Origin of the sequence: Gordonia sp. UBA7860 (assembly GCF_002500165.1) — a bacterium.
Classification (GTDB): Bacteria; Actinomycetota; Actinomycetes; order Mycobacteriales; family Mycobacteriaceae; genus Gordonia; species Gordonia sputi.
On the sequence record NZ_DLSO01000147.1, the window covers coordinates 56014 to 106469 of the forward strand.

Consider the following 50456-nt stretch of genomic DNA (forward strand, 5'->3'; position numbering starts at 1 on the left):
TAGCGGCCCATCTCGTCGACCACCTGCGCGACCGCGGCAGACAGACGTCCGTCTGCGTCGGCCGACTCGTCGGCGAGCAACTCTGCGAGCATTTCGCGCACGGCAGCGACGTCGACCTCGCCGGAGGTGTCGCGCGGCAGTTCTTCCTCTGCGCTGCGTGCACCGATCGCGACCGGAAACCAGAGGTCGAAGATGCGGTCGAAGGCCGGCCGGTGCATGTGATCGTCGACGAGCGTCGCCGCGAGTCCCTCGCGCAGGCTGCTGCGATCGAGCAGGTCGAGCACCTCCATCGCCCGCGCGGCGTCGATCAGCGCCGACGGACCGACCGCGATCCCCCGTCGCCGCAACGCGTCGACGAAGTCGGTGAGATGAGCGACGAGCGGCACTGCTGTCGCGATGTCGCCCGTGGCGGGTTCGGCCCCGGACATCAGCCCAACTTGAGTTCTTTGACAGCGGTCTTCAGGTCGGGGCGATGCTTGAGCACGACGCCGAGCGTGCGTGCGATCAGGCCTTCGTCGAGTCGACCACCCTTCGAGCGTTCCTCGCCCGCGCCCAATGCGAGCAGGGTGTTGGCCCAGTCGATGGTCTCGGCGACCGACGGCTTCTTGCGAATGTCGAGGGTGCGCAGCACGCCGACGATGCGGACCAGTTCGGATGCCAGCGCGTCGGGCAGGTTCGGGACCCGCGACTCGAGAATCTCTTTTTCGCGCGCAGCGTCGGGGAAGTCGATGAAGAGGTAGAGGCAGCGACGTTTCAGCGCCTCCGACAATTCTCGTGTCGCGTTCGACGTCAGGATCACGATCGGCCGACGCGACGCGACGACAGTCCCCATCTCCGGGATGGTCACCGCGAAGTCGCTGAGCACCTCGAGCAGCAGCCCCTCGACGTCGACGTCGGCCTTGTCGACCTCGTCGATCAGGAGCACGGTGGGATCGGTGCGCGAGATCGCTGTCAGCAGAGGTCGCGGCAGCAGGAACTCCTCGGAGAAGATGTCGGTCTTCGCCTCGGCCCAGTCGCGCGTACCGGTCGCCTGGATGTGCAGGATCTGCTTGGCGTGGTTCCACTCGTAGAGTGCGCGCGCCTCGTCGATTCCCTCGTAGCACTGCAGACGCACGAGCTCTGCGTCGGTGGCCGCGGCGATGGCACGCGCCAACTCCGTCTTACCCACTCCCGCAGGGCCTTCGACGAGCAGCGGCTTACCGAGCCGGTCGGCGAGGAAGGTCGACGTCGCCGTCGCGTCGTCGGCCAGATAGCCGGTGGAGCGCAGCCGGTCGACGACGTCGGGCACGGCTGTGAACGAGGGGACGATGGGTGCCGCGTCTTGCGTCGCAGGGCCGTTCGTCGTTGCGCTGTCGGTCATCACGCGGGCCGGATCTGGCCGTCGCCCCACACGATCCACTTGGTGGAGGTGAGTTCCGGCAGTCCCATCGGTCCGCGGGCATGTAGCTTCTGCGTGGAGATTCCGATCTCCGCACCGAAGCCGAACTGCTCGCCATCGGTGAAGGCGGTCGACGCATTGACCATCACGGCTGCGGCGTCGACCCGGTTCGTGAACTCCTCGGCCGCGGCGAGGTCGGTGGTCACGATGGCCTCGGTGTGCCCGGTTCCATAGGTGTCGATGTGTGCGACAGCGGCGTCGAGTCCGTCGACCACCTTCATCGCGATGTCCATCGACAGGTACTCATCGGCCCAGTCGGACTCGCCGGCCGGCTCCATCCCCGGCTCATCACCGTGGATCACGACACCCTGCGACTGCAGCGCCTGGCTGATCTTGGGCAGCGCGTCGGCGGCGATCGCTTTGTCGACAAGCACCGTCTCTGCCGCGTTGCACACGCTCGGTCGCCGCGTCTTGGCATTGAGGATGATGCGGGTCGCGACACCGACGTCGGCGAGCGCATGCACGTAGACGTGGCAGTTTCCGGTTCCGGTCTCGATCGTCGGGACCGTGGCATTCGCGACGACCGCGTTGATCAGGCCCGCACCCCCGCGCGGAATGACGACGTCAACGAGTCCGCGCGCTCGGATCAATGCGGTGACACTCGAACGGTCGTCACTCGGCAGCAGCGACACGACATCGGACGGGATGCCCGCGCCCGCGACAACATCGCGAAGAATGCGAACAAGCTCCGCGTTCGACGACGCCGCCGACGACGAACCGCGAAGCAGCACAGCGTTTCCGGACTTGAACGCGATACCGAAGGCGTCGACCGTCACGTTCGGCCGCGCCTCGTAGACGATGCCGACCACACCGAGCGGCACGCGAACCTGCCGCAGGCGCAGCCCGTTGGGAAGCGTCTTGCCCGCGACGATCTCGCCGATCGGATCGGGGAGGATCGCGACCTGACGCAGTCCATCGGCGATGCCCGCGACGCGCTCCGGGGTCAGGCGCAGACGGTCGATGAGGTTCGCCTCGGTTCCGGCCTCCTCGGCGCGCGCAACGTCGTCGGCGTTGGCGGCCAGGATGGTCTCGGTGTTCGCATCGACGGCGTCGGCAGCGGCGAGCAGCGCAGCATTCTTGGCAGTCGTGGTGAGCGCTGCCAGCGCCCGAGAAGCGGTACGGGCCGCGCGGGCCTGCGCGTGCACGACCTCTTCGACGTCGGGCCCTGTCGCGGCCTGTCTTCCGGTCACGGTGGGTGCGCTCATCAATTCCTCGATTTCGAGTTCACGGCAGACGATTGCGTCCTGCGCGGCACTGCCGGCGGACAACATGTCCAGGGTACGTCCAGCACCACCCCGCCCCAAGATCGCCCACCCGAGAACGCCACCGCGGGCCCGGACGTCGAGATGCCGCATGTCAGCAACGGTTGAGTATTCCGGCGAGCACGCTGCGCGACGCAGCATCGACCGCCACGCCGTAGGCGCGGCTCACCACAACGAACTCGATCGCGTACTGACAGTGGAAACCGCGATTGGGCGGCAGCCAGCGGGCGGGTTCACTGTCGCTCTTCTCCTGGTTCGACGCCGCGTCCACGGCGACGAGGTTGGCCGGGTCGTTGGCCAGGTCGACGCGACGCCGCGTCGACCACCCGAACGCACCCATGTCCCACGCGAAGGCCAGGGGCACGATGTGGTCGATCTGAACCGCAGTCGCATTGCGATCACGCCGAAACACGACCATCTTGCCGGTATACGGGCTGCGCAGTTCGCCCGCGAGGACAGCGCGCGGACACGAGGTCACCGGGCCGATTCGCACATCACCGAGGTCGCGGGTCAGCACGTCGTTTCGGGTATCGCAGCCGTTTCCGCCTCCCGTCACGCTCGCGTCGTCGGTCCACGACGCCCCGAACGCGGACCGTTCGTAGTCCTCGCGACCGGTACGCGCCGCGACGACGGGCACTCCTGCGAGTTGGCGCAATGCCAGCTGCGCACCGGCGTGCCACTGCCCCGCTCGGGTGCGCGGTACGTCGCGGTACACACCCACGGCCACGACGACCGCCGTGAGCACGAACGCGATCGTGACCGCCCACCTGCGGGCGGGCCACTGCGCGTCGCGCCGGGCGTGCCGATAGCGCATCCGCAGCCGGTAGAGCGGCACCGCGATGACGGGATTCACGCCATCTTCGACGCTGCGCGGCGGCACGCGGTTCCCCTATCTGGCAGCCGCGTCTGCGGGTTCGGGCGGCGTGTGGCGCGCGGGTTCGAGGACGCGGGCGGCTCGGGTCAGGATTTGTCGAGGTAGCGCACCTTGTTGGGTACGAGAATGGCGTCGACGAGGTCGGCGAGTGGCCGGTGGTCGGCCAGCGGAAGGTCGGTTGCCACCACGGATTCGGCCAGCTCGCGAGCGTCGGCGATCACGTCGACGTCGTCGAGTAGCGAGAGGTGACGCAGCGACGACACCCCACCCGACTGCAGTGAGCCGAGCAGATCACCCTCGCGGCGCTGCAGTAGGTCGACGCGCGCGAGTTCGAATCCGTCGGTCGACGCCTCGACGGCACGCAGCCGCTCCATCGCCTGCGACACCGGCTTCGTCGACGTCATCAGCAAACACAGGCCGGGATGGCCGCCGCGGCCGACACGTCCGCGGAGTTGGTGGAGCTGGCTGACGCCGAATCTCTCTGCGTCGACGATGATCATCATCGACGCATTGGGAACGTCCACACCGACCTCGATCACGGTGGTGGCCACGATCGCGTCGATCTCTCCGCGCCCGAACGCGTCCATGACCTCGTTCTTCTCGTCGGCGGGTAGCCGCCCGTGCAGGACTGCGAGCCGATGGTGGCCGAGCGGTCCGACGAGCAGCTCGTCGTAAAGATCGAGCACGGAGATGGTCTGTTGCTGCGCGTCGGCTTCTTCGCCCGCCGTGCGCTTGCCAGCGCCGCGCCTCGGGGTCGCCGGCTCGATGTCGCCGATGCGCGAGCAGACGATGTACACCTGCCGCCCGGCCTCGATCTCCTCCGCGGCGCGCCCCCACATGCGTTCGATCCATTGGGGTTTCGTCGTCGGCACCACGGTCGTGGTGATCGGCTGACGCCCTTGCGGAAGTTCGGTGAGCACCGACGTGTCGAGGTCGCCGAACGCCGTCATCGCCACCGTCCGCGGGATCGGCGTCGCCGTCATCACCAAGAAGTGGGGCATGAGATGGTCGCGACCACGGCCCCGCAACACATCTCGTTGTTCGACGCCGAAGCGGTGCTGTTCGTCGACGACGACCATGCCGAGATCGAAGAACTCGACCTTCTCCTCGAGCAGCGCGTGGGTTCCCACGACGATGCCCGCCTTGCCGGTCACCACGTCGAGCAGCGTCTGACGTTTGCCCTTGGTCTTCATCGAGCCGGTCAGCAACACCACACTCGTCGCGCCGTCGGCGGCGCCGAGTTCACCGGCAGTCCCCAGATCGCCGAGCATCGACGTGATGGTCCGAAGATGCTGCGCGGCGAGAACTTCCGTCGGCGCGAGGATCGCGCACTGATGGCCGTTGTCGACAACGCGCAGCATGGCGAGCAACGACACGAGGGTCTTGCCGGAACCGACCTCACCCTGCAGCAGCCTGCTCATCGGCGTCGGGTGGCGCAGGTCGTCTGCGATCTCGGCGATCACCAATTGCTGCCCATCGGTGAGAGTGAACGGAAGTCGTTGCAGGAGGCGGTCTTCCAGGCCGCCGGGAACGTGCGGGCACGCGGGTGCGGATTCGGCACGGCCCGCGAGGCGACGCTGCGCGAGGACTGTCTGGATCGCGAGCGCCTCGTCGAATTTCAGTCGATCGTTCGCGGCGGTGACGTGTGCATCGGAGTCGGGGACATGAATGGTGCGGATCGCCTCGTCAAGCGACATCAAACCTCGGCGTTCGCGTTCGTCGTCGGACAGCGGGTCGACGAACGACTCGACGTCGTCGAGAACCTGACGAATCGACGCCCAGATGTCCCATGTCTGGATCTCGCGGTTCGCGGGATACAGCGGCACGATCGCTCGATCGAACGCGGCGGCGATGTCGGCCGAGTGCGCTCCCGGGCGCCGCTGTTCGCCGGTGATCTCGGCCTCGGCCGCGTACATCTCGGCGAGCATCGCCGACCCGACGACACGATCGACCTCGACGTCGCCGTCCGGCAGGACCATCCATTCGGGGTGTGAGAGTTGCGGCTGCTCGCGGAAGAACTTCACGGTGCCCGCCACCATGAGCCGCGTGCCGGGTTTGAGTGCGTTCTTGATGAAGCGCGGGTTGAAGAAGCTGACCTCGTAGGAGCGGTTGCCGTCGTCGACGGTCACCTTCAGGAACTGCCCGTGACGCTTCTTCATGCGGATCAGGTCGGCACGGGTGATGCGTCCGACAACCGTGACCCACTCCCCCTCGGTGAGGTCCTGCTCCTCCGAGGGTTGGCCATGCGTGAGATAACGACGCGGTGCGTAACGCAGCAGCTCTCCGACGGTCGCGATCCCCAACGACGCGAGACTCGCCGCCCGTTCAGCGTTGAAGACATCGGACAGAGAGTCGGATGCACGGACCACTACTCGATACCCACTTGCATCAGATCGTCGGTCTGCCCGGTCTCGTACACGACCATTTCGACGCCTGGATAGGCCCGTCGGATCTGCGCTTCGAGCGCCGCCAACGCGGCGCGGTCGACGCTCGAACCCGCAAGGACGGTGACCATCTCGCCGCCGGTCGCCAACATGAGGTCGACCAACGACACGACAGCGGCCGTCTGCTCCGGCGCGATGACAAGGACATCAGAGCCGATGAGGCCCAACACATCTCCGACGTCGCACGTACCGGCGAGGGTGATCATGCGCTCGTCGGCGAGCAGCAGCGAACCCCAGCGTGCACCCGCTGCGGCTTCGGCCATCGCGTAGGCGTCGGCATCCGGCGACTCGGAGGGGTCGTGGACCGCGAGGGCCGCAAGGCACTGGGCCATCGATGAGGTCGGCAACGAGATCACCGACCGCTGTGCAGACCGGACCTCCGCTGCAACGCTCACCAGATCCTGCGAGGTCAGCGATCCGTTCGCCATGACCACCACGTGCGCCGAATCGGTGGCGCGAATGGCCGCGGCGAGCGCCTCCGGGGTCACCCCGTCGTCGGCGCGGACCACGGCCGCTCCGGCCTCGGCGAAGAGTTCCGCGGCCCCGTCCCCGCGCACGACAGCGACGACGGCGCGCCGGTGACGAGGCGGCGGCTCCATCGAATTGGCTTGCGCGCGAATCGAATCGAGCGCAAAGCAGGAGATCCGGATGTCGGAGACGTTCCCGTGCGCTATCGCTGCCTCGACCGCGGCCCCCGGCTCGTCGGTGTGGACGTGCACCGAGAACCGTTCACCCGACGGCGAACTGTCTCCGACGATCACCACGGCGTCGCCGAGTTCGCCGAGTTCGGATCGCAGCGTCGCGATGCTCTCGCCCGCAGCCCCGGTGAGCAGATACATCACCTCGAAGTCCATGTCGCCCGGGCCATCACACGTCTGGTCGACGGGATGACCGGGCTGTCCTCCCCCGGTGAGGGTTCCGCGGTACCGACGACGCCGCTGCGTGACACCGGTGAGCACCCCGACCATCGCGTCGAGCATGGCGAGAAAACCCCGACCGCCCGCGTCGACGACGCCCGCCGACGCCAGTTCGGGGAGCTGTTCGGGCGTTCGTTCCAGACCATCGGCCACGTCGTCGGCGATCGTGCGGGCCTGGTCGGCGGCGGTCTCACCGGCGTGACGCGCTGCAGACTCCGCGGCGATGGTCAGCAGCGTCAGGACGGTGCCCTCCCTGGGGTCGCTGACCGCGCGCTGTGCTGCCAACGATCCAAGCCTCAGCCCTGATACCGCCAGCTGCGAAAAGGTCAACTGTCCGTCCGGTGCGCCGATCTCCACGGCGTCGGCGAGGCCGACCAGGATCTGCGACATGATGACGCCGGAATTGCCGCGCGCGTTGGCCACGGCACCTTCTGCCATGGCCCGCGTCACGGCGACCACGTCGGCGTCGGCGGGAAGCCCGGTGGCGGCGTCGGCAGCAGACCTCATGGTGAACAGCATGTTGCTGCCGGTGTCCGAATCAGGGATCGGGAAGACATTGAGGTCGTTGATCTCACCGCGCAGGTCTTCGAGCCGGGCAACACACTCCTGGGCCCAGTCACGCAGGACCTGTGGATTCATCACGCGAACGAGTCCACCGTCGGTCGACATGGGGGTCCTCCTTCACCGCGGGGGCTCACGCCGTGTCTCCACGTCATCGAATCCACGTCATCGAAAAAGTGCGCACCAACAAAGTGCCACGACACGTGCTGCCCAGGATGTGTGAGAGATTACTCGGAGTCGCCGACACGGTCGCCGTCGACGGGTCCGGCGCATTCGCCGCCTACCCGACGCCGACGCCGCGGCAGATCACGCTCGGCCCGGATTTGGTGGTGACGCACCCGGACGGTTACCCTTGCAGGGTTGCCTTGCCGCCGCCGTGGATGACGTTGCGTTTCCGCGAGCAGCGAGCTGGCGTAACCGCAAGATCATTCCATCTATCAAGGGAGTTCGACAATGGCTGCCGTCTGTGACGTCTGCGGCAAGGGTCCGGGCTTCGGCAAGTCCGTTTCGCACTCGCACCGCCGTACCAACCGCCGCTGGAATCCCAATATCCAGTCTGTGCGTGTCGAGGTGGCCCCGGGCAACCGCAAGCGTAAGAACGTCTGCACCTCCTGCCTGAAGGCCGGCAAGACCACCCTCGCCTGATCGCGAGAACTGACAACCCGATCCCGACCGAGCGAACGCTCGGCCCCGGGGTCGGGTTGTCTGCATCTGCGGGTTAGGGTGTCGTCCATGACCTTGACCACAACGTCCCCGGCAGACTCGGCTGTGACACAGGACGGCGACGTCCTCGTCCTACGCATCTCCGATGCGAGCAAGGGCGGCGCACTCGACGACGCCTCACTGAAATCGGCAACCACCGCCCTGCGCGAGATCGCACGCGGCGAACGCGAAGTCGGCGCGGTCCTGCTGCTCGGCGCCGGCCGAAATTTCTGCGCGGGCGGCAATGTGCGCGATTTCGCCTCTGCCGAGCACCGCCCCACCTTCATCCGTGCCCTCGCCGACACCTTCCATGACTTCGTCACCGCCCTGCTCGACGCCGATCGTCCGGTCGTCGCGGGTGTGCGCGGATGGGCCGCAGGGGCCGGGCTGAGCATCGTGCTGCACGCAGACATCGCGATCGGAGGGCCGTCGACCAACCTGCGTCCCGCCTACACCGGAATCGGCTTGTCGCCGGACGGCGGTATGACGTGGACCCTCCCGCGCACCGTCGGAGCGGCCCGCGCCCGCGACATCATCCTCACCGACAGAGTCATCACCGCTGACGAGGGACTCGCGTGGGGCATCCTCTCGCGCCTCGTCGACGACGCCGAGATCGACGACACCGCCGCCGAGATCGCCCGCACACTCGCCGCAGGCCCACGCGCCGGACTGGCCGCGACACGCGCCCTCCTGAGCGCGTCGGCCACCGCGACACTCCGCGATCAGCTAGCCGCCGAGGCTCACGCGATCTCGACCAACAGCGGCTCCGCGGAGGGTGTCGAGGGCGTCGACGCGTTCGTGGGCAAGCGGACCCCCGACTTCGCAGCGGCACGCGAGCGGTGACGACGTTCGACGCTTCGTTCATCGACAACCTCGACACGTTGTTCGCGTGGCGTCGTGACGTCCGACATTTCCGGGCCGATCCACTCGAGCCAGACTTGCTCGACGAGTTGCTGGCACGAGCCGAGCTCGCGCCGTCGGTCGGCAACAGCCAACCGTGGCGATGGGTGCGCGTCGACTCGGCGCAGGCCCGCGTTCGCATCCGCCGCAACTTCGTCGCATGCAACGCCGAGGCCCTCGACGGGTACGCGGGCGAACGCAAGCGTGCGTACGCGGCGCTGAAGCTCTCCGGACTCGACGACGCTCCGATCCAGCTCGCTGTCTTCACCGACCATGCGGGCACGCAGGGGCACGGCCTCGGTAAGCGGACGATGCCGGAGACACTTGACTACTCGACGGTCACTGCCGTCGCGACCCTGTGGCTGGCAGCACGGGCGCGCGGCGTCGGAGTCGGCTGGATATCCATCCTCGACGCCCCCACCGCGGCAACCGATCTCGGTGTGCCCGACACGTGGCGACTCACCGCATACCTGTGCCTGGGTTATCCCACCGAGGCCGACGACGTCCCCGAACTCGAGAGAGTGGGCTGGCAGGAACGCACCGACGCCGAAGCCCGACGCTTCGTCCGCTGACAGGAAGGGGGCTTCAGCAGAGCAGGGGCTTCAGGAGGGTAGGCGCCAGTCGACCGGTTCGCCGCCGAGATCTTCGAGTTCGGTATTGGCCCGACTGAACGGACGCGAGCCGAAGAACCCCTTGCTCGCCGACAACGGTGAGGGGTGCGGCGACACGATCACCGGTACGTCGGGCATCCATTGCTGAAGGCCTGCGGCATCGCGTCCCCACAGGATTGCCACGAGCGGCTCGTCGCGTGACACGAGCGCTTTGATCGCGCACTCGGTCACCGCCTCCCACCCCTTGTTGCGGTGCGACGCGGGCTCGCCGGGAGCGACGGTCAACACTCTGTTGAGCAGCAGCACACCCGATTTCGCCCACGGTGTCAGGTCGCCGTTGGCCGGCTTGGGATAACCGAGATCGGCGCAGTACTCGGTGTAGATGTTGGCCAACGAGCGCGGAATGGGCGAAACATCCTCTGCGACAGAAAAACTCAGCCCGACCGCATGGCCGGGCGTCGGGTACGGATCCTGTCCGACGATGAGCACGCGGACGTCGTCGAAAGGTTGTGTGAATGCGCGCAACACATTTCGTCCGGCTGGGAGGTAGCGGCGACCAGCGGCATTCTCGTCACGCAGGAACTGCCCCATCTGCGCGATGTTCTCCTCGACCGGCGCGAGTGCCTGCGCCCAACCGGGATCGATGAGTTCGCTCAACGGTTGTGGGGTCATGATCAGTCGAGTCTCCTGAGCTTCGATCGGTAGTACAGCGAATTCTGGTGGTACATCTCGACGTTCAGGTCGATATGGTCGGCGGGCACCTCGAATCCCTCGCGGATACGCGCGGGCACACCGAGTGCCATCGCCCGTGCGGGAACCGAGAACTTGAAAGGCACAACGGCTCCCGCGCCGACAATGGCGCCGTCACCGACCGTCGACCCGTTGAGGACAACGGAACCCGACGCGATCAAACAATTGTCGCCGATCGTCGCACCCTCGATGTGGGCGTTGTGTCCGACGACGCAACCGGCACCGATGACCGTCGGATCGATCGGCGTGCAGTGGATGACCGTGCCGTCCTGAATGTTGGTTCGCCGACCGATGGAGATTGTCCCGTAGTCACCCCGCAGCACAGCCCCGGGCCACACCGACACCCCGTCTGCGAGGGTGACGGCGCCGATCACCGTCGCGTCGGGGTGGATGTACACGTCCTCACCGAGGATCGGTTCACGATCGTCGAGTGCGTAAATCGCCATGGGTCGATCTAATCACCGCGGTGACGGCCGCCACCTACTGGTGTCCGAAGGACTGCCATCCGCGCAGGTCACTCGTCGCGATGCCGTCGAGAGACACCGGTGCGCGATCTCCCGTGCGTTCGCGGACATCACCGATGACGACCCACCCCAGCGGAACGTCGTCGGCGGCGAACGCAGCCAGTAACTGGTGGTCTTCACCCCCGGTGAGTGCCCAGATGTCGTCGGACTCACCGAGTTCGGCCGCGGCACGGGTGGTCGCCTCTGTTCGCGGAACACTCGAAACGTCAACTGCGAGAGCCACATTCGACGCCGCCGCCAGGGTTTTCAGCTCCTCGACAAGTCCGTCGGAGACATCGGTCATGGCGTGAGCGCCTGCTCGCGCCGCCACCACACCCGCCGAGAGGTCGGGGTTGGGCAGACGGTGCGAATCCACCACCTCGGCGTGCTGCGCACGTAGTCGGTGGGAGCGCTCGGCACTCCGCTCGCCGTCTTCGTCGCATCCATCAGCGGCGAGCAGGACGGCGAGCCCGGCGGCGGCGCTGCCGAGTGGTCCGCTCACAGCCAGCACATCGCCGACCTGCGCGCCGGTCAACGCCACCGGGGTGAGTCCGTCGAGTGCGCCAACCGATGTGACGGTCAGCACCACCTCGTCTGCGGCGACGAGGTCGCCGCCGAGCACGCGACCGCCGAGACGTTGGGTTGCGGCGAGGATGCCGTCATTGATCTCGGTCAGAGTGGCAGCGGGAGTGCTCACCGGACATGCGATCGATACGACGACGCCGACCGTACGTGCCCCCATCGCCGCGATGTCAGCCGCGCTCTGGATCACCGCCCGCTCTCCGATCTGGCGCGGCGTCGACCACTCGAAGCGAAAGTGACGGTTCTGCACGGCGGTGTCCGTACTGATGACGGTCGGACCACCCGCGTCGAAAATGGCGGCGTCGTCACCGGATCCGACGACGATGTCGCGGGACGTTGCGGTCGTCGCCGCCGAGGTGAACAGCGAGATGAGCGCCCGCTCACCCAGGTCACCGACTGTGACACCACTGGGCTCCGGGTGGTCGGGGGTCGTGGCGTTCTCGTCGCCACCTGCCACTGTCAACTCCTCGTCGGCTCCACGGTTATTCGTTTCGGTTCGCGCTCTCGCGGCGTTGTGGTGACAATATCCCCACAGTGTAGTGACTTCGTGTGGCGCTTCGACGCGCGAAGTGGTTTCCGGGAGACCGGAGCCAGATGCCTTCGGCGGCTTGCCGCGGGCGTCGACTCGCCGCTCCCCAGCCCGGGGCCGACGGCACAGTGGATACGAGAGGATGGCCGTGGTTCAGGCATACATACTGATCCAGACGGAGGTCGGACGAGCCGCATTGGCGGCTGCGACGATCGCAGAGATCTCCGGAGTTGCCTCCTCCGAGGAGGTCAGTGGGCCCTACGACGTGATCGTGCGGGTCGAGGCCACCGATGCGGGCCACCTGACCAACGACGTCGTACCTCAGATCCAGAAGGTCGACGGCATCACACGCACCCTGACATGCCCGGTGGTGAACGCAGCGCACTGACCGGCACGCCACAGGAGCTGCGCGGCGATGTCCTAGGGTTGTCGTCGTGACCCCACCCGGACCGGACGAACCCGACAACAACGCCGACCGCGCGGAAGAGACCGACGCCGAACGTGTCAGCGCGGCCGAAGGCGTCGAAAAGTCCGGCTCCGCCGACAGCGTCGAAAAGTCCGGCTCCGCCGAAAGCGTCGAAAAGTCCGGCTCCGCCGAAAGCGTCGAGGACACGACGCACGCGCGCTACGGCGACTCAGGACCGCGGCTGAGTCCGGCGCTGATCGCCACACTGGTGACGATTCCGGTGATGGTGATCGTGGGCTTCATCGTGTTCGCGGCGCTTCGTCCGGGCAACTCGGACTCGACGCCCGTCGACTCGTACGCCGCGGAGTCGTCGACTCCCGCCGAATGCCCGAAGTTCCTCGCCGCGCTGCCGCAGACCTTCGAGGGATACGGCAACAAGACGATCTCGGGAACACAGGCCAGTTGGCCTGCGAGCAAAGACGGCGATCCGGTGATCGTGCGGTGCGGCGTCTCGCGCCCGGCGGAGCTCTCCCCCACCAGCAACCTGCAGGTGGTCAACCCCGTGCAGTGGTTCATCACCGATTCCATCGAGGGTTCCGGGCAGGCGTTCATCTGCGTCGATCACCGCCCGTACGTTGCGCTGTGGGTTCCGGTGAACGCGGGCAACGGACCGATCACCGACGTCTCGGCCGCCATCGAACGGACACTCCCCCGAGGACCACTCGACTTCGGCTGAGCGGCAACCGCTTTCGTACCGTCCGGCCGCGGGTAGATCACGCGTCGCCGGCTCGGAACTCCGGTTTGGTCTTGCGACCCAGCAATGAGCTGACCGCGTCGGCGACGGGCAGGCCGTCGTGGCAGACACTGTTCACAGCTTCGGTGAGCGGCATGGAGACCTGGTATTTCTCGGCGAGTGCCGTGACGGACGTGCACGATTTCACGCCCTCGGCGACCTGACCCGACGCTGCGGCCTGCGCCTCTTCCATCGTCGCACCCTGCCCGAGATGGGCACCGAAGGTGCGGTTGCGCGACAGCGGCGACGAGCAGGTGGCGACGAGGTCGCCGATACCCGCGAGACCGGCGAGGGTCTCGATCTGCCCACCGACTGCGCTCGAGAGTCTGATGGTCTCCGCGAGGCCACGAGTGATGATCGTCGCGAGGGTGTTCTGCCCGAATCCGACGCCGCTGGCCATACCGCACGCCAGCGCGATCACGTTCTTGACCGCACCGCCGATCTCACAGCCGATGACGTCGGTGTTGGTGTACGGCCGGAAGTACCCGGTGTTGAACATCTGCTGTAGCTGTTCGGCACGCGCGAGGTCGGAGCACGCGATCACCGTTGCGGCGGGCTGGCCCTCGGCGACCTCACGCGCGAGATTCGGCCCGGTGAGCACCGCGATCTGCTCGGCGGGAACCTCTGCGACCTCGGCGATCACCTCGCTCATACGCATCAGCGTCGACGTCTCGATGCCCTTGGCCAGCGAGACCAGCGTCGCGTCGTCGCTCAGGTGCGGGCGCCAGTTGGCGAGGTTGTCGCGCAGCGACTGCGCCGGGACAGCACACACCACGAGATCGGCGTCGGTCAGCGCCTCGGCGATGTCGCTCGACGCCGTGAGATTCGCGGGAAGGGTGATTCCCGCCAGGTAGTCGGCATTGGTATGCGACTCGTTGATCCGATCGGCGAGTTCTTCTCGCCGACACCACAGGGTGGTGTCGGTCCCCGCGTCGCTGAGTACCTTCGCCGTCGCCGTGCCCCATGACCCGGCACCCATCACAACCGCCCGCACAACTCTCCTCATTCGCCCGACATCGCTTCGGTCAAGGGTAGACCGCCGACGATGCCCGTCCGATCGATTCGAGAACCTGCGACGCCGATCACCCCTCGCGTCCACACGTCCTCTCGTGCATGGGTCATCATGTCTACATGACCCTCTCCTGTGTACGCGGTCATCCGAACGAGCGACGACGCATGCCCGCCGACGCTCCGGTACCCGCCGATCGCGGGCAGCACTGCGGCGACTCCGGCGACGAGTGCGCGCTCGGCACCGTGGTCGCGGTCCTCGCGGTCAAACGACTCGGCGACGCCAAATCGCGTCTGGTCTCCACCATGAGCGACGCCGCAGGGGTTGAGACTCCCGAGACGTCCCTGATCGAGCTCTCCCCCGCACAGCGCGAGCGCCTGCGGGCCGATCCGGGCGCCTTCGTGCTCGCCATGCTCGCGGACACCATCGGCACCCTGCACGAAGCAGGAATTCGCGACGTCGTCGTCGTGACCCCGGATGACCGGGTCCGCGAGCTGGCCCAGCAACTCTCGGCACACGTCGTCGACGAGCCCGGCGACGTCGCAGGTGACTTGAACGCGGCCTACGCGCTCGGCGCCGCGGAGGCTCGAACCATGTGGCCTTCGCATCGATGGGTCGTGATCGTCCAGGCCGACCTTCCCGCGGCGCAGCCGTCGAGTCTGCGCGAGATCGTCGACGCCGCAGTCGAGCGCGGCGCGTCGATGGTGACCGACCGTGCAGGCACGGGCACATCTCTTCTGCTGCGGCCGATGACGACGCAGGATTTGCCGCGTTTCGGACCGGATTCGGCTGCGGCACACCGCGCCGCGGGCGTTGTCGAACTCGACCCAGAGCATCTCCTCTGGCCCGACGCACGCACCGACGTCGACACCGTCGGTGATCTCGTCGCCGCACTGCGACTCGGCGTCGGCGAGCACACACTCGCGGTACTCGGAAACGCCGAGATCCCCGACGCGACGGCCAGCGGTGTCGGCGATCAGTCCGATGCGTCATGATTGAACGGTGAGCACAGCTGACGACACCACGACGACTCCGGTCACCACACAACCGATCAGTGCGATTCCTGGTGCGCCGCCCGCGGCAACTCTCGAACCGGGCGAGTCAGCCGATCTTCCCGAGGACAGATACCTCAATCGCGAGCTGAGTTGGCTCGACTTCAATTCGCGTGTTCTCGCACTCGCCGAGGACACGTCGATCCCGCTGCTCGAACGCGCGAAGTTCCTCGCGATCTTCGCGTCGAATCTCGACGAGTTCTTCATGGTCCGCGTCGCGGGTCTCAAGCGCCGTGACGAAACCGGCCTGTCGGTGCGTTCAGCCGACGGACTCTCCCCGCGCGAACAGTTGCTGCGGATCGCCGGACGCACCCAGACCCTCGCCGACCGGCACGCCAGAGTGTTCCTCGACTCGGTGCGTCCTGCGTTGGCGGACAACGACATCTACGTCGTCGGCTGGTCGGATCTGACCGAGGCCCAGCAGGCTCGGATGGTCGAGTACTTCCACGATGACGTGTTCCCGGTGCTGACGCCCCTCGCCGTCGATCCCGCACACCCCTTCCCCTACATCAGCGGACTGAGCCTCAACCTCGCTGTCACGGTGCGCGACGCCGGCGAGGGCGGCGAGCACTTCGCGCGAGTCAAGGTGCCCGACAACGTCAATCGGTTCGTCCGTGTCGATCGACTGATGCCGCCGAGTGCAGAAGCCGACGGCAAGGGACATCGCACCGCGATCTTCCTGCCGATGGAAAATCTGATCGCCGCCAATCTCGGACATCTGTTCCCTGGCATGGAGATCGTGGAGCACCACGCGTTCCGCATCACGCGCAACGCAGACTTCGAGGTCGAAGAGGATCGCGACGAAGACCTGCTTCAGGCGCTCGAACGTGAACTCGCACGACGCCGGTTCGGTTCGCCGGTCCGACTCGAGGTCGCCGACGACATGACCGAGCACATGCTCGAACTGCTCCTGCGTGAACTCGACGTCAACCCCGCCGACGTCATCCAAGTTCCGGGGCTGCTCGATCTGGCGTCGCTGTTCGAGATCGGTTCACTCGACCGGCCACAGCTCAAGGACCCCCCGTTCGTACCGTCGACACATCCCGCGTTTGGCGAGCGGGAGACGCCCAAGAGTGTCTTCTCCACGTTGCGCGAAGGCGATGTCCTCGTACACCACCCCTACGATTCGTTCTCGACGAGCGTGCAGCGATTCATCGAGCAGGCTGCAGCCGACCCGCAGGTTCTCGCGATCAAGCAGACGTTGTATCGCACCTCGGGTGATTCGCCGATTGTCAACGCGCTCATCGACGCTGCCGAGGCAGGCAAGCAGGTCGTGGCTCTCGTCGAGATCAAGGCGCGCTTCGACGAACAGGCCAACATCAAGTGGGCGCGCCAGCTCGAGCAGGCAGGCGTGCACGTTGTCTACGGCCTTGTCGGACTCAAAACCCACTGCAAGACATGCCTTGTGGTGCGTCGTGAGGGATCGTCGATCCGACGCTACTGCCACATCGGCACCGGCAATTACAACCCGAAGACCGCTCGGCTCTACGAGGACGTCGGATTGTTCACTGCCGCACCGGACATCGGCGCCGACCTGACCGACCTGTTCAACACACTGACCGGTTACTCCCGTAAACGCGAGTACCGCAACATCCTGGTCGCTCCCACCGGGATTCGTTCCGGCATCGTCGAGCGCATCAACCGTGAGATCGAACTCAAGCACGAAGGCGATCCCCGCGCCCGAGTTCGGTTGAAGGCCAACGCTCTCGTCGACGAGCAGGTGATCGATGCCCTGTACCGCGCATCGCAGAACGGCGTTCCGGTCGAAATCGTCGTGCGTGGAATCTGCGCATTGCGTCCCGGGATGCCGGGCGTCAGCGACAACATTCACGTGCGCTCGATCCTCGGCCAATTCCTCGAACACTCACGCATCTTCCATTTCGGGGCGCAGGATGAGTACTGGATCGGCAGCGCCGACATGATGCACCGCAACCTCGATCGACGTATCGAGGTGATGGTGCAGGTGCGCGATGACCGGCTGACCGCCGAACTCGGCGACATCTTCGACTCGGCGCTCGACCCCCGAACACGATGCTGGGTCCTGCAATCGGACGGAAGCTGGATGGCCTCACCCGCCGCGGGCGAAGAGGTACGCGACCATCAACGACAGATGATGCGGCGCACCCGCCGTCGCGACGCAGGCATGTGACAAGCCCACCCTTTTCGTAACCTTCGGCCACTAGCATCACAGGCAATGTCTAAGACACACAAGACGATCTGGGCTGCGGGCGGCGTGCTGTGGCGTCCGCGGGAGAACAACGGTGTCGAGATCGGTGTGATCCATCGACCTCGCTACGACGACTGGACCCTACCCAAAGGGAAGATCGAAGCCGACGAGACACTCGTGATGACCGCGGTGCGCGAGATCGGCGAGGAGACCGGTTACCGCGTACGCATCGGCAGGTATCTCCGCGACGTCGGCTACGACATCTCGAGCGGCCGAAAGCGCGTGCGGTATTGGTCGGCTCGAGCTGTCGGCGGAGAATTCGTCGAGAACCACGAAGTCGACGAGATGGAGTGGCTCGGCATCGACGCGGCAGAGCGGCTTCTGAGCTACTCGCAGGATCGCCGCGTACTACGCGAATTCCTAAGGCTCCCAGTCGATCTCGATACTCTGCTGCTGGTTCGCCATGCCAAGGCAGGCAGTCGTTCCCGCTACCACGGCGACGACCGGCTGCGTCCGCTCGACCCCGAGGGACGCACACAGGCCGACGCGCTGTCGGTACTGCTCCCCGCGTTCGGTACCAACGAGATACACAGCGCCGACCGGACCAGGTGCGAGCAAACCGTTGCGCCGACCGCTCGTGCGCTGGGGGTGCCGATCATCACGGAATCGACGCTGTCGGAAGAGGCCTACCGCGACGACCCCGTTGCCGCGCAACGACGCATCGTCGACCTCGCGACCGATTCTGGTTCCGTCGTGCGCGCAGTATGCAGTCAGGGCAAGGTGATTCCGCCGCTCATGGAGTGGTGGGGCAAGCAGGACGGCGTCTCGTTGCCTGCCTCGCGTAACCGCAAGGCGAGCGTGTGGGTGGTGTCGACGCATCAGGGCAAGCTCGTCGCCGCCGACCACATCGACAGCCCGTTCCCCGGCCACGACGTCGAGTGACCCGCCGGAGCGGTTGACCGGGCCCAGGGGTTGATCGGGCCCCGGGGTTGGTCGGGCCCGGGGTTTGGTCGGGCCCAGGGCGATTGGCTACAGGGGCTGAATCGGGTCCGAACGCACCTCACCCCCGACGGGGGAAGGCCATCGGGGGTGAGTTGAGAATGTGAACTTGTCGCTGCGAGACTTTCAGCGACGGGTCGTCTTCTTGGCGGCTGTCTTCTTGGCCGTCGTCTTCTTTGCCGGCGTGGTCTTCTTGGCCGCGGTGGTGGTCTTCTTTGCCGGCGTGGTCTTCTTCGCCGCGGTGGTGGTCTTCTTTGCCGGCGTGGTCTTCTTCGCCGCGGTGGTGGTCTTCTTTGCCGGCGTCGTCTTCTTCGCCGCAGTCGTCGTCTTCTTCGCGGCGGTGGTCTTCTTCGCCGCAGTCGTCGTCTTCTTCGCGGCGGTGGTCTTCTTCGCCGCGGTACCTGTCGACTTCTTTGCCGCAGTGGTCTTCTTGGCCGCGGTACCCGTGGTGGCGCCGCTGCCACGCTTCACGGCCGGACCCGACGAGGCGAGCTTCTGCTTGCCGGACACGACAGCCTTGAACTGAGCACCCGGACGGAACGCGGGCACCGACGTCGCGCGAACCTTGACAGTCTCGCCTGTGCGCGGGTTGCGCGCGACGCGTGGTGCGCGACGACGCTTCTCGAAGACACCGAAGCCGGTGATGGTGACGCTCTCACCCTTATTGACTGCGCGCACGATCGAGTCGACCAACTGCTCGACTGCCTCGGTCGCGGTCTTTCGATCCGTGTCGAGTTTTACTGTCAGCTCATCGATGAGCTCTGCCTTGTTCATTGGATACCTCCGCAAGCCGATCTGGCCCTCTTATCAGGCCAGCTACCACCACACGGTAAACGTCGACGCCGAAAACTTCCATCTTCCACGCCAATTAGCGCGACGTGTCACCAATTCGTCACGCTTTCGGGCACTTCCGTCGTCGTATCGCGGAAAGGCTTGCCTAGAGCCGTAAATCAGAGCGGCAATGTTGTCGGCTTCCATGACGGGCGACGCTGCTCGTACTCAGAAATCGCGTCTACCTGCCGTAATGTCAGCCCGATGTCGTCGAGTCCCTCCATCAGACGCCACCGCGTGTAGTCATCAATTGTCAACGGCACCACGAGGTCTCCCGCGGTTACGGTCCTATCTTCGAGGCTCACAGTCAGTTCGAGGCCCGGCTGCTCTTCGAGACGCTTCCAGAGCAGTTCGACGTCGGATTGCTCGACCTGTGCGGCGACGAGACCGGCCTTTCCGGCGTTGCCGCGGAAGATGTCTGCGAACCTCGACGAGATGACAACGCGAAAACCGAAGTCCGACAGTGCCCAGACCGCATGCTCGCGCGACGACCCGGTGCCGAAGTCGGGACCCGCGACCAGAACCGAACCGCGATTCCAGGGTTCGACGTTGAGGATGAAGTCGGGGTCGGTGCGCCACCCGGCGAACAGTCCGTCCTCAAAACCGGTGCGGGTCACACGCTTCAGGTAGACGGCGGGGATGATCTGGTCGGTGTCGACGTTGCTTCGACGCAGCGGAACGCCGATGCCTGTGTGAGTGATGAATGGTTCCATGATGTGTGCCTCTTGCGATCTGGGAGTTGGCTTCGGAGATGGCGGACTCAGACGGCGCGTTGCGCGCCTGTCACAGATCCGCGGGCGACGACAGTGTGCCTCGCACAGCCGTTGCCGCGGCGACGGCGGGTGACACGAGATGCGTACGGCCGCCCTTGCCTTGTCGCCCTTCGAAGTTGCGGTTCGACGTCGACGCGCAGCGCTCGCCGGGCGCGAGCTGGTCTGGGTTCATTCCAAGACACATCGAGCAACCGGCCTGACGCCACTCCGCGCCTGCGGCGGTGAAGATCTCACCGAGACCCTCCTCGTCGGCCTGCGCACGCACCCGCATCGAACCCGGGACCACAAGCATCCGAACACCTTCGGCGACCGTCCGGCCGTCGAGGATCTCGGCGACGGCACGCAGATCCTCGATCCGACCATTCGTGCACGAGCCGACGAAGACGGTGTCGACACTGATCTCACGCAACGGGGTTCCGGGGGTGAGGTCCATGTACTCAAGGGCTTTCGACGCCGCGCCCGCCGCATTCTCGTCGCCGAAGTCGGCCGGATCCGGCACCGACGCCGAGAGTGGCGCTCCCTGGCCGGGATTGGTGCCCCACGTGACGAAGGGACTCAACGACGCGCCGTCGATATGCACTTCTTCGTCGAATTCGGCGTCGTCATCGGTGCGCAACGACTTCCAATACTCGACGGCCGCATCCCAATCCGCTCCCTTCGGAGCATTGGGGCGGCCCTTGAGGAATTCGAAGGTGATCTCGTCGGGAGCGATCATGCCCGCACGCGCGCCCGCCTCGATCGACATGTTGCAGATGGTCATCCGCGCTTCCATCGAGAGTTTTTCGATGGCGCTACCGCGATACTCGAGCACGTAGCCCTGTCCGCCGCCCGTACCGATTTTGGCGATGACGGCCAGGATCAGATCCTTACTCGTGACACCGGGCGCCAATTCGCCGTCGACCGTGATGGCCATCGTCCTAAACGGTCGCAACGACAGCGTCTGCGTCGCGAGCACGTGCTCGACCTCCGATGTCCCGATTCCCATGGCGAGCGCACCGAAGGCGCCGTGGGTCGACGTGTGACTGTCGCCGCAGACAACCGTCATTCCCGGCTGGGTCAGTCCCAGCTGAGGTCCGACGACGTGAACGATGCCCTGTTCCTTGTCGCCCATGGGGTGCAGGCGAATACCGAACTCTTCACAGTTGCTTCGCAGCGTGTCGACCTGGGTCCGTGACACCGGGTCGGCGATGGGCAGGTTGGTGTCGACCGTCGGCACATTGTGATCCTCGGTCGCGATCGTCAGATCCGGTCGGTGCACGGGCCTGCCTGCGAGCCGCAGACCCTCGAATGCCTGCGGGCTGGTGACCTCGTGAACGAGGTGGAGATCAATGAAGATCAGATCGGGGTCGTTCCCGCCGTTCGCGTCTCCGCGTACGACGACGTGGTCGTCCCACACCTTCTCGGCGAGAGTACGAGGCTTACTTGCGCTGTTCGTCATCACTGCACTCATTCTGGCTGTAGCACTTGTGGTTTGGGGTGGGGTGCGGCGGGAGTCGGCGGGCTGTGCCGCCTCTCGCGTGCATCTCACGATGTGGACCGCTAGTATCGTCCTATGGGAAAGGATAGCGCACCGGAACCGCAGAGCGGAATCGGTGTACTCGACAAGTCCGTGATCGTATTACGGGCCGTCGCGCATGCCCCGGCCAACCTCACGGAGCTCTGCGAGCGCACCAGCCTGCCGCGGGCAACGGCCCATCGGTTGGCCGTCGGATTGGAGACACATCGCCTGCTTGCACGCAACGCCGCCGGACGGTGGTACCCGGGGCCCGCCCTGAGCGAGTTGGCGTCGAGCGCGCACGATCCCATCCAGGAGGCCGCACTCATGGTGCTCCCCCGACTGCGTGAGATCACCGGCGAATCCGTTCAGGTCTATCGCCGAGAAGGCTCCGAACGCGTCTGCATCGCGGCCATGGAACCGCCAACCGGACTGCGCGACACCGTACCCGTGGGCACCCGCTTCCCGATGAGCGCGGGCTCGGCGGCCAAGGTCCTGCTCGCCTGGGCCGAACCGTCGACCCAGCGGGCGCTTCTACACGACAGCGTCTTCAGCGAACGCGCACTCTACGAGATCCGCCGCCGCGGCTGGGCGCAGAGCGCCGGTGAGCGAGCCGCGGGTGTCGCCAGTGTCTCGGCACCGCTGCGCGACGCCAACGGCGATGTGGTTGCGGCAATCTCGGTCTCCGGGCCGATCGATCGTATGGGCCGACGCCCCGGCGCTCGGTGGGCTGCCGATCTACTCGCCGCCGCCGAGGCCATCCAGAAACGGTTAGTGCCAACCGCGCGAGGCTGATTCGGTTAGCGTCTGGGCATGGGAACAAACCAACGTCAACAGATCGTCATGTCCGACGCCGAGATCACCGACTTCGTCGAACGCAGTCGCACAGCAACTCTCGCGACCCACGGCGCCGACGGCGGTATCCATCTCGTCGCCATGTGGTACGGCGTCATCGACGGCGAGATCTGGTTCGAGACAAAGGCCAAGTCGCAGAAGGCGGTCAATCTCGGCCGCGACGCGCGATGCTCGGTCCTCATCGAGGACGGCGACACCTACGACACTCTGCGCGGCGTCGCCTTTGAAGGACATGCGGAAATCCACGACGATCCCGACCATTGCCATCGCATCGGTGTGAGTGTCTGGGAACGCTACACGGGCCCCTACACCGACGAGATGAAGCCCTTCGTCGACCAGATGATGCACAAGCGCGTGGCCGTGCGGCTCGTCCCGGCGCGCGTTCGGTCCTGGGATCACCGCAAGCTCGGCCTCGACCCGATGCCGGTCGCCGGGTCGACGGCCGTCGTCGACTCATCGGGGTTACAGGCCTGACCCGCTTTCGAAGGCGCGGCAACAAAAAAACGCACCTCTCCGAAAGGAGAAGTGCGTTTTTCTTGTAGCCCCGACGGGATTCGAACCCGCGCTACCGCCTTGAGAGGGCGGCGTCCTAGGCCGCTAGACGACGGGGCCAAGAAACGACATCAGATGTCTCGATATTCAGTTATAAAAGCCAGGGTTTGGTGTCCCGGCTTTCGCTGGGGTACCAGGACTCGAACCTAGAATGGCGGTACCAGAAACCGCTGTGTTGCCAATTACACCATACCCCAAAGGTCTCGTTCTCCGTGAGGAAAACAACCTGCGATAGCCTAGCAGAGGCCGACCGGGTTACTACAAATCGCCTGGTCAGACCCGCTAATTGGCCACCTGGCCCGCTGCCGACCGGAGCCGTGCGAGGCTCTTGTCGCGTCCGAGCAACTCCATCGACTCGAACAGCGGCGGACTGATGTGCGATCCGGTGATCGCCACACGCACGGGCCCGAACGCCTTTCGTGGTTTCAGTTCGAGTCCGTCGACCAGCGCGCTCGTCAAGGCTTCCTGGATGGCGTCGGTGTTCCACTCGGCGAGTGAGGACAGCGTCGAGATCGCGGCGTCGAGGACCGGCCCGGCGTCGACGCCGAGGTTTTTCGCTGCCGACTTCTCGTCGATCGCGAACTCGTCATCGCTGACGTAGAGGAAGGAGATGAGCGGCCACGCCTCACCGAGAACCTGAATGCGGGTCTGCACCAGTTCGGCGATCGTGGTGAACTGCTCGTCGTCGATCGGGTCGGTGAGGAATCCCTGGGTGACCAGGTACGCCTTGAGCCTCGCCGCGAAGTCGTCGAGGTCGAGCATGCGGATGTGCTCCGCGTTGATCGCGTCGGCCTTCTTCTGATCGAAGCGTGCCGGGTTGGAGTTCACGTCGCGGACGTCGAACTTGTCGATCATCTGCTCGAGCGTGAACACGTCGGTCTCGTGGGAGTAGCCCCAACCGAGCAGCGCGAGGTAATTGAGCAGACCCTCCGGGAGGAATCCACGATCGCGATGGTGGAACAGATTCGACTGCGGGTCGCGCTTGGAGAGTTTCTTGTTGCCCTCCCCCATCACGAACGGCAGGTGCCCGAATTCCGGGACACGCTCGGCGACGCCGATCCGGATGAGCGCCTCGTACAGCGCGATCTGACGGGGCGTCGACGAGAAGAGGTCTTCACCGCGCAGCACGTGGGTGATTTTCATCATCGCGTCGTCGACGGGATTGACGAGTGTGTAGAGAGGGTCACCGTTGGCACGGGTGAGCGCGAAGTCGGGAACGGTGCCGGCCTTGATGGTCGTCGGCCCGCGTACGAGATCGTTCCAGGTGATGTCATGGTCGGGCATCGGAAGGCGGACAACGGCTTTGCGGCCCTCGGCGCGATAGGCCTCGCGCTGTTCGTCGGTCAGGTCGCGGTCGAAGTTGTCGTAACCGAGTTTGGGGTCACGCCCTGCCGCGCGGTGGCGGGCCTCGACCTCCTCGGGCGTCGAGAACGCCTCGTAGGCCTCACCCGCGTCGAGGAGTTGCTTCACGACGTCCTGGTGGATGCCGCGACGTTCCGACTGCCGATAGGGCGCATACGGGCCGCCGACCTCGGGGCCCTCGTCCCAGTCGAGCCCGAGCCAGCGCAGCGACTCGAGGATCGCGTCGTAGGATTCCTGGCTGTCGCGCGCGGCGTCGGTGTCTTCGATCCGGAAGACGAAGGTGCCCTTGTCATGACGGGCCTGGGCGAAGTTGAACAATGCGGTCCGCACCATTCCCACATGCGGTGTGCCCGTGGGCGACGGACAGAAACGGACACGGACTCCCTGCGCGCTGCTCATGGAGGTCAGCGTATCGAATGGGCACCGACCTCCGAGCGCGTGCTCAGTCGCGGTGGCGACCGAGGAAGTCGATCAGCAGTCGATTCACCTCGGCAGGCTGCTCGAGATATCCGAAGTGCCCGGCCTTGTCGACCTGCGCATACTCCGCGGTGGGGATCGCATCGGCCACTTCACGGGCGAGCTCGACAGGAAGTCGTCGATCGTCGCTGAATCCGACGACGAGCGACGGAACGGCGATGCGGCGGTACGCATCGAGTCGGTTGGGCTCGTTCGTGTGGATTCCGAGTTGCGCACGCATACCCGGCGTCATCTTCTGCTGCGAGAACATCATGACGTCGAGCCAGTCGCGGGTCGCGCGGTCGTCGGCGAGTGTGTGCGCGGAGAGGTTCTGCTCGGCAGTGATCGCCGCCTCATACTCCGGCGGCAACTCGACTCCGTTGTCGTACAGCGCGCGCTCGCCCACCGAGAAGGTCTCCTGCAGAACGGTGGTACGCCCGTAGGTCGCCATCATCACCGCGCCGCGGACGAGATCCGGTCGCGCGAGCGCCAACTCCTGCGTGATCCGTGCGCCGAGGGAGGTTCCGACGACGAATGCCGGTGCAATGCCGAGTGATTCGATCAGGCTCGCGGTGTCGGCGACCATGTCGTCGAGGGTGAACCCGTCGGCGCACTCCGACGACGGCGCGATCCCGCGGTTGTCGAATGTGACGACCTCGTACCCGGCTTTCACAAGCGCGGGAACCTGATTGGCCTTCCACACGCGCCCCGGGCTGCCGCTGCCCATCACCATCGCGACCGCGGGGCCCGCGCCCGTGCGCTCGTAGGCGAGCTCTATTCCGTTGACGCGTGCCACGCCCGATCCGCTCACGGTTTGTCGACCACCGGATTGCTCAAGGTGCCGATGCCCTCGACCGTAACCGAAACACGTTGCCCGGCAACCATCGGACCGATCCCCTCGGGCGTTCCGGTCAGGATCACGTCGCCCGGGAGCAGGGTCATCACGCGTGAAATCCATTCCACCAGCGCTCCGACGTCGTGGAGCATGAGCGACGTGCGACTGCGTTGACGCACCTCGCCGTCGAGTTCCGTCGTGATTGCGGCGTCGGACGGGTCGAATGTGGTCTCGATCCAGGGTCCGAGCGGGCAGAAGGTGTCGTAGCCCTTGGCGCGCGTCCACTGACCGTCGATCTTCTGCTGATCGCGAGCGGTCACGTCATTGGCGACCGTGTAGCCGAGGATCGCACCGGCGGCGTCGGCGGCCTTCACGTCCTTGCACGGACGTCCGATCACGATGGCGAGCTCGCCCTCGAAGTCGACACGTTCCGACGACGGCGGGCGCACGATGGGCACCTCGGGTCCGACGATGGAGGTGTTGGGTTTGAGGAAGATCACAGGACTCTCCGGCGCTTCCGAACCCATTTCGGCGGCGTGTGCCGCGTAGTTCTTCCCGACGCAGATCACCTTGGACGCGAGGATCGGCGCCAGCAATCGAACGTCGGCCAGCGGCCACGATCTACCCGTGAACGTCGGTGTACCAAAGGGATGTTCGGCGATTTCCTTGGCGATCGAAGAGCCGTCCGACTCTTCGATCGAGACGAAAGCCACACCATCAGGACTCGCAATTCGGCCAAGACGCATACCAAGAACACTAGCGCACCCACCGCGTCCACTCTGTGGGACGCGAAATTGAGCCCGCGTCGCGTCGGTCTTAGAATGTGAACATCCAATCTCATTATTTGAGAGTGGCCCGAGAGCGCGACGACGCCACCTGGTCCCCGCTGCCAGGACACACCCGAAGGAGGTCCGCGATGACGACAACGTCCACCATCAGCAACGCCAGGCGCTGGACCATGCTCGCGTGCTCGTTGGTCGCCGCGATGACGACTGCGGTTGTCGTCGGAGGGGTTGCGTACCTCATTCCCGCGCTACACACCCAGCAAGGCATGTCACTCGCCCAGGCCTCTGTACTGGCCACGATCCCGACGATCGGCCTCATGATCGCGATCGTCGGCTGGGGCACGCTTCTTGATCGCTACGGCGAGCGGACGATCCTGCTGATCTCGGTCTCCATCACCCTTGTCGGCACGTCCGCAGCCGCGATCACCGCTGCCGCCCATGCGTCGTACGTCGCGATCGCGGTCTGCCTATTTATCGCGGGAGTGGGTTCCGGCGCGGCCAACGGCGCCAGCGGCCGCATCGTCGTCGGATGGTTTCCGCCCGAATTGCGCGGCACCGCAATGGGAATCCGGCAGATGGCGCAGCCGCTGGGCATCGGCGTCTGCGCACTGACCATGCCCGTCATCGCCGCGCGCCACTCCGTCGCCGCCGCGCTGGCGGTGCCCGCCGTGGTGACCGCGATCGGCTTGGCTGCCGTGGTGTTCGGCGTGATCGATCCGCCCGCACCGTCGGCAACCGGCGCCACCGCCCCAGCGCAACGTCGAAACCCGTACCGCGAGAGCTGGTTTCTCGCACGAGTCCATGCAGTCAGCGTCTTGCTGGTGATCCCACAGCAGATGCTATGGACATTTGTACCGACCTGGCTGATCGTCGCGCGGCACTGGTCTCCGGCCGCAGCGGGCATTCTGGTGACGATCACCCAGGTGATCGGCGCGTTGGGCAGGATCGCGGCCGGTCGCTGGTCGGATGCCTGGTTGTCACGCATGCGTCCGATTCGGCTGATCGCCATCGGCGCCGCGGCGGCGATGGCGATGCTGGCCGTCACCGACTGGCTGCACACGCCGTTGGCGCCGGCGTTGATGATGATCGCCTCGATCATCACCGTTGCCGACAATGGTCTCGCATTCACCGCGATCGCCGAATACGCAGGGCCACAATGGAGTGGCCGCGGCCTCGCGATTCAGAACACCGCCCAGTACCTGGCAACGGCGGCAACCACGCCATTGTTCGGACTTCTGATCGGCGCTGCGGGATTTCCACTCGCCTTTCTCGTCAGCGCCGCCGCACCGGTCATAGCGACGCCACTCATTCCGAAAGACGCAGTCCCACAGGAGGAATTGGTCTCCTGAGGTGGCGCCCACCCGTCATCGCCGATTCGGCGGGTCCCGTCGAAGGCACCATGTCGACGCGGCTATCGCCGTCGCCACCGCGACGACAAGCCCGAGGATCATGCCGAAGACGAACCACAGTGCAGGCAATGCGGCCGACGGCGCTCCGTGATGGCCGAGCTGAGCGCCTGTGACCCCGAGCATGAAGGCGACGAGGAAGACGACCAACCCGTTGATGATGGCGAGTGTCGCGGCCAACATCGGGACCGCTCGCGCGGTGCAGCTTGTTACGGCACCGACAGCCAGGGCAACAGCGACAACGACTCCGACCGTGGCACAGACTCGCGAGAAACTGTTGGTGCCGTCGACACCGTGATGACCCCAATGCGTCGCAATGGCATCCGGCAGACCGGGTCGCCAAGCGGCCAGCAGGATTACCGCGACGACGCTCATCCCGACGGCGGGCCCGACGCCGAGCGCTGCCGTCCGCGACCGGATAACGGACACGGAGCCGTTGCCTGTCATCGGCACCTCCGTAGTCTTCTCAACCGCACAGTCTCGTAACCCGCACACCCGTAACGCCGACGTGCAGAACCAGATAGCTCGATTGTCACGCTGATCGGCCCGCGCGCCAATCCGTCGAACGCAATACGCGGGCCGTCGAGCAAGTCACCGACGCGAGTGTGCTTGCGCGACGCACGCATTGACCAAACCCGCGGCCTGCTGCGCGTCGGGGACGACGACGAGTTCACGGCCGCCGTCCAGTCGAGTGAGCATCAGTGCGGACCCGGATCGTAGGACGATGCCGCGCACTCCGCGCAACCGCCCGTGCACACAGAGCCGCTGACCGTACCCACCGAAGTCGCGCAATGCGTTGACCTGAGTGACTTCGGCGCGGACGACGTCACTCATGGGGACGGTGACCCGAGGCCATCCGAGTACGCCTCGCACGGCGATTCGCTCCCGATCAACAGTCACGCGGGCAGACCACAGGATCGCACTGGCCAACGCGGCGACGACACCCGGCAGCACCAACCATGGCTCCCGCAGCAGAACCGCGAGCACGACGATTACGAACAGCACAAGTCCTACGATGATCAGTGACGTCGCCGATGTCGATACTCGCCGCTGCCACAGAAAGCGTTCTCCCACAGCGAGTTCGGCGACAGGCACATCGCCGACCGGCGCCGGCGTCGGCAGCTCCCTGCGGCGCACCAGCGCCGCGGTGGCCAGCCCCACGACCAGTCCGATCACACCCGCGACGACGAGTTCGATTGCCGGAATGCCGATTTCGTAGACACTGGCGATACCGCGTTGGGCGCCAACGGTACTCACGATCCCGGCGACCACGAACACCGTCAGTCCGTTGACAAGGGCGAGCGTGGCCCGCAGCGGGCCCGATTCACGGATGTACCACCCCGCCACACCTCCCAGGACTGCGCCGAGTACCGCGATCACCACCACGGTGGCGACGACACCGGTCAGACTCATCGTGCCGTCGACTCCGTGCGAGTTCCAATGCGTAGCAATCTCTTTCGGCAGATCCGCACGCCAGATACGCAAGAGCACCAACGCGACGACGAGCACGGCGATGGACGGCAGAGTGCCCAGCAGGACAGCTGCCACTCTCCCCGAACGGTGTTGAGACGACGGATGGTTCATGACATCCTCCTGGTGATTTCGACGGTCAGTTCCGCTGGCCCGACTCCGAAGCGGCGGGCCGCGTCGACGAGTCGGTCGAGCGCATCGGCGAGCTCTGCAGTGTGCGGAGCGTTTCCGGACACCACGGCACCCCGACCCCTGCGCAGCTCGACCAGTCCCTCGTCGCGCAATTCTTGGTACGCGCGCAACACGGTATGGATATTCACGTCGAGCGACGCCGCCAGATCGCGAGCAGACGGAAGCCGCTCGCCCTGGGCCAACTCCCCGCGCGCGATGCCGCCACGTACCGACGCGGCGATCTGAGTGAAGATCGGCGCGCGATCTGCGGCGTCGATGCGGATGAGCATGTCCTGATCATATAGTTCTAGTTTAAATAGAACAACTCGCGTCGCGCGGCCGGTCTGTCACGCGCCGCGCTCGTAGAAAGTTGCGCCCTGTGGGTCGCTCGCATGTACCGGTACGTTCCGACGTCCCGAGGGACGCGGCTTTCTGCGGGCACGGCCCTGCGGCTCACGTGCAGTGCGTCAGTGCCCTCACAAACGACTCGGGCCGGAACCCGAAGGTTCCGGCCCGAGAAGAGGACAACTGATCAGAGACGATCCAGGATGCGCTTGCCGATCTCGCCGGTCGACAGCGTCGCGCCGTCGCGGTCGAGAAGATCGTCGGCGACGGCCTTTTCGACGCGGCGCGCTTCGTCGGCGTATCCGAGGTGATCGAGCAGGAGCGCCACCGACAGGATGGCCGCGGTCGGGTCGGCCTTCTGCTGCCCGGCGATGTCGGGGGCGCTGCCGTGCACCGGCTCGAACATCGAGGGGTTGGTGCCCGTGGCGTCGATGTTGCCCGAGGCCGCCAGGCCGATGCCGCCGCTGACCGCTGCCGCGATGTCGGTGATGATGTCGCCGAACAGGTTGTCGGTGACGATCACGTCGAACCGACCCGGATCGGTCACCAGGTAGATCGTCGCGGCGTCGACGTGGCAGTAGTCGACGCTCACGTCGGGATACTCCGCGGCAACGGCGTTGACGGTGCGGCTCCACAACGATCCAGCGAAGGTCAGCACGTTGGTCTTGTGGACCAACGTCAGATGCTTACGACGGTTGGTCGCACGCTCGAAGGCGTTGCGCACCACTCGCTCCACCCCGTAGCGGGTGTTGACGCTGACCTCGGTCGCGACCTCGTGCGGGGTGTCGACGCGGACCGCTCCCCCGTTGCCGGTGTACGGACCCTCCGTGCCCTCACGGACCACGACGAAGTCGATGTCGGGATCGCCCGCCAGCGGCGACGTCACGCCCGGGAAGCGATGCGACGGCCGCAGATTGACGTGATGGTCGAGCGCGAACCGCATCTTGAGCAGCAGTCCGCGTTCGAGCACACCCGAGGGCACCGACGGATCGCCGATGGCGCCGAGCAGGATTGCGTCGTGCTCACGAAGCGACGCCAGATCATCGTCGGTGAGCAGTTCTCCGTTGCGGTGGTAGCGACGAGCACCGAGGTCATACTCGGTGACGTCCACCTCGGGCACGAGCGTCGTCAAGACGCCAAGCGCCTCGGAGATGACCTCGGGGCCGATGCCGTCTCCGGCGATGACAGCGAGTTTCATGACAGATCCACCTGCTCGATCAGGGTCGCGTCAACAGCCTCGGAGATCTCGGTGACCACGGCGTCGTCGACGTTCTTGCTCACGCGCAGCATCATGGTCGCGCCGCCACCGTCGGTGTCCTGCGAGAGCGCCGCGGCGAGAATGTCGATGCCCGCGTTGCCGAGCAACGTACCGATCTTGCCCAGCGAACCCGGCTGGTCGACGTAGCTGACGAGCAGGTTGAGTCCCTCGGCCCGCAGGTCGAAGTTGCGGCCGTTGATGTTGACGATCTTCTCGACCTGACGAGGCTCGGTGATCGCACCCGACACGTTGTGCACCGAACCATCGGCGTAGACGGCCTTGACGTCGACGACGCTGCGATGGCTGGGGCTCTCGGTGTTGGTCACGACTTCGCTGGTCACACCGCGCTCGGCGGCGACCGTCGGCGCGTTGACGAACGTCACCGGTTCGTCGAGCGCGGCCGAGAAGAGTCCGCGGAGCGCAGACAGTGCGAGAACGTCGACGTTGCTCGACGCGAGCTCACCACGAACGTCGACGACGATCGACGACGGCAATTCGCTGCTCAGCGCACCGATCAGCACGCCGAGCTTGCGCGACATCTCCAGCCACGGCGCGACCTCTTCGTCGACGGCTCCACCGGTGATGTTGACGGCATCGGGAACGAAGTGGCCCGCAAGCGCGAGACGCACGCTCTTGGCGACGTCGGTGCCCGCGCGGTCCTGCGCCTCACTGGTCGACGCACCGAGGTGCGGCGTGACGACGACCTGCGGCAGCTCGAACAGCGGCGAGTCGGTGCACGGTTCGGTGGCGAAGACGTCGAGGCCTGCAGCGCGCACCTGGCCCGAGGTGATCGCGTCGGCGAGAGCCTGCTCGTCGACGAGTCCACCGCGAGCGGCGTTGACGATGATGACGCCCTTCTTGGTGCGTGCGAGCTGGTCGGCGCCGATCAACCCGAGGGTCTCCGGGGTCTTCGGCAGGTGCACGGTCACGAAGTCGGCACGCTCGAGCAGTTCGTCGAGGCTGACCAATTCGATACCCAGCTGCGCCGCGCGGGCGGGCGAGACGTAGGGGTCGTAGGCGATGACGTGTGTCTCGAACGCGGCGAGACGCGCGGCAACGAGCTGTCCGATACGACCGAGCCCGACGACGCCGACCGTCTTGTCGAAGATCTCGACACCATTGAAGGACGACCGCTTCCAGGTGTGCTCGCGCAGCGTGGCGTCGGCGGCGGGGATCTGACGTGCGGCCGAGAGCAGCAGCGAGACGGCGTGCTCGGCGGCGGTGTGGATGTTGGAGGTGGGAGCGTTGACCACCATCACGCCGCGTGCGGTCGCGGCAGGTACGTCGACGTTGTCGAGACCCACGCCTGCGCGGGCGATGATCTTGAGGTTCTTGCCCGCCTCGAGCACTTCCTCGTCGACGGTGGTGGCGGACCGCACGAGGATTGCGTCCGCATCGACCACTGCCTCGAGGAGCTTGGGACGGTCAGGGCCATCGACCCACCGCACCTCGACGCCATCGCCGAGCGCTTCCACGGTCGAGGGGGCCAGTTTGTCGGCGATCAGGACGACCGGACTGCCAGCTGAGGTCACAGTGAATTCTCCGTAGATCGGTTACACAGGAATCGGGACGCCGAAGACGTGTCGAAATATCGAAGGACGTAATCGAAGCGCCAGGGACGTACGGCACTCAGCTTAGAGGGACGTCCGACGCGCCTGAACAGCCGGTCTGCGTCGTCGAAGCTCTTACTCAGGAAACACCTGTACATTGTGATCGTCATTACGCGGCCGACGATTCCAATATCGGACACGTCATCACAGACAGGTTGCAAAGCAACCGCATCTGGATTCCAGGTGCAGCTCGTCTTGGCCGCCGACCGTTACGGTGTGCAAGACCCGCCGCTCAGGCGGGACCGGTGTTAACAAGAGTGGAGCATGTGAATGATGAGGAAGCTGACAGCAATGCTGGCTGTTCTCGCCGCAGTATTGCTGGCTGGCTGGGGGGCCGGTAGCGCCACTGCTGCCCCGGCAAAGATCTATCTCGGCGGAGGGTCGGGAATCCTGGTCCTCAAGGGTGGCAACAGCGCAGCCGCCTGCACCCTCACCACGATCGGCAACGCCAAGACCGGTGAGCTGATCGGTATCACCGCAGGCCACTGCGGCAAGCCCGGCCAGAAGGTGCTCTCCGAGACATTCCAGAGTCGTGGCCAGGCAGGCACCATCACCTACTCGGATCCCAAAGAAGACGTCGCGATCATCGAGTTCGACAAGAGCCGCGTCGTGCCGCTGCGGACCGTGAACGGTGTGACGATCAACCGCATCGACACCAAGCCCCTCGGCTTCCCCACCGTCGCGTGCAAGCAGGGTCGCACCACCGGCAACACCTGCGGCATCTCGTGGTTCTCCGACGGTGACGTGCACTTCTCCCAGATCTGCGTCATCGAAGGCGATTCGGGTAGCCCCGTGGTCGTCGGCGACCGGCTCGTCGGCATGGTCAACGCGTACTACTTCGTCGGCTGCATCGGACCGGAGACCGGAACCAACATCGGCCCCGTGCTCGACTACGTGAAATCGACCAGGTACAAGGGTTTCTCGCTGATCTGATCGACTGACAAGACAACCGACGCAACACCCCGAGGCAACCACTTCGCCTCGGGGTGTTGCGTTTTCGCGTGTCCGGGTTCAGTCGACGCCGAGTGCGACCGCCGAGCGCGACCCGCCGTGGCGCGCCGGTAAAACGACACCGGCCCGACTCCCTGACGGGAACCGGGCCGGTGCTGAGTCCTTTGAGTATCAGGCGGTTTCGGTGATCGGACGATCCACCCAGCTCATCAGGTCGCGCAGCTTCTTGCCGGTGACCTCGATCGGGTGCTCGGCGTTCTTCTTACGCAGATCCTCGAGCTCCTTGTTGCCGCCCTCGACGTTGGCGACGAGGCGCTTGACGAAGGTGCCGTCCTGGATGTCGGAGAGGATGGCGCGCATGCGGTCCTTGGTATCGGCGTCGATGACACGCGGGCCCGACAGGTAGCCACCGAACTCCGCGGTGTCGGACACCGAGTAGTTCATGCGGGCGATGCCACCCTCGTAGATCAGGTCGACGATGAGCTTGAGCTCGTGCAGCACCTCGAAGTAGGCCATCTCGGGTGCGTAGCCCGCCTCGACCATGACCTCGAAGCCGGTCTTGATCAGTTCCTCGGTGCCACCGCAGAGCACGGCCTGCTCACCGAAGAGGTCGGTCTCGGTCTCTTCCTTGAAGGTCGTCTTGATGACGCCGGCGCGGCCACCACCGATAGCCGATGCATACGACAGTGCAAGCGCCTGTCCCTCACCCTTGGGGTCCTGGTCGACGGCGATCAGGGCGGGAACGCCCTTGCCGTCGACGAACTGACGACGCACGAGGTGACCGGGACCCTTCGGGGCGACCATCGCGACGGTGACGTTCTCCGGAGCCTTGATCAGGCCGAAGTGGATGTTGAGGCCGTGGCCGAAGAACAGCGCGTCGCCGTCCTTGAGGTTCGGCTCGATGTCCTCGGTGAAGATCTTGGCCTGCGAGGTGTCGGGAGCGAGCAGCATGATGACGTCGGCCCACTTGGCGGCCTCGGCGTTCGACATGACCTTGAGGCCCTGCTCTTCCGCCTTCTCACGCGACTTGGAGCCCTCACGCAGGCCGATCGCGACGTCGACGCCGGAGTCGCGCAGCGACAGCGAGTGCGCGTGGCCCTGGCTGCCGTAGCCGATCACAGCAACCTTGCGGCCCTGGATGATCGACAGATCGGCATCGTCGTCATAGAACAATTCGATCGCCACAGTTGGATTCCCTTCGATATCTACTTGTGCCCCAGTCGAAGTGGTCTTGCGGCCGGGGCTCGTATGTTGTCTTACGACAGGTTGTTTTCTTCAGAACGTCAGCGGTTGGCCGACATGCTCTTGGGTCCTCGACCCAGTGTGACCGCACCGGACTGGGCGATCTCGCGGATGCCGTACGGATCGAGCATCCGCAGCAGGGCCTCCAGTTTTTCCGACGTTCCGGTCGCCTCGATGGTCAACGACTCGGGCGAGACGTCGATCACCTTGGCGCGGAACAGATTCACGACCTCGATGACCTCGCTGCGCACCGAAGCGTCGGAGCGCACCTTGACCATCATCAGTTCGCGGGACACCGACGACGCCGGGTCCTGCTCGACGATCTTGATCACATTGATCAGCTTGTTGAGCTGCTTGGTGACCTGCTCGAGTGGGAAGTCCTCGACGGAGACCATGATGGTCATTCGCGAGACACCCTTCATCTCGGTCGGGCCGACAGCGAGCGACTCGATGTTGAATCCGCGGCGCGAGAAGAGCGACGACACGCGCGCGAGAACACCGGGCAGGTCCTCGACCAGAACGCTCAGGGTATGAGTACTCACTTCCGACCCTCCTGGCCGAGATTGGTCTGCTGGTTGACGATTTCGTGGATCTCGGCGACGTCTTCGGCGGCCGACTCGTCGTCGTCGAAGAGCGGCCGGATGTCGCGGGCGGCCATGATCTCGTCGTTGCCGGTACCCGCTGCGACCATCGGCCAGACCTGGGCGTCGGCGCCGACGATGAAGTCGATGACGACCGGGCGGTCGTTGATCTCACGCGCCTGGGCGATCACGTCGTCGACGTCGGCTTCGTTCTCGACACGGAATGCCGCGCAGCCCAACGCTTCCGCGAGCTTGACGAAGTCGGGGATGCGCCGCGAGTGGGTCGAGAGGTCGGTGTTGGAGTAGCGCTCCTCGTAGAAGAGCGTCTGCCACTGACGGACCATGCCGAGGTTGCCGTTGTTGATCAGCGCCACCTTGATCGGGATGCCCTCGATCGCGCAGGTGGCCAGCTCCTGGTTGGTCATCTGGAAACAACCGTCACCGTCGATGGCCCACACCTCGGCGTCGGGATCGGCCATCTTGGCGCCCATCGCCGCGGGAACGGCGTAGCCCATCGTGCCGAGACCACCCGAGTTCAGCCACGTACGCGGCTTCTCGTAGGAGATGAACTGTGCGGCCCACATCTGGTGCTGGCCGACGCCCGCGCAGTACACGGCGTCGGGGCCCGCGAGCTGCCCGACGCGCGAGATGACGAACTCCGGCGACATCGAACAGTCGGCGGGACGGTCGTAGCTCACCGGGTAGGTGCGGCGGATGCGGTCGAGGTAGGCCCACCACTCGGTGAGATCCTGCGACGTGTCGCTGGTGGCACGCTCGTTGCGCAGCGTCTCGATCAGATCGGAGATGACAGCCTTGCAGTCGCCGACGATCGGGACATCGGCGACGCGGTTCTTGCCGATCTCAGCGGGATCGATGTCGGCGTGGATCACCTTCGCGTCGGGCGCGAACGACGCCAACTGTCCGGTGACACGGTCGTCGAAGCGCGCGCCGAGAGTGATCAACAGATCCGAACGCTGCAGTGCCGCAACGGCTCCCACGGTGCCGTGCATGCCGGGCATGCCGAGGTGCTGCTGGTGCGAATCCGGGAACGCTCCGCGAGCCATCAGGGTGGTGACGACGGGGATGCCGGTCAGCTCGGCAAGTTCGAGCAACTCCGGCGATGCGTTGGCCTTGATGACACCGCCACCGACGTAGAGCACGGGGTGCTTCGCGGCGTTGATCAGTCGAGCTGCCTCACGAACCTGCTTGCCGTGCGGCTTGGTCACCGGACGGTAGCCGGGCAGATCGATCTGCGGCGGCCACGAGAAGGTGGTCTGCGCCTGCAGGATGTCCTTGGGGATGTCGACGAGAACCGCACCGGGACGGCCGCTTTCGGCGATGTGGAACGCCTCGGCGATGATCCGGGGGATGTCGATGGCGTTGCTCACCAGGAAGTTGTGCTTGGTGACCGGCATCGTGATGCCGGAGATATCGGCCTCCTGGAACGCATCGGTGCCGATAAGTGCCCGGCCGACCTGGCCGGTGATCGCCACGACGGGGACCGAGTCCATCTGCGCGTCGGCCAGCGGCGTGACGAGGTTGGTCGCACCGGGACCCGACGTCGCCATCATGACTCCGGCGCGACCGGTGACCTGTGCATAGCCGGTGGCAGCGTGACCAGCACCCTGCTCATGACGAACGAGAACGTGCCGCACCTTCTGCGAGTCGAGAAGCGGGTCGTAGACCGGCAGAACAGCGCCGCCGGGAATACCGAAAACCACCTCGACGCCGAGCTCCTCGAGCGATCGAACCACCGACTGCGCACCGCTGACCCGCTCGGGTGCGACGGTGTTCTGCGGCACGGCGCGGAGCGTGCCCGCCGCCGGTGATTGTTCGCGCAGCACGTTGGCTGCGGTGCCATTACTCTTGGCTGCGGGCTCGGTTGTGGCATCGGCCCCGCTGGCGGCGCGTGCTGTTGGTGCGCTCACTGCACGGTCCTCACATCTTCTGTTCGGCGTCCTGCGACGGACTGGGATTCGATTGACTTGTGATTGCGCATGGAGATCGGTTCACCATGTCGTTGACAACAAAAAACCCCCGACAGCAAGGCTGTTCGAGGGTGGCGCGTCGATGCTGGTTGGGTCTACGAAGTGACCGATCAGGCGACGACGCGCCGGCCGACTACTACGAGAAGATCCTTGTGCATCACGTTGTTCACGGTAGGGCTGTGCACATCACTGAGTCAAACTACGGACACCTGAGTCCCACATCGTGGGAAAGCACTGCGTGGACGGGCCGTCTGGCGAGGATGACACAATGGGGTCGTGCCTTCGTCTGACCAGCCGACTTCCAGCGACCTCCCCGACGACGTCCCCCCGAGCGAGGACCTGTCTCGCGAGGATCACCTGTCACACGAGGACTCCTCGGCAGAGGATGCGGTCGAGTTGCCACAGGCTTTCCGGGTACAGAAGCTGGCCTATTTCGCGGTGCCAGCGGCGTTCATCGTCGCGATCATCCTGGCGGGCACGTCACTGGTGTGGCTCGGCTGGACACTGATCATCCCGATCCTGCTCGCCCTGTGGATCGCTCGAATCCGGACTGTCGTCACCGAGGACGGGATCACCGCGGTCGGCACGTTCCGCACCAGGCGCATCGCGTGGTCGGACATTGCGGGTCTGCAGTTCTCCAAGTGGGGACCCGTCCGGGCAGTGCTGTCCGACGGCTCGAAGGTCCGATTGCCTGCGTTGATGTTCCGCGACCTGCCACTGCTGTCCGCCGCGAGTCGCGGCCGAATCCCCGATCCATACGCCGCCGCGGCCGCAGCAGAATCCTGACGCCCGAGATCCTGATGCGCAGAATCGTGCCCAGCAGTCATCGTCAACCCGCCCGAACCCGGCCGTCGCGTTAAGGTTCTTCAGGTGGCAAGCCCCACCGTTTCCGCCCACGACATCGACGACCTCATCGACGCGGGCGAGCTGGCCCAGACGTCGGCATACCTTTCGACCCTTCCCCACCACGACGTCGCCGCCATTCTGGACAGACTCCCCCGCAAGCACAGCGGTATCGCGTTTCGGCTGCTACCCAAGGACGTAGCCGTCGACGTCTTCGACGACCTCAGCCCGCGGTCGCAGCGCCACCTGATCGACGACCTCGGCACCACTGCGGTCGCCGAGGCGTTCGACAATCTCGATCCCGACGACCGCGCCGAACTGCTCGACGAATTGCCCGCGGCCGTCGCCAACACGTTGATCGCAGACCTGACACCCGAAGAACGTGATGCCACCGGCGTCGTCCTCGGCTATCCGCGCGGTTCGGTCGGCAGGCGGATGAGCCCCGAAATCGTCCATGCCTACGTCGACGAACCGGTCGCCGCGGCTCTCGCGCGTGTGAAAGAGCGCGGCGCCGAGGTCGAGACGATCTACACCATCCCGGTGATCAACCACCATCGCGTCCTCGAGGGTGTGGTGAGCTTGCGCGATCTCCTGCTCGCCGAGCCCGAGACCCCGGTCGGCGATCTCATGCGCAAACCCGTCGCTGCTGCCGCCGACGACGACGCGGAGTCGACTGCGCAACGCTGCGTCGACCGCGGCATCCTCGCCATGCCCGTCGTCGACAGCGAGAACAGGGTCGTCGGGGTGCTGACTCTCGACGACGCCGTCGAAGTCATCGAGCAGGCCCGAGACGTCGACGAGGCGCGTGCCGGCGCAAGCGAGCCGCTCGACGAGCCGTATCTGCTCGCCTCGGTCTTCTCCATCACCCGATCACGGATCGTGTGGCTCTTCGTCCTTGCATCTCGGCGATCCTCACCGTCAACGTCCTCGAGATCTTCGAGGCGACGCTCGACGAGATGGTGGCGCTTGCGCTGTTCATCCCCCTTCTGACCGGCATCGGCGGCAATACCGGTTCGCAAGCCGCGGTGACGGTCACCCGAGCACTCGCCGTCAACGACGTCGCACCTCGGGATGTGGCCCGGGTGGTCGGCAAGGAGTTCCGAGTGGGACTGACACTCGGCGTCAGCCTCGGGCTCGTCGGATTCGTCGTCGCGGGCCTGGTCTACGACTTCCGCATCGGCACGGTCATCGGCGTGACCATCGTGTCGATCTGCACCATGGCCGCGACGGTCGGCGGGCTCATGCCGCTGATCGCCAAGTCGATCAAAGTCGACCCCGCAGTGTTCTCCACTCCGTTCATCTCGACCTTCTGCGACGCAACCGGCCTCCTGCTCTACTTCATGATCGCCAAATCGGTGTTGGGTATCTGAGTCGCGGTACATGCACCGCCGGGCGGCCGACGCGCGCGGGCCGTCGGCCGAGATCTGTTTTGTTCCCGCACGTCAGCGGGGAGTACCGTTGATGAGCGAACCCGCTTCGCCACGCCCATCGGAGTGACGACGCGAGTTGGCTCAGCCCAGTCGAACCCGGTGCGGACCCGCCGAGGTGTCAGGCCAGACGAACGTTTCCGACGCACACGAAAACGGTGAGCGAATATTCGCGTCTGGTGTGGCGTTGAGACATCCACAGCGCCGTAGTCGGCGCATCGCGAGTCCACACGGTCCGCCTCGCGCGGACACCGAACGATCGAGGAATCCCATGCCAGCCCTGAGGTCGCGAACCACCACCGTCGGACGAGAAGCAGCCGGAGCCCGCTCACTGTGGCGTGCCACCGGCATGACCGATGACGATTTCGGCAAGCCGATTGTCGCCATCGCGAACTCGTACACACAGTTCGTGCCGGGCCATGTGCACCTCAAGAACGTCGGCGAGATCGTGGCCGACGCTGTTCGCGCCGCGGGCGGCGTTCCCCGCGAGTTCCACACGATCGCCGTCGACGACGGCATCGCGATGGGTCACGGCGGCATGCTCTACTCGCTGCCGAGCCGCGAGATCATCTCCGACTCCGTCGAATACATGGTCAACGCCCACACCGCCGACGCGCTGGTGTGTATCTCGAACTGCGACAAGATCACTCCCGGCATGCTCAACGCCGCGATGCGCCTGAACATCCCGACCGTCTTCGTCTCGGGTGGCCCGATGGAGGCTGGCAAGGCCGTGATCGTCGACGGTGTCGCGCAGGCGCCCACCGACCTCATCACCGCGATCTCGGCGTCGGCGAACAACGACGTCGACGACGCGGGCCTCACCGAGGTCGAGCGGTCGGCCTGCCCGACATGCGGCTCGTGCTCCGGCATGTTCACCGCCAACTCCATGAACTGCCTGACCGAGGCACTGGGTCTGTCGCTGCCGGGCAACGGCTCGACGCTGGCCACACACGCCGCGCGCTACGACCTGTTCAGTCGCGCGGGCACCACCGTCGTCGAGGCTGCTCTTCGCTACTACCGCGACGACGACGACTCGGTGCTCCCGCGCAGCATCGCGACCACGACGGCCTTCCGCAACGCGATGGCACTCGACGTCGCGATGGGCGGCTCGACCAATACCGTGTTGCACATCCTCGCCGCCGCGCAGGAGGGCGAGGTCGCCGACTTCGATCTCGACGTCATCGACGAGATCAGCCGCAACGTGCCGTGTCTGTCGAAGGTCGCACCCAACTCCGACTACCACATGGAAGACGTCCACCGCGCCGGTGGCATCCCCGCCATCCTCGGTGAATTGCGTCGTGGCGGACTGATCGACGACACCGTCTCCACGGTGCACTCGAAGACCATGGCCGACGCCCTCGACGACTGGGACATCCGCGGCGGCAAGGCCACCGACGCCGCGATCGAACTGTTCCACGCCGCGCCAGGTGGCGTGCGGACCGTCGAACCGTTCTCGACGAAGAACCGGTGGAGTTCACTCGACACCGACGAAGAGGGCGGCTGCATCCGCGACGTCGAGCATGCGTACACCGCAGAGGGCGGATTGTGTGTGCTGCAGGGCAACCTGGCCGAAGACGGAGCCGTGCTCAAGACCGCGGGCATCAGCGAAGACCTCTGGCATTTCCAGGGTCCCGCGCGCGTCGTCGAAAGCCAGGAGGAGGCCGTGCAGGTCATCCTGTCCAAGACGATCCAGGCAGGCGAGGTGCTCGTCGTGCGCTATGAGGGCCCGTCCGGCGGCCCGGGCATGCAGGAGATGCTGCACCCGACCGCCTTCATGAAGGGCACCGGCATGGGCAAGAAGTGCGGGCTCATCACCGACGGCCGGTTCTCCGGTGGCTCGTCGGGTCTGTCGGTCGGCCACATCTCCCCCGAGGCCGCCGCGGGTGGTGTCATCGGTCTGATCGAAGACGGCGACCCGATCCTCATCGACGTCAAGACTCGCGCGTTGAAGGTGCTCGTCGACGACGACGTGCTCGCCGAGCGTCGCGCCAAGATGGAGGCCTCCGAGCGTCCGTGGCAGCCCAAGGACCGCCAGCGCACGGTGACGACTGCGCTGCGCGCCTACGCCAAGCTGGCCACCTCCGCTGACAAGGGCGCTGTTCGCCGAGTCGACTGAGAGTCTGGGCGTCTGAGCGTCCGGCGTACAACTCCAACAAGAAGGGCCCGACCAACTGGTCGGGCCCTTCTTCATTGCGTTGGTGTCTTTACAGCGGGGCTGTCAGCCCGGGTTGCCCGGAGAGGTGAACGGGTCGGTGCCGTTGCAGAAGATCCAGATCACGCACGCGACGGCGATCCCGACGACCAGCCACAACACCGAGCCGATGAACGGTCTGCGGGCCCAGCCACGCGGATAGTCCAGTGAGTAGAGCCCCGGCCCGGTGAGGATGATGGCGGCGGCCGCCGCGGCCATCATGAGCTCGAACTCGACGCCGCTTGCGCTCGCGAAGAACTCGAACCCACCGGCGAGCGTTGTCTTGAATGCGGCTGCCAGCAGCATCACCGCGAGAATCGCCGACGCCCCGATCGGCGTGAGCAGCCCGACGATCACCATCAGACCGCCGATCGTCTCGGCGAGCGCGATACCCGCTGCCAGCGGCTTGGCGGCGTCCGCTGCGAATCCGATCGCGGGGTTCGCGGGATTGAGGAGTTCATTCTGGAACCCGTCGAGACCTGTGCCGGTCCACCAACCGAACAGGTGTGACAAACCGTGCGCCATCACGACGACTCCGACGGCCACGCGTAACAGCAGCAGCCCGAGGTCGAGGGTGCCGCGTCGCACGCGCGGCTCGGCGACCGCGAGCGACTCGTCATGGTCGGCGTGTACCGGCGCAGGCACTGCGTCGACGTCGGCCCGCGCACTGCTGAATCTCGCTGTATCGACGGGCTCAGGAGTGGCGGGGTCGACGGGTTCGGCCGTCGCGGAGTCGGCGGCGTCGTGTTCGGGTTGAGGGGTGGCCGTATCGATGATCGCGGTGTCGTGACGCTCGGTCGAGGCGGCGGTGACCGGGTGGGCAACGTCCCCGTGCTCGCGCGCAGGTTCGGGCGTTGCGGGCTCGGAGCTCGCGAAACGTTCGGTCGCGGCGTCGTCGATACGTTGCGGCGCGGGCCTGCGGCGCCGTCGATGCCCCGTCGCCCCCGCGGCCGACTCTGAGGACACTGCTGCCGGCGGCGTCGGCTTCCCAGCGGGTGGGGTCGTGGCGGAGAACGGGCGCGTCTGCACCTCGTCCGGATCGAGATCGTCGAGTTCGTCGACGCGAGTCATCCGTCCACGAGAGTGCCTGTCGTAGAAGGCATCACGGTCGTCGGCAGGACGTTGTTGGATGGGGATCTGCCCGGTCGTCTCGTCGTACGGACTCGCGGAGTCGCCGTCGGAACCAACGTAGGGTTTGTTGCTGCCCGTCTCCGCGTTGCCTGCCGCCACGCGCCCGGTGCCGCTGCCTGAACTTCCCCTCAGACCGCGATCGTCGGAGTTCGACGCCGCTCCGGAGACGTCGTCGGTAGAGGCCCGGTCGTCTCGTTCAGTCACACAGTCGACTGTAGAGCGTCGCCGACGGGCCACCGCCCAACAGCGCGCGGTGAGTCGTCGACCATCGCCTACTGTGGTGTGCATGCGAGAGGGGCGGAACAAGCGGCATCGAACCGCCGGATCCCGGCGGGTGCGCCTGTGGGCACTGCTGACGGGGGCGATCATGCTGGCGGCGGTCGTACTCACCGGGTGCGCAGACTTCTCCGCTCAGGACCGCGACCGCGCGGCAGGCGACTTCTCGGCCAACAACGATGCGCCCCAGAATCAGCAGCAGACGCCGACCCCCGAGCCCAGCACCCCGGAGAATCAGGGTCCGCCGCCGACAGGCCCGTGCGTCGACCCCGACCCCCAGGTCATCGCCACATGTCTCGCGTCGACCGGAGGACTCATGCCCGGCGACGATCAGGCGACCACAACGGTCGTCGCCGAACGCACGACGGGCAAACTGATCACCGCCAAGCGCTATGGACCGCAACGAGCGATCGCCTCGTTCGACGTCGACGGCTCGGGCGACGGCGGACTCGTCGACTTCGCGTTGTCTCCGACGTACAGCCAGGACCGGCTCATCTACGCCCTCATCACCACCCCGTCGGACAATCGCGTGGTCCGGATCGCGCCGGGCGACGTCGCCAAGCCGATTCTCACCGGGATTCCGAAGGGTGCCACCGGAAACATGGGGGCTTTGTACTTCCGCTCCCCCACCGAGCTCCTCGTCGCGACGGGCGATGCGGGTGATCCGTCGGCGGCGGCAAACCCTGCGTCGCTCGCGGGCAAACTGCTGTCCGTCACCTCGTTCGGGTCGGGCGCCAATCCGCCACCGAAAGTCGTCGCCTCCGGATTCGGATCGAACGTGGCACTGTGCCACAACGACACCGGAGCGCTCTACGTCGCCGATCGCACCTCGACCGAGGATCGCTTGCAGATCGTCGAGTCGGCCGGGCCCAAGGTGCTGTGGACGTGGCCGGACAAACCCGATGTCGCGGGTTGCGCGGTCTCATCGGGCCAGATCTTCGTAACCACCACGCGCACCCAGCAGATCCTCGCGCTCACCGAACCGACACGAGAGAAGCCGACGATCACTCCGCCTGCCGTCGTTCTCGAGAAGCGTTACGGCGCTTTGGGTCGGATCGTCAGCTCCGCAAGTGGCGCAATGCTTTTCGCGACCGTGAACAAGGCGTCGGGCAAGCCTGTCGCCACCGACGACCGCGTCGTGCGCTTCATTCCGCCCGCGTCGTCGGAGAATCGGACCTGAGGTACGAGCCTCGTTTTCCGTCACCCGTTCGTCGTACGGATTTCGCGATACTGCCGATCGGTGACATGGGCGCGCTCTACGCTGCCTTCACCACTGATCATTCAGCGAAAGGCACGGCCCATGCGTCGTCGCGTTCTGGTTCTCGTACTCTCGTTCTTCCTCGCCCTCGCATTCGGGTCTGCCGGTGTGGCCACCGCGGCACCGGGTTTGGGCTCCTCCGATTTCGGCAGTCTCGGCGGCATCCCCGGCCTGCCGGGCACCTCGGCCGGCTGTTCGGCGGAACTCTACAGCCCGGGCGATTGGCGCCTCGGCCCGAAGGAATTCGCCACGGAGGCGCCGGTCGGACCTCAGTTGGCCGGCTATAAGCGCCTCGGCAACTTCACCGACGGCAAGGACTTCCTGACCAAGTGGTGGGACCCGGACGCGAAGCCCAAAGCAAACTGGCGCTATCCGGAACAACAGGGGTACGTTATCAGGAACGGCAAGCCCATCAAGCACCGCGCCGCGCTGGACGTCGGCAAGAGCATCGACCGGTACGGCGGTGAGGGTGGCAACTTCTTCGCACCCACCGGCACGAGTTACATCAAACGGTCACTGCCGCCGTCGAATCTCGTCAACAGCTCCAGCCCCCGGTATTGCAACTACCACGTGTACCGCGTGGTCAAGCAACTCCCGATCTACACCGGCCCGATCGCACCGGCCTTCGAACAACCCGGTCTCGGCACTCAGTACGAGGTGGTCCCACAGCTTCTGCCGAGCCGCCCGGAGTGTGGAACCGACGTCAACGTCGGCTGGCTGCTGTGCGCCGGATACCTGCTGCAGACGTTCCCGCCGGTGACCAGCGGATGACCGGTATCGACAGCGGGCTCGGCGAGTCGATGACGACGCGCATCGTCGAGCTCGGCCGTCGTATGGGGGCGACCACCGACGACCTCCCCGAGCTGTCACGTCTGCGCGACGACGGTGTTCCATCATGCTGGCAGCAGGACGGCGTGTGGCATCTGACGGTCAGAGAACGTGCACGCATTCTCTCCGACCGACAGACCACCTCTGCCGACGAGTTTCTCTTCTTCGTCGCCGAACAGATATCGGATGCGAAGTCGCGACGACTGCACCCGCCCGGCACCCCGGATTTCCGCAGGGTGTCGTGGCAGGCGCAGTACGACATCCTGCACGGCGTCGACCCGGAGTGGGCAGACACGTGGCTCGGTCAGACGCGGTCACGACTGGTCGACGCCGGCGTCGACGACGATGTGCTCGCGCTTCTTCCAAACGCGAGCTGATCGGCTCGGGCGTCGTCAGGAGCAGGCGGCGATGACCAGTTCTTTCACACGAGCCGGGTCGGCCTGACCGCGCGTCGCCTTCATGACGTCGCCCACGATCTTGCCTGCGGCCGCAACCTTGCCGCCCCGGATCTTGTCGGCGATGTCGGGGTTGGCGGCCAGTGCCTCGTCGACGGCCTTCTGCAGTGCGGAGTCGTCGCGCACCACCTCGAGGCCACGGTCGGCCACGATCTGCTCGGGTTCGCCCTCGCCGTCGAGCACCGCGACCGCGACCTGCTGCGCGAGCTTGGTGGTCAGCTTGCCCTCGTCGACGAGTCCGATGACCGAGGCGACCTGCGCCGGAGTGATGGCCAGATCGGCGAGTTCGACCTCGCGCGTATTGGCCTGTTGCGCGAGGAATGACACCCACCAGCCGCGCGCGGCTTCGGGAGCGGCACCCGCATCGACGGTCGCGATGATGAGGTCGACGGCGCCGACGTTGACCAGGTCACGCATGACCTCGTCGGACACGCCCCACTCGGTCTGGATCCGCGCGCGTCGCACCCACGGCAACTCAGGCAATGCGCCTTGGATCTCGGCCACCCATGCCGAATCCGGTTGCACGGGAGGCAGATCGGGCTCCGGGAAGTAGCGGTAGTCCTCCGCGGTCTCTTTACGACGCCCCGCCGAGGTGGTGCCGTCGGATTCGTGAAAGTGACGAGTCTCCTGCACGACCTCGCCGCCCGATTCGAGAACCGCTGCCTGCCTTCGCATTTCGTAAGTGACGGCGACCTCGACACTCTTGAGCGAGTTGACGTTCTTGGTCTCGGTGCGGGTGCCGAACTCGGAGGCATCCTTGCGCATCAACGACACATTGGCGTCGCAGCGCAGCGATCCCTGATCCATGCGGACGTCCGAGACGTCGAGTGACTTGAGGAGATCTCGCAACGCCGTGACGTAGGCGCGCGCGACCTCGGGTGCGCGCGCTCCGGCACCGGTGATCGGCTTGGTGACGATCTCGACGAGCGGCACACCCGCGCGGTTGTAGTCGAGGAGGGAGTGGTCGGCGCCGTGGATGCGGCCGTCGCCACCCACATGCAGCGACTTGCCCGTGTCCTCCTCCATGTGAGCGCGTTCGATCTCGACACGCCAGGTCGTTCCGTCGGAGAGCGCGACGTCGAGGTATCCCTCGTAGGCGATCGGGTCGTCGTACTGGGAGATCTGGTAGTTCTTCGGCTGGTCGGGATAAAAGTAGTTCTTCCGCGCAAAGGTGCTCGACGGCCGGATGGAACAGTTCAGCGCCAGTCCGATGCGTATCGCGTACTCGATGGCCTTGGCGTTGGCCACGGGGAGTGATCCGGGCAGGCCGATGCACACCGAGCACACCTGCGTGTTGGGATCGGCTCCGAAGGCGGTCGGGCACGCACAGAACATCTTGGTGTCGGTACCGAGCTCGACGTGCACCTCGAGTCCCATCACGGGATCGAACTTCTCGATGACCTCGTCGTAGTCCATCAGTTCGGCGGTCGCGGCAGTCATGGCGTCCAGTTTATGCGTGCGCGCATCGCCCGGTCGGTCGGGTCGTGTGCATCGACGGCGCGCATCACCGAGCCGCGCCGAGCGGGGCCCGTCAGCCGAAGATGACCCGCATTTCCTGATACTGGGCCGCGGGGACCTGCTTGTGGTTGGCCAGCGCCTCGTCGAAGGTGGTGCGCTCGATCTCGGTGCCACGCAGCACCACCATCTGCCCCCAGCCCTTGTCGGCGACGAGATCGGTCGTCGCCATGCCGAGTCTGGTGGCCAGGACGCGGTCGAACGCCGTCGGCACTCCACCGCGCTGTACGTGGCCGAGCACGGTTGCGCGGGTCTCGATTCCGGTGCGCTCCTCGATCATCGGGGCGAGGACCTCGGCGATGCCGCCCAGTCGGGGCCGGTTGAAGCCGTCGAGCCCCTTCGTCGAATGTGCGGTCTCCATCTCGGGCAGTTTGAAGCCCTCGGCGACGACGACCATCGGTGAGCGACCGCGGTTCTTCACGCTCGTCACCCAGGCGCAGATCTGATTGAGACTCTCGGGATGCTCCGGGATCAAGATGGCATGCGCGCCGCCCGCGATTCCGGAGTGCAATGCGATCCACCCCGCGTGACGGCCCATCACCTCGAGCACCATGCAGCGTTTGTGCGAGTTACCGGTGGTACGCAACCGGTCGATGGACTCAGTCGCGATCTCGACCGCGGTGTTGAAACCGAACGTGTAGTCGGTCGCGGCGATATCGTTGTCGATGGTCTTCGGCACGCCGACGATGTTGATGCCGTCTTCGAACAGGCGCTGCGACGCTGCGGCCGTGCCATCGCCGCCGATGGCGATCACACCGTCGATCTCGAGGTTCTTGAGGACCTTCTTGATGTTTTCCGCGCCACCGTCCGGCTCGGAGTACGGACCGAATCGACTGGTACCGAGGATGGTTCCGCCCTCGTGGCTCAGACCACGCACACGGGCGCGGTCGAGCTCGATGATGTCGCCGTAGACGAGTCCGTACCAGCCGTCACGAAAGCCGACGAACTCCTGCCCATAGACGGTTTCTCCCTTGAGAACCGCACCGCGGATGACCGCATTCAGACCCGGGCAGTCGCCTCCGGAGGTGAGAATGCCGTATCTCTTCGCCATGTCTCTTCGTGCCTTCCGCCGTCCGAGTTGCCGCTATCCGAGTTAGCCGCCGGGGTGAACGCTCACTGGTGAACGCTTACTTGGGTGAACGCTGTCCAATCTAGTTGGCCGTCGTGCCGTGCGCCGTGCGACAGCGAATGCCGTACAGCCGGTGTTCATCACTTCACACCGTGCTCGTAGGCGTAGACGACGGCTTGGGCGCGATCGCGCAGGCCGAGTTTTCCCAACAATCCACTCACATGTGTCTTGACGGTCTGCTCGGTGACGTACAGTTCGCCCGCGATCTCGGCGTTCGACTTGCCCTCGGCGACCAGTTCGAGCACCTCACGCTCGCGCGGGGTGAGGGATGCGAGTTCCGGCGATGAGGTGCGGCGCTCACGCCGCGAGGTCACCTCGGCGATGAGTCGGCGGGTGATCGACGGCGCCAGCAGCGCATCGCCCGCCGCGACCACCCGCACAGCCCGGACGAGCTCGTCGGCGGGCGCATCCTTGAGCAGAAATCCCGACGCCCCGATCCGCAGCGCTTCGTACACGTAGTCGTCGATGTCGAAGGTCGTCAACATCAGCACGCGCGTCTTGCCCGCGGCGCCGTTCGCCGGAACGCCTGCGCCCGTACCGGATTCGACGCCCGCCTGACTCGCCAGGATGCGCTGCGCCGCCCACAACCCATCGCGCCTGGGCATCCGCACATCCATGAGCACGACGTCGGGGCTCACCCTGGCGCACAGTTCGACGGCCTCGACGCCGTCGGCGGCATCACCGAGCACCGAGAAGTCGGGTTGGGCGGCGAGCAACGCCGAGAATCCCTGTCGGACCATCGCCTGGTCGTCGACGATGACAAGCGTGATCGGCACCGGATGCACGCTACCTTTCTGCATCCGAAGAATCTGTATTTGATGAATCTGTATTTGATGAAGCAGTGGGGTCCGATGATGCGGTTGGGTCCGATGAAGTGATCGCGCGCTGGTTTCCGGTGGGAACCCACGCGCGGACGGCGAATCCGCCGTCAGGGGTGAGCGCGGTGACGAGTGATCCGCCGACGCTGCGCGCCCGATCGGTCATACCGGGGATACCGGCTCCGTTGCCCGCAAGATCCAGCGGCGGTTCGGTGCCCGGCCCGTTGACGACTGCGAGTTCGAGCTGACCTTGTGCACCGTCGCGCAGCCAGATGTCTGTCCGCGCTCCCGGCGCATGGCGGGTGGCGTTGGCCAGGGACTCCTGCACGATCCGATACACGGCCAGACCCGACGCCTCGCCGACGTCCGTTCCGGGCGTCGCCAGATGCAACTGCACGTCGGCTCCTGCCCGACGTGTCGCCTCAACCAACGACTCGATGTGTTCGAGCCCGGGGTTGGGCGCTGTCCGCGCACTCGACGCATTTGAGGTGTCGTCGGGTTCACGCAGCACGCCGAGGAGCTGGCGCACCTCGTCGAGCGAGGTGCGCGCCGCCACGGCGATCGCGTCGAATTCGGCCGCAGCGGCGTCGCTGACGTCGGGCAGTCGATACCGAGCGGTCTGCGCCATCACCACCACCATCGACATCCGGTGGGCAACGACGTCGTGGAGGTCACGCGCGATGCGTGCACGCTCCTGCAGGACGGCCGCCTCGGATTCCGCCGCCTTGGTCTCCTGGGTGCGCTCGGCCAGCTGCCTACGAGATGCCAGCAGCCCGCGCACAAGGGCGATGACGATGGCACCGAACGTCAGACCGAAGATCCATCCCGGCCGCTGGTCGTCGGGGGCCGAATTCGTCATCACCAACGTCGACGCCAACCAGATCACCGGCAGCCACCGGAGCGGGCATCGGAGTGCGGCCATGAACGACAGCACAAGGATTGCGATGATGTGCGTCACCTGGATCGACCACGGCCACCCGCCCACCGTGGGAACCACCGACCCGATGATCATCGCCGCGAGCAACGAGATCGCCCATCCCACAACGGGAGCCGACCACCCCAGCGCAACCGGCCATGCGATCGCCGCGGCCACGGCGGGCATCGCGTACGCCGGAACGTC

46 protein-coding genes, 2 tRNA genes and 1 pseudogene (1 of these 49 running past the window's edge) are annotated in these 50456 nt (G+C 65.8%); 18 read left to right on the forward strand and 31 right to left on the reverse strand.

The genetic code is table 11. The annotated features are described in order from the left end of the window. From B3T59_RS18585 to B3T59_RS18610, 6 genes are all read right to left on the reverse strand, one after another. Positions 1–428 carry the start of a vWA domain-containing protein gene (locus B3T59_RS18585; RefSeq protein WP_064864589.1) on the reverse strand. It extends 1012 nt beyond the left edge of the window, so only the first 428 of its 1440 coding nucleotides appear in the window; the start codon lies at positions 426–428; its stop codon lies off the left edge, out of view. Further along, positions 428–1360 carry an AAA family ATPase gene (locus tag B3T59_RS18590; protein WP_005205154.1) on the reverse strand — a complete coding sequence of 311 codons (933 nt, stop codon included), beginning with the start codon at positions 1358–1360 and terminating at the stop codon, positions 428–430. Before B3T59_RS18590 ends, B3T59_RS18585 begins: the two co-directional genes overlap by 1 nt. Next, positions 1360–2643 carry a glutamate-5-semialdehyde dehydrogenase gene (locus B3T59_RS18595; protein WP_064863097.1) on the reverse strand — a complete coding sequence of 428 codons (1284 nt, stop codon included), beginning with the start codon at positions 2641–2643 and terminating at the stop codon, positions 1360–1362. The genes B3T59_RS18590 and B3T59_RS18595 overlap by 1 nt, the downstream gene beginning before the upstream one ends. Before the next feature lie 151 nt (positions 2644–2794). Then, a complete protein-coding gene (locus B3T59_RS18600; RefSeq protein ID WP_156527399.1) occupies positions 2795–3553 on the reverse strand; it encodes an HNH endonuclease family protein in 759 nt (252 codons plus the stop codon). A 107-nt stretch (positions 3554–3660) separates the two neighbouring features. Next, positions 3661–5943, reverse strand: coding sequence for an ATP-dependent DNA helicase RecG (gene recG, locus B3T59_RS18605; RefSeq protein ID WP_267625537.1), 2283 nt, complete (start codon positions 5941–5943; stop codon positions 3661–3663). After that, positions 5943–7604: a DAK2 domain-containing protein gene (locus B3T59_RS18610; RefSeq protein WP_005205163.1), complete on the reverse strand. Its 1662-nt coding sequence runs from the start codon at positions 7602–7604 to the stop codon at positions 5943–5945. The genes recG and B3T59_RS18610 overlap by 1 nt, the downstream gene beginning before the upstream one ends. Before the next feature lie 345 nt (positions 7605–7949). Between B3T59_RS18610 and rpmB the strand changes: the two genes are divergently transcribed. The 3 genes from rpmB to bluB all read left to right on the forward strand — a co-directional run bounded on the left by rpmB (position 7950) and on the right by bluB (position 9670). Next, positions 7950–8141 (forward strand): 50S ribosomal protein L28, encoded by a 192-nt coding sequence (gene rpmB, locus B3T59_RS18615; RefSeq protein ID WP_005180428.1) that lies wholly within the window; start codon positions 7950–7952, stop codon positions 8139–8141. 87 nt (positions 8142–8228) lie between these two features. Further along, positions 8229–9041 carry an enoyl-CoA hydratase/isomerase family protein gene (locus B3T59_RS18620; protein WP_005205166.1) on the forward strand — a complete coding sequence of 271 codons (813 nt, stop codon included), beginning with the start codon at positions 8229–8231 and terminating at the stop codon, positions 9039–9041. Continuing rightward, positions 9038–9670: a 5,6-dimethylbenzimidazole synthase gene (bluB, locus tag B3T59_RS18625; RefSeq protein WP_005205169.1), complete on the forward strand. Its 633-nt coding sequence runs from the start codon at positions 9038–9040 to the stop codon at positions 9668–9670. Before B3T59_RS18620 ends, bluB begins: the two co-directional genes overlap by 4 nt. Positions 9671–9700: 30 nt before the next feature. On the opposite strand, the gene B3T59_RS18630 is transcribed toward bluB, so the two are convergent. From B3T59_RS18630 to thiL, 3 genes are read right to left on the reverse strand one after another with little or no spacing between them, the layout of a single operon-like run. Continuing rightward, positions 9701–10381 (reverse strand): uracil-DNA glycosylase, encoded by a 681-nt coding sequence (locus B3T59_RS18630; protein ID WP_064863032.1) that lies wholly within the window; start codon positions 10379–10381, stop codon positions 9701–9703. A 2-nt stretch (positions 10382–10383) separates the two neighbouring features. Then, positions 10384–10905 carry a gamma carbonic anhydrase family protein gene (locus tag B3T59_RS18635; RefSeq protein WP_064863033.1) on the reverse strand — a complete coding sequence of 174 codons (522 nt, stop codon included), beginning with the start codon at positions 10903–10905 and terminating at the stop codon, positions 10384–10386. Positions 10906–10939: 34 nt separating this feature from the next. Then, positions 10940–12001: a thiamine-phosphate kinase gene (gene thiL, locus B3T59_RS18640; RefSeq protein WP_287004719.1), complete on the reverse strand. Its 1062-nt coding sequence runs from the start codon at positions 11999–12001 to the stop codon at positions 10940–10942. A gap of 214 nt (positions 12002–12215) precedes the next feature. On the opposite strand from thiL, the gene B3T59_RS18645 reads away from it, so the two are divergent. Next, positions 12216–12461: an Lrp/AsnC ligand binding domain-containing protein gene (locus B3T59_RS18645; RefSeq protein WP_049698379.1), complete on the forward strand. Its 246-nt coding sequence runs from the start codon at positions 12216–12218 to the stop codon at positions 12459–12461. 46 nt (positions 12462–12507) lie between these two features. Then, positions 12508–13215, forward strand: a complete 708-nt coding sequence (locus B3T59_RS18650) for a DUF3515 domain-containing protein (protein ID WP_005205187.1) — start codon at positions 12508–12510, stop codon at positions 13213–13215. 37 nt (positions 13216–13252) lie between these two features. Here B3T59_RS18650 and B3T59_RS18655 read toward each other — a convergent pair whose 3' ends face one another. Then, a complete protein-coding gene (locus tag B3T59_RS18655) occupies positions 13253–14266 on the reverse strand; it encodes an NAD(P)H-dependent glycerol-3-phosphate dehydrogenase (protein ID WP_039855255.1) in 1014 nt (337 codons plus the stop codon). A gap of 137 nt (positions 14267–14403) precedes the next feature. Here B3T59_RS18655 and cofC point away from each other — a divergent pair, with 137 nt between their 5' ends. The 3 genes from cofC to B3T59_RS18670 are packed head-to-tail and all read left to right on the forward strand — an operon-like array spanning position 14404 to position 18442. Beyond that, a complete protein-coding gene (gene cofC, locus B3T59_RS18660; protein WP_287004722.1) occupies positions 14404–15276 on the forward strand; it encodes a 2-phospho-L-lactate guanylyltransferase in 873 nt (290 codons plus the stop codon). Positions 15277–15283: 7 nt separating this feature from the next. Next, positions 15284–17482, forward strand: a complete 2199-nt coding sequence (locus B3T59_RS18665; protein WP_005205192.1) for an RNA degradosome polyphosphate kinase — start codon at positions 15284–15286, stop codon at positions 17480–17482. 45 nt (positions 17483–17527) lie between these two features. Next, positions 17528–18442 carry an NUDIX hydrolase gene (locus B3T59_RS18670; RefSeq protein ID WP_005205193.1) on the forward strand — a complete coding sequence of 305 codons (915 nt, stop codon included), beginning with the start codon at positions 17528–17530 and terminating at the stop codon, positions 18440–18442. Positions 18443–18625: 183 nt separating this feature from the next. On the opposite strand, the gene B3T59_RS18675 is transcribed toward B3T59_RS18670, so the two are convergent. From B3T59_RS18675 to leuC, 3 genes are all read right to left on the reverse strand, one after another. Next, the gene (locus B3T59_RS18675) at positions 18626–19273 is read right to left on the reverse strand and encodes an HU family DNA-binding protein (RefSeq protein ID WP_005205195.1); all 648 of its coding nucleotides are present in this window, start codon (positions 19271–19273) and stop codon (positions 18626–18628) included. Between the two features lie 176 nt (positions 19274–19449). Then, the gene (leuD, locus tag B3T59_RS18680) at positions 19450–20043 is read right to left on the reverse strand and encodes a 3-isopropylmalate dehydratase small subunit (RefSeq protein ID WP_064863041.1); all 594 of its coding nucleotides are present in this window, start codon (positions 20041–20043) and stop codon (positions 19450–19452) included. Positions 20044–20113: 70 nt separating this feature from the next. Next, positions 20114–21541 (reverse strand): 3-isopropylmalate dehydratase large subunit, encoded by a 1428-nt coding sequence (gene leuC, locus B3T59_RS18685; RefSeq protein ID WP_005205199.1) that lies wholly within the window; start codon positions 21539–21541, stop codon positions 20114–20116. 114 nt (positions 21542–21655) lie between these two features. On the opposite strand from leuC, the gene B3T59_RS18690 reads away from it, so the two are divergent. Both B3T59_RS18690 and B3T59_RS18695 read left to right on the forward strand, forming a co-directional pair. After that, positions 21656–22393 carry an IclR family transcriptional regulator gene (locus B3T59_RS18690; RefSeq protein WP_005205200.1) on the forward strand — a complete coding sequence of 246 codons (738 nt, stop codon included), beginning with the start codon at positions 21656–21658 and terminating at the stop codon, positions 22391–22393. Positions 22394–22411: 18 nt separating this feature from the next. Then, positions 22412–22927 (forward strand): pyridoxamine 5'-phosphate oxidase family protein, encoded by a 516-nt coding sequence (locus B3T59_RS18695; protein WP_005205202.1) that lies wholly within the window; start codon positions 22412–22414, stop codon positions 22925–22927. 65 nt (positions 22928–22992) lie between these two features. Here the strand turns inward: B3T59_RS18695 and B3T59_RS18700 are convergent. The 5 genes from B3T59_RS18700 to B3T59_RS18720 all read right to left on the reverse strand — a co-directional run bounded on the left by B3T59_RS18700 (position 22993) and on the right by B3T59_RS18720 (position 26404). Beyond that, positions 22993–23065: transfer RNA gene (locus B3T59_RS18700), tRNA-Glu, on the reverse strand. Positions 23066–23130: 65 nt separating this feature from the next. Then, positions 23131–23202 (reverse strand) — tRNA-Gln (locus tag B3T59_RS18705). Between the two features lie 85 nt (positions 23203–23287). After that, entirely contained in the window at positions 23288–24766 is a 1479-nt protein-coding gene (gene gltX, locus B3T59_RS18710; RefSeq protein ID WP_064864575.1) for a glutamate--tRNA ligase, read from the reverse strand. Between the two features lie 43 nt (positions 24767–24809). Further along, a complete protein-coding gene (locus tag B3T59_RS18715; protein ID WP_005205204.1) occupies positions 24810–25634 on the reverse strand; it encodes an alpha/beta fold hydrolase in 825 nt (274 codons plus the stop codon). Further along, positions 25631–26404, reverse strand: a complete 774-nt coding sequence (locus B3T59_RS18720; protein ID WP_039855258.1) for a fumarylacetoacetate hydrolase family protein — start codon at positions 26402–26404, stop codon at positions 25631–25633. Before B3T59_RS18720 ends, B3T59_RS18715 begins: the two co-directional genes overlap by 4 nt. A 170-nt stretch (positions 26405–26574) precedes the next feature. Between B3T59_RS18720 and B3T59_RS18725 the strand changes: the two genes are divergently transcribed. After that, entirely contained in the window at positions 26575–27792 is a 1218-nt protein-coding gene (locus tag B3T59_RS18725; RefSeq protein ID WP_005205212.1) for an MFS transporter, read from the forward strand. Positions 27793–27807: 15 nt separating this feature from the next. Here the strand turns inward: B3T59_RS18725 and B3T59_RS18730 are convergent, their stop codons facing one another. The 5 genes from B3T59_RS18730 to serA form a co-directional block, all read right to left on the reverse strand. Next, complete coding sequence (locus B3T59_RS18730) at positions 27808–28296, reverse strand: hypothetical protein (protein ID WP_005205214.1); 489 nt, start codon at positions 28294–28296, stop codon at positions 27808–27810. Between the two features lie 144 nt (positions 28297–28440). Next, entirely contained in the window at positions 28441–29433 is a 993-nt protein-coding gene (locus tag B3T59_RS18735; RefSeq protein WP_064864571.1) for a hypothetical protein, read from the reverse strand. Beyond that, positions 29430–29780 carry a GntR family transcriptional regulator gene (locus B3T59_RS18740; protein ID WP_064864570.1) on the reverse strand — a complete coding sequence of 117 codons (351 nt, stop codon included), beginning with the start codon at positions 29778–29780 and terminating at the stop codon, positions 29430–29432. The genes B3T59_RS18735 and B3T59_RS18740 overlap by 4 nt, the downstream gene beginning before the upstream one ends. Before the next feature lie 242 nt (positions 29781–30022). Next, positions 30023–31033 carry a 3-isopropylmalate dehydrogenase gene (locus B3T59_RS18745; protein WP_005205221.1) on the reverse strand — a complete coding sequence of 337 codons (1011 nt, stop codon included), beginning with the start codon at positions 31031–31033 and terminating at the stop codon, positions 30023–30025. Then, complete coding sequence (gene serA / locus B3T59_RS18750) at positions 31030–32625, reverse strand: phosphoglycerate dehydrogenase (RefSeq protein WP_005205222.1); 1596 nt, start codon at positions 32623–32625, stop codon at positions 31030–31032. Before serA ends, B3T59_RS18745 begins: the two co-directional genes overlap by 4 nt. A gap of 348 nt (positions 32626–32973) precedes the next feature. Here serA and B3T59_RS18755 point away from each other — a divergent pair, with 348 nt between their 5' ends. Continuing rightward, entirely contained in the window at positions 32974–33636 is a 663-nt protein-coding gene (locus B3T59_RS18755) for a trypsin-like peptidase domain-containing protein (RefSeq protein ID WP_064864568.1), read from the forward strand. Positions 33637–33825: 189 nt separating this feature from the next. Here B3T59_RS18755 and ilvC read toward each other — a convergent pair whose 3' ends face one another. The 3 genes from ilvC to B3T59_RS18770 all read right to left on the reverse strand — a co-directional run bounded on the left by ilvC (position 33826) and on the right by B3T59_RS18770 (position 37405). Beyond that, a complete protein-coding gene (gene ilvC, locus B3T59_RS18760) occupies positions 33826–34839 on the reverse strand; it encodes a ketol-acid reductoisomerase (protein WP_005205225.1) in 1014 nt (337 codons plus the stop codon). Positions 34840–34937: 98 nt separating this feature from the next. Beyond that, positions 34938–35438 (reverse strand): acetolactate synthase small subunit, encoded by a 501-nt coding sequence (gene ilvN, locus B3T59_RS18765; protein WP_005205228.1) that lies wholly within the window; start codon positions 35436–35438, stop codon positions 34938–34940. Beyond that, a complete protein-coding gene (locus B3T59_RS18770; RefSeq protein ID WP_287004729.1) occupies positions 35435–37405 on the reverse strand; it encodes an acetolactate synthase large subunit in 1971 nt (656 codons plus the stop codon). The genes ilvN and B3T59_RS18770 overlap by 4 nt, the downstream gene beginning before the upstream one ends. Positions 37406–37741: 336 nt before the next feature. Here B3T59_RS18770 and B3T59_RS18775 point away from each other — a divergent pair, with 336 nt between their 5' ends. The 3 genes and pseudogenes from B3T59_RS18775 (at position 37742) to ilvD (ending at position 41851) form a co-directional block, all read left to right on the forward strand. After that, entirely contained in the window at positions 37742–38251 is a 510-nt protein-coding gene (locus B3T59_RS18775) for a PH domain-containing protein (protein ID WP_005205231.1), read from the forward strand. An 84-nt stretch (positions 38252–38335) separates the two neighbouring features. Beyond that, positions 38336–39678, forward strand: a pseudogene (gene mgtE, locus B3T59_RS18780) (magnesium transporter). Positions 39679–40006: 328 nt separating this feature from the next. Next, a complete protein-coding gene (ilvD, locus tag B3T59_RS18785) occupies positions 40007–41851 on the forward strand; it encodes a dihydroxy-acid dehydratase (protein ID WP_039855265.1) in 1845 nt (614 codons plus the stop codon). Between the two features lie 102 nt (positions 41852–41953). Here the strand turns inward: ilvD and B3T59_RS18790 are convergent, their stop codons facing one another. Beyond that, the gene (locus tag B3T59_RS18790) at positions 41954–43156 is read right to left on the reverse strand and encodes a DoxX family protein (RefSeq protein ID WP_005205236.1); all 1203 of its coding nucleotides are present in this window, start codon (positions 43154–43156) and stop codon (positions 41954–41956) included. 187 nt (positions 43157–43343) lie between these two features. Here B3T59_RS18790 and B3T59_RS18795 point away from each other — a divergent pair, with 187 nt between their 5' ends. The 3 genes from B3T59_RS18795 (at position 43344) to B3T59_RS18805 (ending at position 45796) form a co-directional block, all read left to right on the forward strand. Beyond that, positions 43344–44513: a PQQ-dependent sugar dehydrogenase gene (locus B3T59_RS18795; RefSeq protein ID WP_082946522.1), complete on the forward strand. Its 1170-nt coding sequence runs from the start codon at positions 43344–43346 to the stop codon at positions 44511–44513. A gap of 120 nt (positions 44514–44633) precedes the next feature. Beyond that, entirely contained in the window at positions 44634–45362 is a 729-nt protein-coding gene (locus tag B3T59_RS18800; RefSeq protein ID WP_005205240.1) for a TNT domain-containing protein, read from the forward strand. Continuing rightward, positions 45359–45796, forward strand: a complete 438-nt coding sequence (locus B3T59_RS18805) for an Imm63 family immunity protein (protein WP_005205243.1) — start codon at positions 45359–45361, stop codon at positions 45794–45796. Before B3T59_RS18800 ends, B3T59_RS18805 begins: the two co-directional genes overlap by 4 nt. 15 nt (positions 45797–45811) lie before the next feature. On the opposite strand, the gene gatB is transcribed toward B3T59_RS18805, so the two are convergent. The 4 genes from gatB to B3T59_RS18825 all read right to left on the reverse strand — a co-directional run. Further along, the gene (gene gatB, locus B3T59_RS18810; protein ID WP_005205244.1) at positions 45812–47314 is read right to left on the reverse strand and encodes an Asp-tRNA(Asn)/Glu-tRNA(Gln) amidotransferase subunit GatB; all 1503 of its coding nucleotides are present in this window, start codon (positions 47312–47314) and stop codon (positions 45812–45814) included. Between the two features lie 91 nt (positions 47315–47405). Next, entirely contained in the window at positions 47406–48440 is a 1035-nt protein-coding gene (locus tag B3T59_RS18815; RefSeq protein ID WP_005205247.1) for an ATP-dependent 6-phosphofructokinase, read from the reverse strand. 158 nt (positions 48441–48598) lie between these two features. Further along, positions 48599–49294, reverse strand: coding sequence for a response regulator (locus B3T59_RS18820; protein WP_039855305.1), 696 nt, complete (start codon positions 49292–49294; stop codon positions 48599–48601). Positions 49295–49304: 10 nt separating this feature from the next. After that, the coding region (locus tag B3T59_RS18825; protein ID WP_287004736.1) for a sensor histidine kinase at positions 49305–50456 on the reverse strand (1152 nt) is incomplete at its 5' end.

Bases quoted from the DNA above. Each gene is read 5' to 3' on its own strand.
- B3T59_RS18590 (WP_005205154.1), bottom strand. From the start codon at position 1,360: ATGACCGACAGCGCAACGACGAACGGCCCTGCGACGCAAGACGCGGCA.
- B3T59_RS18595 (WP_064863097.1), bottom strand. From the start codon at position 2,643: ATGAGCGCACCCACCGTGACCGGAAGACAGGCCGCGACAGGGCCCGAC.
- B3T59_RS18610 (WP_005205163.1), bottom strand. From the start codon at position 7,604: ATGTCGACCGACGGTGGACTCGTTCGCGTGATGAATCCACAGGTCCTG.
- rpmB (WP_005180428.1), top strand. From the start codon at position 7,950: ATGGCTGCCGTCTGTGACGTCTGCGGCAAGGGTCCGGGCTTCGGCAAG.
- B3T59_RS18620 (WP_005205166.1), top strand. From the start codon at position 8,229: ATGACCTTGACCACAACGTCCCCGGCAGACTCGGCTGTGACACAGGAC.
- B3T59_RS18630 (WP_064863032.1), bottom strand. From the start codon at position 10,381: ATGACCCCACAACCGTTGAGCGAACTCATCGATCCCGGTTGGGCGCAG.
- B3T59_RS18635 (WP_064863033.1), bottom strand. From the start codon at position 10,905: ATGGCGATTTACGCACTCGACGATCGTGAACCGATCCTCGGTGAGGAC.
- B3T59_RS18645 (WP_049698379.1), top strand. From the start codon at position 12,216: ATGGCCGTGGTTCAGGCATACATACTGATCCAGACGGAGGTCGGACGA.
- cofC (WP_287004722.1), top strand. From the start codon at position 14,404: ATGACCCTCTCCTGTGTACGCGGTCATCCGAACGAGCGACGACGCATG.
- B3T59_RS18670 (WP_005205193.1), top strand. From the start codon at position 17,528: ATGTCTAAGACACACAAGACGATCTGGGCTGCGGGCGGCGTGCTGTGG.
- B3T59_RS18675 (WP_005205195.1), bottom strand. From the start codon at position 19,273: ATGAACAAGGCAGAGCTCATCGATGAGCTGACAGTAAAACTCGACACG.
- leuD (WP_064863041.1), bottom strand. From the start codon at position 20,043: ATGGAACCATTCATCACTCACACAGGCATCGGCGTTCCGCTGCGTCGA.
- leuC (WP_005205199.1), bottom strand. From the start codon at position 21,541: ATGACGAACAGCGCAAGTAAGCCTCGTACTCTCGCCGAGAAGGTGTGG.
- B3T59_RS18690 (WP_005205200.1), top strand. From the start codon at position 21,656: ATGGGAAAGGATAGCGCACCGGAACCGCAGAGCGGAATCGGTGTACTC.
- B3T59_RS18695 (WP_005205202.1), top strand. From the start codon at position 22,412: ATGGGAACAAACCAACGTCAACAGATCGTCATGTCCGACGCCGAGATC.
- gltX (WP_064864575.1), bottom strand. From the start codon at position 24,766: ATGAGCAGCGCGCAGGGAGTCCGTGTCCGTTTCTGTCCGTCGCCCACG.
- B3T59_RS18720 (WP_039855258.1), bottom strand. From the start codon at position 26,404: ATGCGTCTTGGCCGAATTGCGAGTCCTGATGGTGTGGCTTTCGTCTCG.
- B3T59_RS18725 (WP_005205212.1), top strand. From the start codon at position 26,575: ATGACGACAACGTCCACCATCAGCAACGCCAGGCGCTGGACCATGCTC.
- B3T59_RS18730 (WP_005205214.1), bottom strand. From the start codon at position 28,296: ATGACAGGCAACGGCTCCGTGTCCGTTATCCGGTCGCGGACGGCAGCG.
- B3T59_RS18735 (WP_064864571.1), bottom strand. From the start codon at position 29,433: ATGAACCATCCGTCGTCTCAACACCGTTCGGGGAGAGTGGCAGCTGTC.
- B3T59_RS18740 (WP_064864570.1), bottom strand. From the start codon at position 29,780: ATGCTCATCCGCATCGACGCCGCAGATCGCGCGCCGATCTTCACTCAG.
- B3T59_RS18745 (WP_005205221.1), bottom strand. From the start codon at position 31,033: ATGAAACTCGCTGTCATCGCCGGAGACGGCATCGGCCCCGAGGTCATC.
- B3T59_RS18755 (WP_064864568.1), top strand. From the start codon at position 32,974: ATGATGAGGAAGCTGACAGCAATGCTGGCTGTTCTCGCCGCAGTATTG.
- ilvD (WP_039855265.1), top strand. From the start codon at position 40,007: ATGCCAGCCCTGAGGTCGCGAACCACCACCGTCGGACGAGAAGCAGCC.
- B3T59_RS18795 (WP_082946522.1), top strand. From the start codon at position 43,344: ATGCGAGAGGGGCGGAACAAGCGGCATCGAACCGCCGGATCCCGGCGG.
- B3T59_RS18800 (WP_005205240.1), top strand. From the start codon at position 44,634: ATGCGTCGTCGCGTTCTGGTTCTCGTACTCTCGTTCTTCCTCGCCCTC.
- B3T59_RS18805 (WP_005205243.1), top strand. From the start codon at position 45,359: ATGACCGGTATCGACAGCGGGCTCGGCGAGTCGATGACGACGCGCATC.
- gatB (WP_005205244.1), bottom strand. From the start codon at position 47,314: ATGACTGCCGCGACCGCCGAACTGATGGACTACGACGAGGTCATCGAG.
- B3T59_RS18815 (WP_005205247.1), bottom strand. From the start codon at position 48,440: ATGGCGAAGAGATACGGCATTCTCACCTCCGGAGGCGACTGCCCGGGT.